Annotated in this window: 49 protein-coding genes (1 of these 49 only partly in view); 38 read left to right on the forward strand and 11 right to left on the reverse strand. The window is 56.0% G+C overall.

Features of this window, described 5'->3' with window-relative positions; translation table 11 throughout:
* The 7 genes from lepA to acpS all read left to right on the forward strand — a co-directional run.
* Nucleotides 1–259, forward strand: the 3' end of a protein-coding gene (gene lepA, locus BM323_RS09155) for a translation elongation factor 4 (RefSeq protein ID WP_008101519.1). 1,541 nt of this gene lie to the left of the window's left edge; only the last 259 of its 1,800 coding nucleotides appear in the window; its start codon lies beyond the left edge, outside the window; it ends in the stop codon at nt 257–259.
* 9 nt (nt 260–268) lie between these two features.
* Entirely contained in the window at nt 269–1,240 is a 972-nt protein-coding gene (gene lepB, locus BM323_RS09160; protein WP_008101516.1) for a signal peptidase I, read from the forward strand.
* Between the two features lie 118 nt (nt 1,241–1,358).
* Nucleotides 1,359–2,039 (forward strand): ribonuclease III, encoded by a 681-nt coding sequence (gene rnc, locus BM323_RS09165; RefSeq protein WP_036620136.1) that lies wholly within the window; start codon nt 1,359–1,361, stop codon nt 2,037–2,039.
* A 49-nt stretch (nt 2,040–2,088) separates the two neighbouring features.
* Entirely contained in the window at nt 2,089–2,994 is a 906-nt protein-coding gene (gene era, locus BM323_RS09170; protein WP_008101512.1) for a GTPase Era, read from the forward strand.
* A gap of 3 nt (nt 2,995–2,997) precedes the next feature.
* Nucleotides 2,998–3,726, forward strand: a complete 729-nt coding sequence (recO, locus tag BM323_RS09175; RefSeq protein WP_008101510.1) for a DNA repair protein RecO — start codon at nt 2,998–3,000, stop codon at nt 3,724–3,726.
* A 70-nt stretch (nt 3,727–3,796) separates the two neighbouring features.
* Complete coding sequence (gene pdxJ / locus BM323_RS09180) at nt 3,797–4,528, forward strand: pyridoxine 5'-phosphate synthase (protein ID WP_008101508.1); 732 nt, start codon at nt 3,797–3,799, stop codon at nt 4,526–4,528.
* Nucleotides 4,528–4,908, forward strand: a complete 381-nt coding sequence (gene acpS / locus BM323_RS09185) for a holo-ACP synthase (protein ID WP_008101506.1) — start codon at nt 4,528–4,530, stop codon at nt 4,906–4,908. Before pdxJ ends, acpS begins: the two co-directional genes overlap by 1 nt.
* On the opposite strand, the gene BM323_RS09190 is transcribed toward acpS, so the two are convergent.
* Both BM323_RS09190 and BM323_RS09195 read right to left on the reverse strand, forming a co-directional pair.
* Nucleotides 4,905–5,153, reverse strand: a complete 249-nt coding sequence (locus BM323_RS09190; RefSeq protein ID WP_008101505.1) for a YfhL family 4Fe-4S dicluster ferredoxin — start codon at nt 5,151–5,153, stop codon at nt 4,905–4,907. The genes acpS and BM323_RS09190 overlap by 4 nt on opposite strands.
* Nucleotides 5,154–5,208: 55 nt before the next feature.
* Nucleotides 5,209–6,048, reverse strand: a complete 840-nt coding sequence (locus tag BM323_RS09195) for a MurR/RpiR family transcriptional regulator (protein WP_007886185.1) — start codon at nt 6,046–6,048, stop codon at nt 5,209–5,211.
* Between the two features lie 167 nt (nt 6,049–6,215).
* Here BM323_RS09195 and yfhb point away from each other — a divergent pair, with 167 nt between their 5' ends.
* The gene (yfhb, locus tag BM323_RS09200) at nt 6,216–6,854 is read left to right on the forward strand and encodes a phosphatidylglycerophosphatase C (RefSeq protein WP_008101503.1); all 639 of its coding nucleotides are present in this window, start codon (nt 6,216–6,218) and stop codon (nt 6,852–6,854) included.
* 64 nt (nt 6,855–6,918) lie between these two features.
* Complete coding sequence (gene tadA, locus BM323_RS09205; RefSeq protein ID WP_008101500.1) at nt 6,919–7,413, forward strand: tRNA adenosine(34) deaminase TadA; 495 nt, start codon at nt 6,919–6,921, stop codon at nt 7,411–7,413.
* On the opposite strand, the gene mltF is transcribed toward tadA, so the two are convergent.
* Entirely contained in the window at nt 7,410–8,867 is a 1,458-nt protein-coding gene (mltF, locus tag BM323_RS09210) for a membrane-bound lytic murein transglycosylase MltF (protein ID WP_008101499.1), read from the reverse strand. The genes tadA and mltF overlap by 4 nt on opposite strands.
* Nucleotides 8,868–9,137: 270 nt before the next feature.
* On the opposite strand from mltF, the gene purL reads away from it, so the two are divergent.
* From purL to glnB, 5 genes are all read left to right on the forward strand, one after another.
* On the forward strand, nt 9,138–13,028 hold the full coding sequence (gene purL / locus BM323_RS09215; RefSeq protein WP_008101498.1) for a phosphoribosylformylglycinamidine synthase: 3,891 nt from the start codon (nt 9,138–9,140) through the stop codon (nt 13,026–13,028).
* Nucleotides 13,029–13,642: 614 nt separating this feature from the next.
* A complete protein-coding gene (locus tag BM323_RS09220; RefSeq protein WP_036647474.1) occupies nt 13,643–15,070 on the forward strand; it encodes a sensor histidine kinase in 1,428 nt (475 codons plus the stop codon).
* Between the two features lie 3 nt (nt 15,071–15,073).
* Nucleotides 15,074–15,745, forward strand: coding sequence for a two-component system QseEF-associated lipoprotein QseG (gene qseG / locus BM323_RS09225; RefSeq protein WP_008101493.1), 672 nt, complete (start codon nt 15,074–15,076; stop codon nt 15,743–15,745).
* A gap of 2 nt (nt 15,746–15,747) precedes the next feature.
* A complete protein-coding gene (glrR, locus tag BM323_RS09230; RefSeq protein WP_008101491.1) occupies nt 15,748–17,079 on the forward strand; it encodes a two-component system response regulator GlrR in 1,332 nt (443 codons plus the stop codon).
* 75 nt (nt 17,080–17,154) lie between these two features.
* Entirely contained in the window at nt 17,155–17,493 is a 339-nt protein-coding gene (glnB, locus tag BM323_RS09235) for a nitrogen regulatory protein P-II (RefSeq protein ID WP_007886217.1), read from the forward strand.
* Between the two features lie 50 nt (nt 17,494–17,543).
* Here the strand turns inward: glnB and hmpA are convergent, their stop codons facing one another.
* Complete coding sequence (gene hmpA / locus BM323_RS09240) at nt 17,544–18,728, reverse strand: NO-inducible flavohemoprotein (protein ID WP_008101488.1); 1,185 nt, start codon at nt 18,726–18,728, stop codon at nt 17,544–17,546.
* 339 nt (nt 18,729–19,067) lie between these two features.
* Between hmpA and glyA the strand changes: the two genes are divergently transcribed.
* The gene (glyA, locus tag BM323_RS09245; RefSeq protein ID WP_008101485.1) at nt 19,068–20,321 is read left to right on the forward strand and encodes a serine hydroxymethyltransferase; all 1,254 of its coding nucleotides are present in this window, start codon (nt 19,068–19,070) and stop codon (nt 20,319–20,321) included.
* A gap of 129 nt (nt 20,322–20,450) precedes the next feature.
* Nucleotides 20,451–21,590, forward strand: coding sequence for a 3-phenylpropionate MFS transporter (locus BM323_RS09250; protein WP_008101484.1), 1,140 nt, complete (start codon nt 20,451–20,453; stop codon nt 21,588–21,590).
* Here BM323_RS09250 and csiE read toward each other — a convergent pair.
* On the reverse strand, nt 21,587–22,855 hold the full coding sequence (gene csiE, locus BM323_RS09255; RefSeq protein WP_008101480.1) for a stationary phase inducible protein CsiE: 1,269 nt from the start codon (nt 22,853–22,855) through the stop codon (nt 21,587–21,589). The two genes, BM323_RS09250 and csiE, sit on opposite strands and share 4 nt — an antisense overlap.
* Nucleotides 22,856–23,010: 155 nt before the next feature.
* Between csiE and BM323_RS09260 the strand changes: the two genes are divergently transcribed.
* The 3 genes from BM323_RS09260 (at nt 23,011) to BM323_RS09270 (ending at nt 25,820) form a co-directional block, all read left to right on the forward strand.
* Nucleotides 23,011–23,637, forward strand: a complete 627-nt coding sequence (locus BM323_RS09260; RefSeq protein ID WP_008101478.1) for a DUF1007 family protein — start codon at nt 23,011–23,013, stop codon at nt 23,635–23,637.
* Nucleotides 23,628–24,611, forward strand: coding sequence for a nickel/cobalt transporter (locus tag BM323_RS09265; RefSeq protein WP_091003698.1), 984 nt, complete (start codon nt 23,628–23,630; stop codon nt 24,609–24,611). Before BM323_RS09260 ends, BM323_RS09265 begins: the two co-directional genes overlap by 10 nt.
* Nucleotides 24,612–24,806: 195 nt before the next feature.
* On the forward strand, nt 24,807–25,820 hold the full coding sequence (locus BM323_RS09270; RefSeq protein ID WP_091003700.1) for an MFS transporter: 1,014 nt from the start codon (nt 24,807–24,809) through the stop codon (nt 25,818–25,820).
* Between the two features lie 36 nt (nt 25,821–25,856).
* Here BM323_RS09270 and suhB read toward each other — a convergent pair whose 3' ends face one another.
* Nucleotides 25,857–26,660 carry an inositol-1-monophosphatase gene (gene suhB, locus BM323_RS09275; RefSeq protein WP_008108283.1) on the reverse strand — a complete coding sequence of 268 codons (804 nt, stop codon included), beginning with the start codon at nt 26,658–26,660 and terminating at the stop codon, nt 25,857–25,859.
* Nucleotides 26,661–26,781: 121 nt separating this feature from the next.
* On the opposite strand from suhB, the gene trmJ reads away from it, so the two are divergent.
* The 5 genes from trmJ to sseB all read left to right on the forward strand — a co-directional run bounded on the left by trmJ (nt 26,782) and on the right by sseB (nt 31,705).
* Nucleotides 26,782–27,525, forward strand: a complete 744-nt coding sequence (gene trmJ / locus BM323_RS09280) for a tRNA (cytosine(32)/uridine(32)-2'-O)-methyltransferase TrmJ (protein ID WP_008108285.1) — start codon at nt 26,782–26,784, stop codon at nt 27,523–27,525.
* A gap of 135 nt (nt 27,526–27,660) precedes the next feature.
* Nucleotides 27,661–28,158 (forward strand): Fe-S cluster assembly transcriptional regulator IscR, encoded by a 498-nt coding sequence (gene iscR / locus BM323_RS09285; protein ID WP_008108287.1) that lies wholly within the window; start codon nt 27,661–27,663, stop codon nt 28,156–28,158.
* A 208-nt stretch (nt 28,159–28,366) separates the two neighbouring features.
* On the forward strand, nt 28,367–29,539 hold the full coding sequence (locus BM323_RS09290) for an IscS subfamily cysteine desulfurase (RefSeq protein WP_091003703.1): 1,173 nt from the start codon (nt 28,367–28,369) through the stop codon (nt 29,537–29,539).
* A gap of 62 nt (nt 29,540–29,601) precedes the next feature.
* Entirely contained in the window at nt 29,602–30,888 is a 1,287-nt protein-coding gene (pepB, locus tag BM323_RS09295; RefSeq protein WP_008108293.1) for an aminopeptidase PepB, read from the forward strand.
* A gap of 49 nt (nt 30,889–30,937) precedes the next feature.
* Entirely contained in the window at nt 30,938–31,705 is a 768-nt protein-coding gene (gene sseB, locus BM323_RS09300) for an enhanced serine sensitivity protein SseB (protein WP_008108294.1), read from the forward strand.
* Nucleotides 31,706–31,748: 43 nt separating this feature from the next.
* Here the strand turns inward: sseB and sseA are convergent, their stop codons facing one another.
* Nucleotides 31,749–32,588: a 3-mercaptopyruvate sulfurtransferase gene (sseA, locus tag BM323_RS09305; protein ID WP_008108296.1), complete on the reverse strand. Its 840-nt coding sequence runs from the start codon at nt 32,586–32,588 to the stop codon at nt 31,749–31,751.
* A 147-nt stretch (nt 32,589–32,735) separates the two neighbouring features.
* On the opposite strand from sseA, the gene BM323_RS09310 reads away from it, so the two are divergent.
* The 13 genes from BM323_RS09310 to BM323_RS09370 all read left to right on the forward strand — a co-directional run bounded on the left by BM323_RS09310 (nt 32,736) and on the right by BM323_RS09370 (nt 52,886).
* A complete protein-coding gene (locus BM323_RS09310; RefSeq protein WP_008108298.1) occupies nt 32,736–37,622 on the forward strand; it encodes an alpha-2-macroglobulin family protein in 4,887 nt (1,628 codons plus the stop codon).
* A 6-nt stretch (nt 37,623–37,628) separates the two neighbouring features.
* Nucleotides 37,629–39,953, forward strand: coding sequence for a peptidoglycan glycosyltransferase PbpC (gene pbpC, locus BM323_RS09315; RefSeq protein ID WP_008108300.1), 2,325 nt, complete (start codon nt 37,629–37,631; stop codon nt 39,951–39,953).
* A gap of 168 nt (nt 39,954–40,121) precedes the next feature.
* Entirely contained in the window at nt 40,122–40,553 is a 432-nt protein-coding gene (gene ndk / locus BM323_RS09320) for a nucleoside-diphosphate kinase (protein ID WP_007884899.1), read from the forward strand.
* A 188-nt stretch (nt 40,554–40,741) separates the two neighbouring features.
* The gene (locus tag BM323_RS09325) at nt 40,742–41,911 is read left to right on the forward strand and encodes a dual-specificity RNA methyltransferase RlmN (protein ID WP_007884898.1); all 1,170 of its coding nucleotides are present in this window, start codon (nt 40,742–40,744) and stop codon (nt 41,909–41,911) included.
* 75 nt (nt 41,912–41,986) lie between these two features.
* Nucleotides 41,987–42,721 carry a type IV pilus biogenesis/stability protein PilW gene (gene pilW, locus BM323_RS09330; protein WP_008108302.1) on the forward strand — a complete coding sequence of 245 codons (735 nt, stop codon included), beginning with the start codon at nt 41,987–41,989 and terminating at the stop codon, nt 42,719–42,721.
* The gene (rodZ, locus tag BM323_RS09335; protein WP_008108304.1) at nt 42,711–43,727 is read left to right on the forward strand and encodes a cytoskeleton protein RodZ; all 1,017 of its coding nucleotides are present in this window, start codon (nt 42,711–42,713) and stop codon (nt 43,725–43,727) included. Before pilW ends, rodZ begins: the two co-directional genes overlap by 11 nt.
* Nucleotides 43,728–43,765: 38 nt before the next feature.
* Nucleotides 43,766–44,887 carry a flavodoxin-dependent (E)-4-hydroxy-3-methylbut-2-enyl-diphosphate synthase gene (gene ispG, locus BM323_RS09340; protein WP_008108306.1) on the forward strand — a complete coding sequence of 374 codons (1,122 nt, stop codon included), beginning with the start codon at nt 43,766–43,768 and terminating at the stop codon, nt 44,885–44,887.
* 106 nt (nt 44,888–44,993) lie between these two features.
* On the forward strand, nt 44,994–46,268 hold the full coding sequence (gene hisS, locus BM323_RS09345) for a histidine--tRNA ligase (protein WP_008108307.1): 1,275 nt from the start codon (nt 44,994–44,996) through the stop codon (nt 46,266–46,268).
* Between the two features lie 39 nt (nt 46,269–46,307).
* The gene (locus BM323_RS09350; protein WP_008108308.1) at nt 46,308–46,925 is read left to right on the forward strand and encodes a YfgM family protein; all 618 of its coding nucleotides are present in this window, start codon (nt 46,308–46,310) and stop codon (nt 46,923–46,925) included.
* 19 nt (nt 46,926–46,944) lie between these two features.
* Nucleotides 46,945–48,126, forward strand: coding sequence for an outer membrane protein assembly factor BamB (gene bamB / locus BM323_RS09355; protein ID WP_008108309.1), 1,182 nt, complete (start codon nt 46,945–46,947; stop codon nt 48,124–48,126).
* Nucleotides 48,127–48,304: 178 nt separating this feature from the next.
* The gene (der, locus tag BM323_RS09360) at nt 48,305–49,795 is read left to right on the forward strand and encodes a ribosome biogenesis GTPase Der (RefSeq protein WP_008108310.1); all 1,491 of its coding nucleotides are present in this window, start codon (nt 48,305–48,307) and stop codon (nt 49,793–49,795) included.
* Between the two features lie 96 nt (nt 49,796–49,891).
* Nucleotides 49,892–50,113, forward strand: coding sequence for a zinc ribbon domain-containing protein (locus tag BM323_RS09365; protein ID WP_008108311.1), 222 nt, complete (start codon nt 49,892–49,894; stop codon nt 50,111–50,113).
* Between the two features lie 334 nt (nt 50,114–50,447).
* Nucleotides 50,448–52,886 (forward strand): glucose/quinate/shikimate family membrane-bound PQQ-dependent dehydrogenase, encoded by a 2,439-nt coding sequence (locus tag BM323_RS09370; protein ID WP_091003706.1) that lies wholly within the window; start codon nt 50,448–50,450, stop codon nt 52,884–52,886.
* An 86-nt stretch (nt 52,887–52,972) separates the two neighbouring features.
* Here BM323_RS09370 and BM323_RS09375 read toward each other — a convergent pair whose 3' ends face one another.
* The 4 genes from BM323_RS09375 to xseA form a co-directional block, all read right to left on the reverse strand.
* Nucleotides 52,973–53,155 carry a con-10 family general stress protein gene (locus BM323_RS09375; RefSeq protein WP_045814915.1) on the reverse strand — a complete coding sequence of 61 codons (183 nt, stop codon included), beginning with the start codon at nt 53,153–53,155 and terminating at the stop codon, nt 52,973–52,975.
* Nucleotides 53,156–53,258: 103 nt separating this feature from the next.
* The gene (locus tag BM323_RS09380) at nt 53,259–53,585 is read right to left on the reverse strand and encodes a protealysin inhibitor emfourin (RefSeq protein WP_008108313.1); all 327 of its coding nucleotides are present in this window, start codon (nt 53,583–53,585) and stop codon (nt 53,259–53,261) included.
* The gene (locus BM323_RS09385) at nt 53,570–54,595 is read right to left on the reverse strand and encodes a M4 family metallopeptidase (protein WP_008108314.1); all 1,026 of its coding nucleotides are present in this window, start codon (nt 54,593–54,595) and stop codon (nt 53,570–53,572) included. Before BM323_RS09385 ends, BM323_RS09380 begins: the two co-directional genes overlap by 16 nt.
* A gap of 47 nt (nt 54,596–54,642) precedes the next feature.
* A complete protein-coding gene (gene xseA, locus BM323_RS09390; RefSeq protein WP_008108315.1) occupies nt 54,643–56,016 on the reverse strand; it encodes an exodeoxyribonuclease VII large subunit in 1,374 nt (457 codons plus the stop codon).
* 169 nt (nt 56,017–56,185) lie between these two features.
* Here xseA and guaB point away from each other — a divergent pair, with 169 nt between their 5' ends.
* On the forward strand, nt 56,186–57,652 hold the full coding sequence (gene guaB / locus BM323_RS09395) for an IMP dehydrogenase (RefSeq protein WP_008108316.1): 1,467 nt from the start codon (nt 56,186–56,188) through the stop codon (nt 57,650–57,652).
* Nucleotides 57,653–57,671 lie beyond the last annotated feature (19 nt).

Raw genomic sequence — 57,671 nt, forward strand, 5'->3', positions numbered from 1 at the left:
GATGAAAGATCTGATCCCACGTCAGCAGTTTGATATTGCGATTCAGGCGGCAATCGGCAACCACATTATCGCTCGCTCAACGGTAAAACAGCTGCGTAAAAACGTCTTGGCGAAATGCTATGGCGGTGACGTTAGCCGTAAGAAGAAACTGTTGCAGAAGCAGAAAGACGGTAAGAAGCGAATGAAGCAGGTCGGCAACGTTGAGCTGCCGCAGGAAGCATTCCTTGCCATTCTGCATGTCGGTAAAGACAGCAAATAAGGATTTTTAATGGCTAACATGTTTGCCCTGGTTTTAGTGATCGCCACACTGGTCACTGGCATTATCTGGTGTATCGATCGCTTTAAATGGGCACCGGCGCGTCGAGCGAAGCAGGCTGCTGCGCAAGCGCAAGCCGGCAACGCACTCGACAGCAAAACGCTGGCGAAAGTAGCCGCGCAGCCGGGTTGGGTTGAAACCACAGCATCGGTGTTCCCGGTGCTGGCGGTGGTATTGATCGTGCGTTCGTTTATTTTTGAGCCGTTCCAGATTCCATCGGGCTCAATGATGCCAACGCTGCTGATTGGCGACTTTATCCTCGTGGAGAAGTTTGCTTACGGCATTAAAGATCCGATTACCCAAACCACGCTGATCCCAACTGGCCATCCGCAGCGCGGTGATGTCGCGGTATTCAAATACCCGAAAGATCCCAGCGTGGATTACATTAAGCGCGTGATTGGCTTGCCGGGCGACAAAGTGGTGTTTGATCCTTACAGCAAAACCCTGACCATCAATCCGGGTTGCAGCAGCGGCAATTGCGACACGGCGCTGCCGGTGACTTACACTAACGTTGAGCCAAGCAACTTCATTCAGACCTTCAGCGGCTTTGATGGCAATGAAACCGGCAACGGCTTCTTCCAGGCGCCGCAGGGCGAAACCATGAAGGGCGGCCTGCGTCTCGGCACCCGTAAAGAGACATTGGGCAGCGTAACGCACGATATCTTGCTGGTAAACGAAGCGCAAAGTCAGGCAAGCATGTATTATCAGCAGCCGGGCCAGCCGCAATCGACCTGGATTGTGCCGCAAGGGCAGTATTTCATGATGGGCGATAACCGCGATAACAGCGCCGACAGCCGCTACTGGGGCTTTGTGCCCGAGAAGAATCTGGTCGGCAAAGCGGTGGCTATCTGGATGAGCTTCGAGAAACAAGAAGGACAGTGGCCGACCGGCGTGCGCTTTAGCCGCATTGGTGGGATTCACTAATTAGCTTCAAAAAAGGTTGGCCTCTCTTTCGGGAGGCCAGTGCACACCAAACAGAACAGGTTGGAACCTCAGCCCTGTTTCGTATGCAGTGATAGACGCACAGAACAACTGGAATAGCATGAACCCCATCGTCATTAACAAGCTGCAGCGCAAACTGGGCTACACTTTTACTCATCCGGATTTATTGCAGCAGGCACTGACGCATCGTAGTGCCAGCAGCAAACACAACGAACGTCTTGAATTTCTTGGCGATTCTATTCTCAGCTACGTGATCGCTAATGCGCTCTATCACCGCTTCCCGCGTGTGGATGAAGGCGACATGAGCCGCATGCGTGCCACGCTAGTGCGCGGCAATACGCTGGCGGAGATGGCACGCGAGTTCGACCTTGGCGAATGTCTACGCCTCGGTCCGGGCGAGCTGAAGAGCGGCGGTTTCCGTCGTGAATCGATCCTCGCGGATACCGTTGAAGCCTTGATTGGCGGCATTTTCCTCGATAGCAGCATTCAAACCGTCGAAAAGTTAATTCTCGACTGGTATCACTCGCGACTGGAACAGATCAGTCCGGGCGATAAACAAAAAGATCCGAAAACGCGCCTGCAGGAGTATTTGCAGGGACGTCATCTTCCGCTGCCATCGTATTTGGTGGTGCAGGTGCGTGGCGAAGCCCACGATCAGGAATTCACCATTCACTGTCAGGTGAGTGGCATGGCAGAACCGGTGGTGGGCATTGGCTCCAGCCGCCGTAAAGCCGAGCAAGCAGCCGCCGAACAGGCGTTAATTAAGCTTGGCCTCGAATAAATAGTCATATCGCAGCGTCGAAAGCGACGCTGCCCAAGTCAGGACTCGAATGAGCGAACTCGAAACATATAGCGGCTTTGTCGCGATTGTAGGCCGACCAAACGTCGGTAAATCCACTTTGCTGAACCAGTTGCTGGGGCAGAAAGTGTCGATCACTTCACGCAAGCCGCAAACCACGCGTCACCGCATCATGGGCATCCACACCGAAGGCGCTTATCAGGCGATCTACGTGGATACGCCAGGGCTGCACATGGAAGAGAAGCGGGCAATCAACCGCCTGATGAACCGTGCCGCCAGCAGCTCCATCGGTGATGTTGAGCTGGTAATTTTTGTAGTAGAAGGCACGCGCTGGACGCCAGACGACGAGATGGTGCTCAACAAGCTGCGTGATAACAAAGTTCCTGTGGTATTGGCGATCAATAAAGTCGACAACATTCAGGACAAGAGCATTCTGTTGCCGCATCTGCAGTTCCTTAGCCAGCAGATGAACTTCCTCGAAATCGTACCGATCTCAGCGGAAAGCGGCAAAAACGTTGACGCTATTGCGGCGATTGCGCGCAAATGCCTGCCAAAATCTGAGCATCATTTCCCGGAAGATTATGTTACTGACCGCTCACAGCGCTTTATGGCGTCTGAGATCATCCGTGAAAAACTGATGCGCTTCCTTGGCGCTGAGCTGCCTTACTCCGTTACCGTAGAAATTGAGCAGTTTGTGTCTAACGATCGCGGCGGTTACGACATCAATGGCTTGATCCTCGTTGAGCGCGAAGGCCAAAAGAAGATGGTCATCGGCAATAAAGGCGCCAAGATCAAAACCATCGGCATTGAATCGCGTAAAGACATGGAAGAGATGTTTGAAGCGAAAGTGCATCTCGAACTGTGGGTTAAAGTGAAATCTGGCTGGGCGGACGATGAACGTGCGCTGCGCAGCTTAGGTTACTCTGACGAAGGTTAATTGATGGAAGGCTGGCAACGCGCCTTTGTGCTGCACAGTCGCCCTTACAGCGAAACCAGCCTGCTCCTCGATCTGTTCAGCGAAAGTGAAGGGCGCGTCCGCGTCCTTGCCAAAGGCGCCCGATCGCGCCGCTCCCAACTGAAAGGTGCACTGCAACCCTTCACGCCACTGCTGGTGCGCTGGGGTGGACGCGGTGACGTCAAAACGCTGCGCAATGCCGAAGCCGTGTCGCTGGCATTGCCGCTCAGCGGCATCACGCTTTATTGCGGACTCTACGTCAACGAACTGCTGTCGCGCGTGCTGGAACAGCAAATTCCCTTCTCTGACATGTTCTTCGATTACCTGAATTGCATCCAAACGCTGGCGGCAGGCAACGGCTCGCCTGAACCGGCGCTGCGCCGCTTTGAGCTGGCGCTACTTGGGCATCTCGGCTACGGCGTGGATTTTCTGCATTGTGCCGGCAGTGGCGAAGAGGTCGCTGACGGCATGACCTACAGTTACCGCGAAGAGAAGGGCTTTATCGCCAGTTTGGTGGTCAATCAGCGTAGCTTTACCGGCCGCCAGCTGCGTGCGTTGTGGGAACGCGAATTCCCCGATGCCGATACCCTGCGCGCCGCCAAACGCTTTACGCGTATGGCGCTGAAGCCCTATCTTGGCGGCAAGCCGCTGAAGAGTCAGGAACTGTTTCGCCAGTTTGTGCCAAAAAAGAAACCAGATGTGGCAAACGACTAGCGCTGGTCGTACCGCCTGATATATTCAGCGCGGTACACTGCAAACACACTGAACACATTTAAGGATTGTCATGGCTGAGTTGCTGTTAGGCGTCAACATTGACCACATTGCCACCGTACGTAACGCTCGTGGCACAAACTATCCCGATCCGGTGCAGGCCGCGTTTGTTGCTGAGCAGGCCGGTGCCGACGGCATTACCGTACATCTGCGTGAAGATCGCCGTCACATCACCGATCGCGATGTGCGCATTCTGCGTGACACCATCCAGACGCGCATGAATCTGGAGATGGCGGTCACCGACGAGATGATCGACATTGCCTGTGAAATCAAGCCGCACTTCGTTTGCCTGGTGCCAGAAAAACGTCAGGAAGTGACCACCGAAGGCGGGCTGGATGTGGCGGGTCAGCAGGATAAAATCAATGCTGCGGTGCGCCTGTTAAGCGACGCCGGCATTCTGGTTTCACTGTTTATCGATGCCGATCACCGCCAGATTGAAGCGGCGGTTACCAGCGGCGCGCCTTATATCGAAATTCACACCGGCGCCTATGCCGAAGCGCCAGAAGGTCTTGAGCGTCAGGCTGAGCTGTCACGCATCCGTAAAGCCGCGACTTTCGCCGCCAGCCTCGGCCTTAAGGTGAATGCCGGCCACGGTTTGACCTACCACAACGTGCAGCCGATTGCTGAACTGCCGGAAATGCACGAACTGAATATCGGCCATGCGATTATTGGTCGCGCGCTGTTCAGCGGTCTGGCCGATGCGGTCAGCGAAATGAAGCAACTGATGCGGGAAGCGCGTCGCTAATGGCAATTCTCGGACTCGGCAGCGATATCGTAGAGATCGAGCGCATTGCAGGCGTCATTGAGCGCTCCGGCGACCGTCTGGCGCGCCGCGTATTGAGCGAAGCCGAGTGGCAGCAATATCAGGCGCACCAGCAACCGGTGCGCTTTCTTGCCAAACGTTTTGCGGTGAAAGAGGCGGCAGCAAAAGCCTTCGGCACCGGCATTCGCGGTGGTCTGGCCTTCAATCAGTTCGAAGTGTATAACGATGCGCTGGGCAAGCCGGGATTACGTTTCTTTGAGCAGGCCAAAGTGATTGCCAGCCAGCTCGGCGTGAAGCACGTGCATGTGACGCTAGCGGATGAACACCATTATGCCTGCGCAACGGTGATTATCGAGAACTAAGGGTGCAACACCACGAACTTCTCCCACAGCGCCTCGCGGCTTTCCGGGTGCTGTGGATCAAGAATAATGGTGTTATCAATCGGGCAGACGCTTTGGCAGGTCGGCACATCATAATGGCCCACGCACTCGGTGCAGCGGTCGACATCAATCTCATAGATCGCATCGCCTAAGCTGATTGCCTGGTTTGGGCATTCAGGTTCGCACATATCGCAATTGATGCATTTAGTGGTGATGAGCAGGGCCATAGCGGAAGTCCAATAACAGCAGAAAAGGCGCGGGTATTATACGCGCCTGCTCTCATCAGACCAGCTTTTTCACCAACTCTTCGCTGTGGCGGATGTGGCTGGAGGCGCGTTCGGGATCGTTTTGTACCAGCGCCATAAACAGCAGATCGGTCAGCGCCAGCTGCGCGCTGGTTGACGAGATCGCCGCGCTGCGCGTGCTCTGCTCTTCCGCAACGGTGTAGAGGCAAACCGTGGCGCATTGCTGCAGGGCATTCGGCGTAAAACCGGTAAAGGCCAGCACATCGGCACCAACTTGCGCCGCTTCCTGCGCAGCAAGATTGATTTCGCGACGTTCGCCAGTATAAGAAATCGCCAGCAGCACATCGCCCGGCGCCATCGCTTGCACGCTGGCGAGCAAGGCGTGCATATCCTGTTCCGCCACCGCATTGATGCCGATCTTCATTAGCTTCCACGAAAAATCTTTCGCCACTAAACCGGACGCACCGATGCCAACCAGCAAAATACGATTGGCGTTCTTCAACAGCTGTAAGGTTTGCAGCAGCTTCTCTTCGCTGTTGATATCCAGCGTGGCGCGGATCGCCGAGATCTTCTCGGTCAGCAGCTTTTCACCGACCACTTTCAGCGGATCGTCGCTGAGAATATGGTTATGCACGGTGATCGCATCGCGATCGGCCATCGACTCGCTCAACGCCAGCTTCAGCGCCGGAAAGCCTTTATAGCCCAGCTTCTGGGCAAACTTCACCACGCTGGACTGGCTAACGCCCGATTCCTCGGCGAGTTTTTGTGAACTGAGATGCCGTGCACGATCCGGCTGCGACAGCAAAAAATCCGCCAGCCGACGCTCATTTAGCGCCAGTCGAGGGTAAAGCTGACGAATGCGCAGCAATGAACTCATGGTTCGATCCTTAATTCCTTTATCCGCAAACAGCGCGTAAACGCGAAGAATAAACTATTCAAATGGCATTGTAGTCATTGGAATTAAAAATAGCAGCTTTCGCCTCGAACGCCGAAGCTGGCTACACTGTAGTGCAGAAACCGCGAAGGATAGAGAAGGAGTGCTGTTTGACAAAGGGTACACAACGACGCGTGGTGTTTTTCGATCTCGATGGCACGCTACATCAGCAAGACATGTTTGGCACCTTTATGCGCTATCTGCTGCGACGTCAGCCGATCAATCTGCTGCTGGTGGTGCCGCTGTTGCCGGTGATCGGTCTCGGCATGCTGTTCAAAGGCCGTGCCGCACGCTGGCCAATGAGTTTGTTACTGTGGGCGATCACCTTCGGCCACAGCGAAACACGTCTGCGCCAGCGTGAAGCTGAATTCGCCGAGTGGTTCCGCCAGCGTGTTACCGCGTTTCCGGTGGTGCAGCAGCGGCTTACCGACTATCTCAGCAGCAATGATGCCGATGTCTGGCTGATTACCGGCTCTCCGCAGTCGCTGGTGGAGCAAGTTTACTTCGATTCGGCCTTCTTACCGCGCGTGCAGCTGATCGCTAGCCAGATGAAACCGGGCCGTGGCGGGCGTTTGCTGTCGATGCGCTGTCTCGGCCATGAAAAGGTGGCGCAGCTGGAGGAGAAAATCGGCACGCCGCTGCAACTGTATAGCGGCTACAGCGACAGCAAACAGGACAACCCGCTGCTGTTCTTCTGTCAGCATCGCTGGCGCGTCACGCCAAGCGGTGAGCTGCAACAGCTGGAATAACGCTTCGATTCCAGCAGCAGCATCGCTATAATGCGCCGCCTTAAATGTCCGCAGGAGTTGCCCGGTGAACCCACAAACTGATGAATATTGGATGCGTTATGCGCTGGAACTGGCGAAGCGCGCGTGGGAGCAGGGCGAAGTGCCGGTCGGTGCGGTGCTGGTGCAGGGCGACAAAGTGATTGGCGAAGGCTGGAATCGGCCGATTGGTCAGCACGATCCTACCGCGCATGCCGAGATCATGGCGCTGCGCCAGGGCGGCAAAGTACTGGAAAACTATCGATTGCTGGATACCACGCTGTACGTCACGCTGGAACCCTGTGTGATGTGCGCCGGTGCGATGGTGCACAGTCGCATCACGCGACTGGTGTATGGCGCTAAAGATGAGAAAACCGGCGCGGCCGGTTCACTGCTGGATGTGATTGGCCATCCCGGCATGAATCATCAAATTCAGATTGATTGCGGCGTGCTGGCGGAAGAGTGTGCCGGGATGCTGAGTGATTTCTTCCGCATGCGTCGCGAGCAGAAGAAGGCGCTGCGTCAGGCGCAGCGCACCGGTTAATTCATCGCAATTTTCGGTTCGACCGCCGGGTAACCGGCGCCTAATTCCGCTTCCAGCGCCGACTGCTGCGCTAAACGCTTCTCCTGCTCCTGCAAATATCCCACCAAACTGATCTGATACTTACGGATGTTCTCAACGTAGTTATAGGCTTCGTGGCCGCGCGCGTAGCCGTAGGTGGTTTGCGTGTAGTAGCGCTTCTGGCTCAGCATCGGCAAACGCAGCTTCACGTCGGCCCAGCTGTCCGGATTGCCGCCCTGTTTCGCCGTAAGCTTGCGTACATCCAGCATGTGCGCGTAGCCCATGTTATATGCCGCCAGCGCGAACCAGATGCGTTCATCTTCCGGAATGGTCTCCGGTACTTTCTCCATCATGCGCTTGAGATATTCGCTGCCGCCGCGAATGCTCTGTTCGGGATCGAGGCGGTCATCAACGTCAAGGCTGTCGGCGGTATTGCGCGTCAACATCATCATGCCGCGCACGCCGGTTGGCGACGTAGCCTGCGGATTCCAGTGCGATTCCTGATAAGAGATCGCCGCCAGTAAACGCCAATCCATGCTGGCGGAATATTTCTCAAACAGCGGTTTGATATCCGGCAGCGTGTTATCAATGGCGCGCAGGAAGGTGCGGGTATCAACGTAATCGAAGGTGCCAACGTGGCCGAGATACTTCTCTTCCAGTCGCGCCATGGTGCCTTCCTCGCCCATCTGGCTGTAGAAGTCGAGCATCGCTGCGCTGAGGCTGTCGTCATCGTTACGCGGCAAATACCAGGTTACCGGCTCTTCATCGGTCACATCAAACGCCACCGCCAGCTGCGGATGAATGCGCTGCAGCAGGCCGATGGTGACCGAATCGCCCACCGTGTAATCGAGTTTGCCGTCGGCAACCGCTTCAAGCAGCGCTTTCTGGCCCTGATCGGTGGAGATCGCCCAGTCGAGATCGGGATAGCTGTCAGCTTTGGCGGAACGTAAAGTTGACAGATATGCCGAACCGGACTGCACAATCAGGCGGCCTTTGAGATCGCCGAGATTCTTCGGCCGGGGCTTATCAATGCGGTACACCAGCTGCTGCGACACCGAATAGTAGCTCGGACCACTTTGGTAATGCGCGAGGCGCTCGCTGTTGTAAATCAGACCGGCAGCCAGCAAATCCGCTTTACCGTCATCGAGGTCGTCAAACAGGTCGCCAAGGTTAGGACGCACCTCAACTTCCAGTTTCACGCCCAGGTAATCGGCGAAGCGCTTCGCCAGCTCGTAATCCATACCGGCTGGTGCATTGTTAATGGTGTAGTAAGTCAGCGGAGAGTTAACGGTACTGATGCGCAGCACTCCGCGTGATTTGATCTGTGATAGCGCGTCTGTTCCGCCCCCGTACCACGGGATGGAAGGCCACAATGCTAGCGCAAGCAGCACGGTGATCAGACCGATAAACAGATAGTTTATTTTTAGGCGTTTCAAATAGTTGTCTCGTAATGGCTCACAGGCCTCTGTCTTTTAAAGGCAGTATTTATGTTGTTTTAACTCCCAGAGCGAGGGGCATTTTGCGCAACAAAAAGGGGCAGGGCAACTTTTATAGCAAGAATTGTGCAAAATTCAGCCAAACGCCAGGTGCCAGAATTTATGCGCAAACGGTTTCGTAACCCGTGCTGTTTCTCTATAATACCGCCCGTTTTCCCCTGTTGCGCCCAATGAAGCGTCGCCCGGCACTTCAAAGACGAGAGATCTTTAATGATGGAAATTCTGCGTGGTTCGCCCGCTCTGTCGGCATTTCGTGTAAACAAACTGCTGACCCGCTTTCAGGACGCTCACCTTCCGGTGAGTGATATTTACGCCGAGTACGTCCATTTTGCCGATGTTAGTGCACCGCTCAGCGCGGATGAGCAAGCCCGCCTGCAACGCCTGCTGAAATACGGTCCTTCTCTCGCCGAACACGCGCCACAAGGGCGTCTGTTGCTGGTAACGCCGCGTCCCGGCACCATCTCTCCGTGGTCATCGAAAGCCACCGACATCGCCCACAACTGCGACCTGCCACAGGTATTGCGTCTTGAGCGCGGTATGGCCTTCTATGTGCAGGCACCTGAGCTAACAGAAGCACAGTGGCAGCAGCTGGCTAGCCTGCTGCATGACCGCATGATGGAAACGGTGTTCGCTGACCTCAACGATGCGCAGCAGCTATTTGCTCACCATCAGCCGCAGCCGCTGAAAAGCGTTGACGTGCTGGGCGCCGGTCGCAGCGCGCTGGAGCAGGCCAACACCACGCTGGGCCTGGCGCTGGCCGATGATGAGATCGATTACCTGCTTGATGCCTTTACTAAGCTGGGCCGCAATCCAAACGACATTGAGCTCTACATGTTTGCGCAGGCAAACTCTGAGCACTGTCGTCACAAGATCTTTAACGCCGACTGGATTATCGACGGCGAAAAGCAGCCGAAGTCGCTGTTTAAAATGATCAAAAACACCTTTGAACATAATCCTGAGCATGTGCTGTCTGCTTATAAAGACAACGCTGCGGTAATGGAAGGTTCTGAGGTTGGCCGCTTCTACGCCGATGCGCAGAAGGGCGAATACGAATTCCATCAGGAAGAAGCGCATATCCTGATGAAGGTCGAAACCCATAACCACCCAACCGCCATTTCACCGTGGCCGGGTGCCGCGACCGGTTCCGGTGGCGAAATCCGTGATGAAGGCGCAACCGGACGTGGCGCGAAGCCAAAAGCCGGTCTGGTCGGTTTCTCGGTATCGAACCTGCGTATTCCTGGTTTTGAACAGCCGTGGGAAGAGGATTTCGGTAAGCCGGATCGCATTGTCACCGCGCTGGATATCATGACCGAAGGCCCACTGGGCGGCGCGGCGTTCAACAACGAATTTGGTCGTCCAGCCCTGAACGGCTACTTCCGTACCTACGAAGAGCGCGTAAACAGCCACAATGGCTTTGAGCTGCGCGGCTATCACAAGCCAATCATGCTGGCGGGCGGCATCGGTAACATCCGTGCCGATCACGTGCAGAAAGGCGAAATCGTGGTGGGCGCCAAACTGATCGTGCTGGGTGGACCGGCGATGAACATCGGTTTAGGCGGCGGCGCGGCGTCATCAATGGCATCTGGCCAATCGGATGCCGATCTCGACTTCGCGTCAGTACAGCGCGACAACCCAGAAATGGAACGTCGTTGCCAGGAAGTGATCGACCGCTGCTGGCAGCTGGGTGAAGCCAACCCGATTCTGTTTATCCATGACGTCGGCGCGGGCGGACTTTCGAACGCGATGCCAGAACTGGTGAGCGACGGTAATCGTGGCGGTAACTTCAACCTGCGCGACATCCTCAGCGATGAGCCAGGCATGAGCCCGCTGGAAGTGTGGTGTAACGAGTCGCAGGAACGTTATGTGCTGGCGGTTGCCCCTGCACAACTGGCGCTGTTTGACGAGCTGTGTAAGCGTGAACGCGCGCCTTATGCCGTTATCGGTGAAGCCACCGAAGAGCTGCATCTGAACCTCGCCGACAGCCATTTCGACAACAAGCCAATCGACATGCCGCTCGACGTGCTGCTGGGCAAAACGCCGAAGATGACGCGTGATGTTGCCAGCCAGCAGGCTAAAGGTGATGCGCTGCAGCGTGACGGCATTAGCGTGGCGGATGCGGTAAATCGCGTGCTGCACTTGCCGACCGTGGCAGAAAAAACCTTCCTGATCACCATTGGTGACCGCAGCGTAACCGGCATGGTCGCGCGCGATCAGATGGTGGGTCCGTGGCAGATTCCGGTTGCGAACTGCGCTGTCACCACCGCCAGCCTCGATAGCTATCACGGTGAAGCCTTCTCCCTCGGCGAACGCGCGCCAGTGGCGTTGCTCGACTTCGCTGCCTCAGGTCGACTGGCCGTCGGTGAAGCGCTGACCAACATCGCTGCAACCTCAATTGGTTCGCTGCAACGCGTTAAGCTGTCTGCGAACTGGATGGCCGCTGCTGGTCACCCGGGCGAAGACGCCGGCTTGTACGCTGCGGTGAAAGCAGTTGGCGAAGAGCTGTGTCCCGCGCTGGGTATCACCATTCCGGTGGGCAAAGACTCGATGTCGATGAAAACCCGTTGGCAGAATGGCACCGAGCAGCGCGAAATGACCTCGCCGCTGTCGCTGGTGATCACCGCCTTTGCGCGCGTGGAAGATGTGCGTCGCACCGTGACGCCGCAGCTGCAAGCGGATCAAGACAACCTGCTGCTGCTGGTGGATCTCGGTAACGGCGCGAACACGCTTGGCGCGACCGCACTGTCGCAGGTTTATCGTCAGTTGGGCGACAAGCCTGCCGACGTGCGTGACGCCACGCAGCTGGCGGGCTTCTTCAACGCCATTCAGGCGCTGGTGGCCGAGCAGAAACTGCTGGCTTACCACGACCGTTCTGACGGCGGCCTGTTGGTGACGCTGGCGGAAATGGCCTTCACCGGTCACTGCGGTATCGAAGCGGATATCGCCGCGCTGGGCAGCGATGCGTTAGCCGCACTGTTCACCGAAGAGCTGGGTGCGGTGCTGCAGATCAACGCAGCGGATCGTGCAGCAGTCGAGAAAGTGTTTGCTGACCACGGCCTGAGCGCTAACCTGCATGTGATTGGTAAAGCGTTGCCGGGCGATCGCTTTGTGATCCGTTCTGGCGACAGCGCGGTGTACAGCGAAAGCCGTACCACGTTGCGTACCTGGTGGGCAGAAATCACCTGGCAGATGCAACGTCTGCGTGATAACCCAGCCTGTGCCGATCAGGAGCATGAAGCGAAGAAAGACGATAACGACCCAGGTCTGAACGTCCATCTGACCTTCAAGCCAGAAGAAGATGTTGCGGCGCCGATGATTGCGACGGGCGCACGTCCGCGTGTGGCAGTGCTGCGTGAGCAGGGCGTCAACTCACACGTGGAAATGGCTGCCGCCTTCCATCGTGCGGGCTTTACTGCGGTTGACGTGCACATGAGCGATCTGCTGGCTGGCCGTCGCGGTCTGGAAGAGTTCCAGGCGCTGGTCGCCTGCGGCGGCTTCTCCTACGGTGACGTGCTGGGCGCGGGCGAAGGCTGGGCGAAGTCCATCCTGTTCAACGGCCGCGTGCGTGATGAGTTCGAGAACTTCTTCCATCGTCCACAAACGCTGGCACTCGGCGTGTGTAACGGTTGCCAGATGATGTCGAACCTGCGTGAACTGATTCCAGGCAGCGAACTGTGGCCACGCTTTGTGCGCAACCAGTCCGAGCGTTTCGAAGCGCGCTTTAGCTTGGTTGAAGTGGCGGCGAGTCCATCGCTGCTGCTGGATGGCATGGTCGGATCGCATATGCCAATCGCGGTATCGCACGGTGAAGGTTTTGTCGAAGTGCGTGACGGCGCGCATCTGGCACAGCTGGAGAGCAAAGGTTTAGTGGCGCTGCGCTTCGTCGATAACTTCGGCAAAGTGACAGAAAGCTATCCGGCCAACCCGAATGGCTCACCAAACGGCATCACTGCGGTAACCAACGAAAGCGGTCGCGTCACCATTATGATGCCGCACCCAGAGCGTGTGTTCCGTACCGTGAGCAACTCCTGGCATCCGGCAGAGTGGGGCGAGGACAGCCCGTGGATGCGTATCTTCCGCAACGCGCGTAAGCAGTTGGGATAAGCAATACAAAGGCCGCTAAATAGCGGCCTTTTTTATTCTTCTGCGTGTTTTGTAGGGGCGCCATTCATGGCGACCTTGCTAAAATCCGCATAAGTTTCAAACTGTCGGAAAACAACGACAATCCCGTCATTACACTGTCGCCAAAAGGTGACATTTAACTCATTGATTTATATGAATGGGAAATTAACACGCCAAACTCGTTGCTAATCAGCGACACTTTTCACTGACCGTCCGGTCCGCTTTTTTCCGGAATCCCGCTTCCTGTCTGGCATTCCTCTGATAATAAACGCTATTTATTTATTGGCACGATACTTGCTATACTCCTTGCGTGGCTCATTCACCTGTTTATGATTGCCCCGCTTTAGCGGCTGAGCTCATAAAAACCGAATGACGCACCAAACGGAGCCTGTCGTCCACCTCACCGATAATCGTTTGCTCTGCAACGTTATCAAACATCGGACGCAACGTTGAGTTAGGCTCCACCTAATTTGCAAGCGATGCTGCGGCGTCGCTCTCACGGCAGGCCAAAAGGCCTGCCGTTTTCATATCTGGCCTTTCTTCCGTTTTGATACTTCGCTAGCATGCCTGCAGCTCACATTTAAGGAAGCGCGGTTGTGATGAAATGGCGTCTGTTTCCCCGATCCCTGCGGCAGTTAGTGTTAATGGCTTTCCTGCTGGTACTGCTGCCGTTGCTGGTGCTGGCGTGGCAAGCGTGGGAAAGTCTTTCGGCGTTAAGCAACCAGGCAGCCGATACCAACCGCAACACCTTTACCGATGTGCGTCGTAGCGAAGCGATGGCGCGAACCGCGCTGGAGCTGGAGCGCAGCTATCGTCAATATTGTGTGCTCGGCGATGCCTCGCTGGCGAAGCTGTATCAAACGCAGTGGACGCGCTACGGCCAAATGCTCAGCAGCCATGCCGCCAGTTTGCCCGATCTGCCCTCCTTCAAAGTGCTGCAAACCACCTTGCCGCAGCTGCAGCAGTTGCAGTGCGACAACGGCAATCCCGCGGCGCAAGCTGCCAGCGCGCTAGAGCGCTTTTCCGATACCAACACGCAAATGGTGCAGGCAACGCGCGAAGTGGTGTTTTCGCGTGGATTACAGCTGCAGCGTGAAATCGCCGATCGCGGCCAGTTTTTTGGCTGGCAGGCGCTGATTTTGTTCCTGATAAGCCTGGTGTTGGTCTTGCTGTTTACGGGGATGATCATCGGGCCGGTAAAGCGGGTCGAACGCATGATCAATCGCCTGGGCGAAGGTAAAGCGCTGGGTGATAGCGGCAGTTTCCGTGGTCCGCGTGAGATCCGTTCGCTGGGACAGCGCATCGTCTGGCTGAGTGAGCGTTTAAGCTGGCTGGAAGAGCAGCGCCACGAATTTTTGCGTCACCTGTCGCACGAGCTGAAGACGCCGCTCGCCAGCCTGCGTGAAGGCACTGAACTGCTGGCCGATCAGGTCGCTGGTCCCCTGAATGCCGAGCAGCAGGAAGTGGTGGCAATCCTCGATACCAGCAGCCGCCATTTACAGCGGCTGATCGAGCAGTTACTCGATTACAACCGCAAGCTGGCCGATGGCCCAATGGCGCTGAAGCCCGTGGCGCTAAATGAAATCATTGATTCAGTGGTAAAAGTGCACTCGTTGCCCGCCAATGCGCGTGAAATGACCACTCATGTTGATCTGCAAGTGCATCACTGTCTGGCGGAAGCGACGCTGCTACAGCGGGTGATTGATAACCTCTATTCGAACGCCGTGAACTACGGCAGCGAATCCGGTAACATCTGGCTGCAGAGCCAGCAGAAGGGCAACCAGGTGTGGATTGAGGTGGCAAACACCGGCACACCGATTCCGGCTGAAGAGCAGGCGATGATTTTTGAGCCCTTTTATCAGGGCAGCCAACAGCGCAAAGGGCCGGTTAAAGGCAGCGGGCTGGGTTTAAGCATCGCCAAAGATTGTCTGCGCAGGATGCACGGCGATCTGCAGTTGGTAACGCGCAAGGATGCGGATGTCTGTTTTCGTATCATTCTGACGACCAGCGCCGGGAATGCCTGATTAATGAAATTAACCCTATTTAAACTTGTGGCCAGTGCCGTGCTGGTTTTGGGCCTCAGCGCCTGCCAGGCACCGTCACAAGATCGTACGCAGCATAATGGCGTCAGCGTGCCAGAACCGGACGTGCGCCTGCCGGATTATCTGGCGACCGATTGCCAAAACGTCTGGCAAATCGAAACGCCAGCCGCTGCAGGCAATCCGCTTTATTGGCAGCGCGCCATTGATTGCGCCGAGCGCTTATCGCCGGCCGAAGCGCGTGCAGAAGCACGTCGTTGGCCGGTGCAAGGCTGGGCGCGCGCCTTCAAGCAGGGCATCTTGCTTGCTAACGGTAACGTTACGCCAGTTGAGCGCCGTGATTTTGTCACCACTTTAGACGGTTACAGCGCGGCTTATCCGGCGTCGGTGCGTCCGTTGCTGCAGCTGTGGCGTAGCAATCAGGCGGCTCAACTGGAGCTGAGTGAAGCGCGTGGACGCTACGCCGCTTTGCAGCAGAGTAATGATGCCGAGATGGATAACCTGCGCCAGCAGCAAACCAAAATGCGTCAGTCGCTGGCCGATACCCAACGCAAGTTAGAGCGTTTAACCGATATTGAACGCCAGCTGTCGTCGCGCAAAGCGCCCGACAGCAGCGACGCATCGCACGGCGGCAGCGATGTGCAAAGTGAGGATCAGTAACCATGAAACAAGCCGCACGTTTATTGCTGGTGGATGACGATCCGGGCTTATTGAAACTGCTTGGCATGCGCCTGAGCAGTGAAGGCTATCAGGTTGCGACAGCCGCCAGCGGGCCAGAAGCCCTGCGCCATCTGCAGAAAGAGAAAGTCGATCTGGTGATCAGCGATCTGCGCATGGACGAAATGGATGGTCTGGCGCTGTTCGGCGAAGTGCAGAAACGTCATGCGGGCTTGCCGGTGATCATTCTCACCGCGCACGGATCGATCCCGGAAGCGGTATCCGCCACACAACAAGGCGTGTTCAGTTTTCTGACCAAACCGGTCGATCGTGATGCCTTGTATAAAGCGATAGATGAAGCGCTGGCCCAGCGCGCGCCGATCAGCGATGACGGCTGGCGCGAAGCGATTGTGACCCGTAATCCGCAGATGCTGCGTTTGCTGGAGCAGTCGCACATGGTGGCGCAATCTGACGTCAGCGTATTGATTAACGGCCAAAGTGGCACCGGTAAAGAGGTGCTGGCGCAGGCGATTCACGCCGCCAGCCCGCGCGCCACTAAGCCGTTCATCGCCATCAACTGCGGTGCGTTGCCGGAACAACTTTTAGAGTCAGAACTTTTTGGTCATGCCAAAGGCGCCTTTACTGGCGCAGTCAGCGCACGTGAAGGTCTGTTCCAGGCGGCCGAAGGCGGCACGCTGTTTCTCGATGAGATTGGCGACATGCCGCAGGCGCTGCAGGTGAAACTGCTGCGTGTGCTGCAGGAGCGCAAAGTGCGTCCGTTAGGCAGCAACCGCGATTTGGATATCAACGTGCGGATTATTTCCGCGACGCACCGCGATTTGCCCAAAGCAATGGAGAAGAAGAGTTTCCGCGAAGATCTCTACTATCGTCTTAACGTGGTGAACCTGAAAATTCCCGCGCTGCACGAGCGTGCTGAAGATATCCCGCTGCTGGCAAATCATCTGCTGCGCCAGTCGGCCGATCGGCATAAACCTTTTGTGCGCAGTTTCTCGGTGGATGCAATGAAGCGATTGGTCAGCGCCGCATGGCCGGGCAATGTGCGCCAGTTGGTCAACGTGATTGAGCAGTGCGTCGCCTTGAGTACCGCGCCGGTGATCAGTGATGCTTTAGTTGAACAGGCGCTGGCGGGGGAAAATACCGCGCTGCCCACTTTCGTCGAAGCGCGTAATCAGTTTGAGCTCAACTATCTGCGCAAATTGCTGCAGATGACCAAAGGAAATGTCACCAACGCTGCGCGTCTGGCTGGACGTAACCGCACTGAATTCTATAAGCTGCTGTCGCGCCATGAATTGGACGCCAGCGAATTTAAAGAGTAGCTTGCTGCGGCAGCGTCAGGAACAATTATACTAACGGTATCCGTCCATCATGGAGGGAGTAAAAAAGGATCTGTCATGAAAAAGATCGATGCAATTATCAAACCATTCAAACTCGATGATGTACGTGAAGCGTTAGCTGAAGTGGGCATCACCGGGATGACGGTCAGTGAAGTGAAAGGCTTTGGTCGTCAGAAAGGTCACACTGAGCTGTATCGCGGCGCTGAGTACATGGTCGATTTTCTGCCAAAAGTGAAAATCGAAATGGTGGTAGGTGACGATATCGTCGATACCTGCGTAGAAACCATTATGAAAACCGCGCAGACCGGCAAAATCGGCGACGGCAAAATCTTTGTCTTTGACGTGGCACGCGTGGTGCGTATCCGTACCGGTGAAGAGGACGAAGAGGCGATTTAAGCCCCTTCGCGCATTGCCTGAAAAGCCTGCCTTGTGCAGGCTTTTTTGTTTTACAGCACCTTGTGCGGACCAAACACTTCATAGTGGATGCGATCGGCATTGATGCCGGCATCAACCAATTGACGCGCGACAAACTGCATAAATGGCAGCGGACCACAGATCCAGAACTGACGCTCGGCCTGGTTAAGCGCGGCGGATACGCTCGCTAAATCCATCAAGCCTTGCGCGTCGTAGCGTCCGGCATCTGCACTTTCTGGCTGACGATACCAAACGTGGCTGGTGAAGTTTGGCAGGCGTGCGCCAAGGGATTTCACCTCTTCGGCAAATGCATGCTGCGAACCGGCTTCTGCGGCGTGCAGCCAGTTAACCGCCGCCGCATGTTGCTGCTGCGCCAGGTTAGCCAGCATCGCCAGCATGGGGGTTTGGCCGACGCCAGCCGAGATCAGCGTAATCGGCGTGGCTGCTTCAGCCTGCAGGAAGAAATCACCGGCTGGTGCCGCGCATTGCACTATATCGCCCACCTGCGCGTTATCGTGCAGCCAGCCCGACACGCTGCCCAGCGCTTCGCGTTTAACCGCGATGCGATAAAACTGCCCATTTGGCTGGTGCGTCAGTGAATACTGGCGATGCTGAATATTTTCAAAGCCAGCTGGTTGTAAGCTGATAGCCAGATACTGACCGGGCAGGAAGGTTGCCACCGGCTGACCGTCGTTTGGCACCAGTTCAAAACTCTTGATCACCGAACTTTCCTGATTGATGGCGCGAATACGGAAATCACGCGCACCGCGCCAGCCGCCGGTTTTCTCTTCGGAGGCCGAATAGATGGCTTCTTCACGCTGGATAAACACATCGGCCAGCACACCATATGCTTTGCCCCACGCGGTCAGCACCTCTTCACCCGGATGTAGCAGCTCATCAATCGTCGCCAGCAGATTTTCACCGACAATCGCGTACTGCTCAGGCTGAATGTTCAGGCTGGCATGCTTCTGCGCAATCTTCTCCACCGCCGGCAACAGCACGGCCAAATTCTCCAGGTTGCTGCCATACGCCACAATGGCGTTAAACAATGCTTCCCGCTGATTGCCGCTGCGCTGATTGTTCATGTTAAACACGTTTTTCAGTTCAGGATGTTGTGTCAGTAAACGCTGGTAGAAATGGCCGGTAAGCTGCGGACCGATCTGGGCAATGGCGGGCAAGGTCGATTTGATGGTAGCGATGGTTTGCGCGTCGAGCATGGTGAAATCCTCAGGGTGAATTTAAACATGTATTTTAAATGCATCTTATGAGTAATCGAAGCGCCTGTAAATCCCTCTTTTTGATTAAGGATTAAGCAAAAAAGGTGCGGGCTGGCCCGCAAAGCTGAAATTCTTTCGCGATGAAAGTGAGCAAATTTCGTGATTTTCCGGCTTGAAAAAAAGCGTAAAAAACCCGTTCCAGCGCCATGCCAATCGTTTGCGCAAAAAGAGGGGATTGACGCTACCGTCACCTGTCAAAACCGTTTACACTGTTCGCCTTCGCCCCCTAGCCGGGGCCTAAACTGCCGTTAAAAAGTTAGCTGAGTCAGGAGAGTCCGGATGTTAAAGCGTGATATGAACATTGCCGATTATGATGCCGCGTTGTGGCAGGCTATGGAGCAAGAGAAAGTGCGTCAGGAAGAGCACATTGAACTGATTGCTTCTGAAAACTACACCAGCCCACGCGTAATGCAGGCCCAAGGTTCACAGCTCACCAACAAATATGCCGAAGGCTATCCGGGCAAACGTTATTACGGCGGATGTGAATACGTCGATATCGTTGAGCAGTTGGCGATCGATCGCGCTAAAGAGCTGTTCGGCGCAGATTTCGCTAACGTGCAGCCGCACTCTGGTTCTCAGGCCAACTTTGCGGTTTACACCGCGCTGCTGCAGCCGGGCGACACCATTCTGGGTATGAACCTGGCGCACGGTGGTCACCTGACGCACGGTTCTCCGGTGAACCTGTCTGGTAAGCTGTACAACGTTATTCCTTACGGCATCGATGAAACCGGCAAAATCAACTACGAAGAGCTGGCTGAACTGGCACAAACCCACAAGCCAAAAATGATCGTCGGCGGCTTCTCTGCTTACTCTGGCGTGTGCGACTGGGCCAAAATGCGTGAAATCGCGGACAGCGTCGGCGCGTACCTGTTCGTTGATATGGCACACGTTGCGGGCCTGATCGCCGCAGACGTTTACCCGAACCCGGTTCCTCATGCCCATATCGTGACCTCAACCACCCATAAAACCCTGGCGGGTCCGCGTGGCGGCCTGATCCTGGCGAAAAACGGTGACGAAGATCTGTATAAAAAACTGAACTCCGCGGTGTTCCCGGGTGGTCAGGGCGGTCCTCTGATGCACGTGATCGCTGGTAAAGCGGTGGCGTTCAAAGAAGCGATGGAGCCAGAGTTCAAAACTTATCAGCAGCAGGTTGCTAAGAACGCGAAAGCAATGGTGGAAGTTCTGCTGGAGCGCGGTTACAACATCGTTTCCGGTGGCACTTACAACCACTTGTTCCTGATCGATCTGGTCAGCAAAAACCTGACCGGTAAAGAAGCCGATGCCGCTCTGGGCCGCGCTAACATTACCGTGAACAAAAACAGCGTACCCAACGATCCGAAGAGCCCGTTCGTGACTTCAGGCGTGCGTATTGGTACCCCAGCGGTGACGCGTCGTGGTTTCCAGGAAGCTGACGTTCGCGAGCTGGCAGGCTGGATCGCTGACGTGCTGGACAACATCAACGACGAAGCGACCATCGAACGTACCAAACAGAAAGTGCTGGAAATCTGCAGCCGTCTGCCGGTGTACGCGTAAGTTTTACGCTAGTCGATGCAGTTCAAAAAAGGATGGCGCAAGCCATCCTTTTTTTATTGCCGTCGCGGCAGCGCTCTGACAAAGTAGCGGCCACTCGTGCTGCTGAGCAGCATTTTTGCTGGAGGGAATATGGCAATCGGCTCCGCCAAATGGCTCGGTTTGGGCTACTTCACTTACTTCTTCTGTTACGGCATTTACCTTCCTTTCTGGAGCGTCTGGCTAAAAGGCACCGGACTCGATGCGGAAAAAATCGGCCTGCTGCTGGGTTGCGGCATGGTGGCGCGTTTTATCGGCAGCTTGCTGATTGCTTCGCAGGTAAAAAATCCCTCCCAGCTGATCACCGCGCTGCGCCTGCTGGCGCTGATGACCTGCCTGTTCGCCATCGGTTATTGGCTGGGGCAACAGTGGATGTGGCTGCTGTTCGTGATGATCGGCTTCAACCTGTTTTTCTCACCGCTGGTGCCGCTCAGTGATGCGCTGGCCGCCACCTGGACGCAGCAAATCGGTCTGACTTATGGCCCGGTTCGTTTGTGGGGGTCGCTGGCGTTTGTCATCAGTTCTGCCTTAACCGGCATGCTAGTTACTGCGTTCTCGTCTCAGGCGATTCTGGTGCTGCTGTCACTGGGCGCGATCAGCATGTTAGGTGGGATGATGTTAACGCCTGCGACTAAGCCGCAGGGCAGTGAACGTCAGACATCCACCGACGGTGGCTGGCAGGCATGGCGTGATTTGCTGCGTGAAAATGCGGTGTGGCGCTTTATGTTATGCGTGACATTGTTGCAGGGCGCACATGCGGCTTACTACAGCTTCAGCGCGATTTGGTGGCAGGAGAGCGGTTATTCCGCGTCGATTATCGGCTATTTATGGTCGCTGGGCGTGGTGGCTGAAATCATCATTTTTGCTCTTAGCAGCCGGCTGTTCCGCCGCTGGAGCGCGCGCGATTTGCTGCTGTTATCGGGCGTGTGCGCCATTATCCGCTGGACGATGCTCGGCTCCAGCACCGCCTTGCCGTTGCTGATCGTGGCGCAGATTCTGCACTGCGGCAGCTTTACCGTCTGCCACTTAGCGGCGATGCGTTTCATTGCCGCGCGCAAAGGTGCGGAAGTGATTCGTCTGCAATCGCTTTACTCGGCGCTGGCCATGGGCGGTGGTATTGCGGTGATGACCATGATTTGCGGTGTGCTGTTTGCTCATCTGCAAGGACATCTGTTCTGGGTGATGGCGTTAGTGGCGCTGCCGGCGCTGTTCCTGCGTCCGCGCGCCGCTTAACTCTCCAGCAACTGGCGAATGCGCTGCTGCTGATGGCTACTCAGCGGCAGCTCAGCCTGGATCAGCGGCGGTGAAAACAGCGGCAACGAAATGGCGTAGGGCGTGATCACCAGCGCGATATCGCGCGGCGCGCCTTCACGCTGAAAATGCACGACGTCCTGATAGCTAATGTTAATCGGTAACAAAGTCATTTCCCGTAGCTGCTGCTCCAGCAACTGCTCCAGCGCCGCATCCGCGCCTGTCAGCAGCAGCACCTGCTTTTCCTGCAATGCACTCTCCTGCATCAGCCAGGCACCAAACAATACCGCCACCAGACTGACCTCTTCGGCACTAAAGCGCGTGGCAAAATTACGGCTAAAATGCTCAAGCGCGCGTTCCGTGGTGCGCAGCAGGCGTGGATAGAGCCGTGCGACATCCAGCGCCACGCTGTTATCAATGCCGATGGCGAAATGACTGCGATCCAGCGCCTGCGCCAGATGCGTAAAGAGTTGCTGAGTAAGTTCGGATCGATTTTTAAAGGTGGTTTGTGCCAGCTGCTCAAAGCGCGTAATCAGCGCTTCCACTGACTGCATCAGCTTTACCGCTTGTGGATGCTCCAGTTGCGTAGCGGTTGGCGCGTGAATCAAGCTAAACAACAGCGTCCAGAAGTCGGTTTCGCTCACATCCGGCGCTATGTGGCAGCGTTTCTGCCAGTGATGAATCACGTCGTCGGCGGCAGCTCGCTCGGCTTTTTCCGCCAGCCATGCACGTTGCCCGTCATTGAACAGGGCGTTTTGGCGCTGACACAGCGAATACTTCATGAAGATTTGCAGAAACAGGCGGTCGCGTGCGCTGAAGTCGCGCGCCAGACGCAGGCTGCAGTGCTGAATCAGCGCCTGCAGGTTGGTTTCATCCCACAGCGCTTTCTCGATTTTCAGTACTTTCAGGCGCTGACGCAGCACTGGGGCAAAATGCTCGCAGACAAAATCCTGCGACAAACGCAGCGCGCGTCGCAGCCAGTGGATCAGGCACAGCCGCCTGTCCAGTTCCGTCCCATGAATGCGGAAGCTGCCATCGACCATCTGGTGTAGCTCCAGTTGATGGTAACGCTGTATCTCCTCTCCGACATCCGCGATATCCTGTCGGGCGACAACAGGCGCCACGCCATTTAACTGGCAGAGCTTTTCAAGCGTCAACGCGGGAGCGGGCAGAAATAGCAGCAGTAACAGATGACAACGACGCTGGGAGCGGCTGAAGAGTGGTGCAGAGGAAGGTGCAGAACTCATCAATGGTTTATCCGCAGGTCACTTTTGACCTAAGAATAGCTAACTCCACGCGGTAACCTTGCACTTTGTCGTGACTTTTGTTCAGAGCTTTAGGGCGGGTCACAATTTTTCTGGACCACTCTACACTTCACTTTAAAATTGTTACTTTATAACACATGAAAATTGCACTCATTACGTTTACGCTGTTGTTCAGCACCGCAGCCTGGTCACATCCGCACAGCTTTGTTGACATGAAAACCGAGTTCATCAGTGACAACCAACATCTTAGCGGCATGAAAATGGTGTGGACCATGGATGAGATTACCTCTGCCGATCTGCTGTACGACGCAGGTAAGGCCAAACCTGGCGATGTGGTGTGGAAAAAACTGGCGGCGCAGGTGATGGCCAACGTGCTCGGTCAGCACTATTTCACTGAAGTGTGGCAGGACAAGAATCGGGTCAAGTTCCTCAATCTGCCGAAAGAGTACAACTTATCGCGTAACGGCAACAAAGCGGTGCTGGAGTTCATCGTGCCGTTTGGCGAGCCACAGTTATTAAGTGCGAAGCAGTATCGCATTCAGACCTTTGATCCCAGCTATTTCGTTGATATGTATTACGATAATCCACAGGCATTAACCATGGACGACACCGTTAAATCCCATTGCCAGATCGAGCTGCACACGCCGAAACCGGATGACTCGCTGAAACAATATGCGCTGTCGCTGGATAAAGCCGATGCGCCGCCAGAGGATATGGATCTTGGCCAGCAATTCGCCCAAACGGTGACGCTGATATGTCATTGATTTCGCTGCCTTCCCGCTCACGTCGTTTGTGGCCGCTGTGGCTGATGGCGGCGTTATTGCTGCTGGCGGGCGTGTTGCTGTGGCAGCACTGGTCGCAGATTTTGCTGCAAAGCGTGCTGTGGCAAAAAGTTCTGAATCGCGAGATGACGCAGCTGTTGCAGCAGGTCGCTGAACAACCGCAGCAGGCGGGTGTGACGCTGATGCTATTCAGCCTTGCGTATGGCGTGTTGCATGCGCTGGGTCCGGGACACGGCAAAGTGGTGATCACCACCTTCCTCGCTACCCATCCGGCAAAGTTGAAAACCAGCATGAAACTGACGCTGCTGGCGGCTTTGCTGCAGGGCGGCGTGGCGATTGGTTTGGTGACGCTGATGCTGGTGGTGCTGCAAACCTCGTCGCGGCAGATGCATATCGGCAGTTACTGGCTGGAGAAGGGCAGTTTTCTGCTCGTTGTCGCGCTGGGTGTTTGGGTCGGTTGGCGTGCATTGCGATCGCTGCGCCAGCAACTGCGCCCTCAGCCAAAGCTGCAGATCCACGCTATTCGTCCTACACATCAGCATGATGAACACTGCGGCTGCGGTCATGCGCATCTGCCCAGCGCCGCACAGATGGATCAGGCGGTTAGCGCTAAAACGCAGGCGTTGGTGGTGTTTTCCATGGGGCTGCGGCCCTGTTCCGGTGCCATCATGATGCTGCTGTTTGCCAAAGTGATCGGCGTTTATGCATGGGGCGTTGCCTCTGCCGTAGCGATGGCGGTGGGCACGGCGTTGACAGTTTCGGCGCTCGGCTTGTTAGTGCAGCGTTCCCGTGTGCTGGCGCAACATTTAGGACAGGCTGGCGGCAGCCATCCTTCTGCTAAGCTGCTGGTGCCGCTGCTCGCCTTGTTGGGTAGCGTGCTGTTAATCGTTGCGGGCGTTGCATTATGGCAAAGTGCTTCACCAGGTATTGGCGGCGGAATTCGTCCTTTCATGTAGTCTAAAAAATAATAAACGCAGCGGTAATAGTATCGTCTGCGTTTAAATCGTTATCCGTCTCATATAATTAAATCGCATCCCTGTACTAATCTGGTGGAAATAGCGTTCACCGACTACGCTAATTGTTACCAGTCAGGCTTCTGGTCCATTCAGTAACAATAATTATTTATCGTAATATTTTGCGAGGAAAAAACGATGCCTGAAACCCGGATTAATAATGGCGGTGTAGAAACTGTTCATGAAAATCATGTCGGTTTGCCGTTGAAGCGTATTTCCTGGAGCGCGGTATTTGCAGGCGTTATCGCTGCGCTAATCATCCATATTTTATTAGGTATATTAGGCACGGCAATTGGTGCGACCACCATCGATCCGCAGCAGGAACAAAACCCACTGCAGCATCTGGGAACTGGCGCGTTAATCTGGACTGGCGTGAGTATGTTAATCGCCATGGCCGTGGGTAGCTACGTTGCGGGACGTCTGGCGCAGCGCGAAGGGGCGATGCACGGCTTACTGATGTTTGGCGTCAGCACCATTCTCACGCTGTGGCTGGCAATTACCTTAGCCACGGGAATTATTGGCGGAGCCTTTAATATTTTAGGCGCTGGGGTTAATGCGGTTGGCAGTGGAATTTCCGCTGCGGCGCCTTCACTCACCAATATGGCAAAAGAGAAGCTGCAGGAAAGTAATATCAATTTAGATGATTTAAAAAATGAATTGCAAACTACGCTGCGTCAAACCGGCAAGTCTGAATTACAACCTGAGAATCTGCAAAAGGATGTAAATAACGAAGCCAATAGCGCGCAAAATCAAGCGGAACAAACCGCGCAAAATCCACAAAATGCTGACACTGATCTGGCTAATTGGTTGAAAGGCGTTATGAATCGTCATTCAGATACATTGCAGGCTGCCGATCGTGATGCGCTGAAAAATATTATTAAAGCGCGTACCGGTAAAAGCGATCAGGAAGTTGAGCAGATTGTGACGAAGACTGAAGAGAGCTACAAAAAAGCCGTACAGCAATATCAGCAGTTGAAACAGCAGGCGGAGCAGAAAGCGCGTGAAGTGGCTGAGCAAGCCGCTGCCGCGACAGCGAAAGCAAGCTGGTTCACCTTCTTTATGCTGGTGATTGAAGCGGTACTGGCGGCCTTGATGGGGCGCGTGGGGCGCAAGACGCAACCGCGTCAGGTATTAAGTCACGAACGTCGGTAAATAAAAAAGGCGGCTGATTCAGCCGCCTTTTCTCACTTAGCGCTTCAGCGCTTCACTCAATTCTTCACGCATCGATGCCAGCATCGCTTTCACTACGCGTGGGTTACCCGCAACGATGTTACCTGACATTACGTAACCGTGGTTGCCGGTAAAGTCAGTCACCAGGCCGCCCGCTTCACGCACCAGCAGTTCGCCCGCGGCAAAATCCCACGGCTTCAGGCCAATCTCGAAGAAACCATCAACGCGACCCGCTGCGGTGTAAGCCAGATCCAGCGCCGCTGAACCGGTGCGACGGAAATCGGCACACTGGGTGAACAGTTTGCCAACGATGTTGATGTAAGGCGTTGCATGCTGCTTCAACTTGAACGGGAAGCCGGTAGCCAGAATGGTGCCATCCAGATCGCGAGCCGTGCTGCCGCGCAGGCGATAGCCGTTCAGCTGTGCGCCCTGACCGCGTACGGCGGTGAAGAGTTCGTTACGCATTGGATCGTAAACCACAGCCACTTCGGTGCGGCCTTTGATGCGCACAGCGATAGATACTGAGAAGTGTGGAAGACGTTTGATGAAGTTGGTGGTGCCATCCAGCGGATCGATTACCCATTGAATGTCCTGATCTTCGCCCGCCAGTTCACCGCTTTCTTCGGTGATGATGGTGTGTTTCGGGTACGATTTACGAATTACTTCGATAATCAGACGTTCTGCGTCACGGTCAACATTGGTAACGAAGTCGTTGCTGCCTTTCTGGCTAGCTTCAACTGCGTCCGGGGTTTCATAATTCTTGGCAATTAAATTTCCGGCCTTGCGCGCTGCGCGCACGGCGATGTTGAGCATCGGATGCATCGGTATCTCTCGCTGGATGTTAAAGAACGGGGAAAACGGCGCGGAGTATATCAGCGTGTTCAGCAAATGTCCTCTTTTTATGTTAGGATGCGCGCCATCATTTCCCTGACCGCCTCTAATTATGCTGCAGAATATCCGAATCGTACTGGTAGAAACCTCGCACACGGGCAACATGGGCTCCGTCGCACGCGCGATGAAAACCATGGGCTTAACCAACCTTTATCTGGTCAATCCGCTGGTGAAACCGGATTCACAGGCCATTTCCCTCGCCGCCGGTGCCAGCGATGTTATTGGTAATGCGCGCATTGTCGATACCATGGATGAAGCCATTGCTGGCTGTAGTTTGGTGGTTGGCACCAGCGCACGTTCACGTTCACTGCCGTGGCCAATGTTGGATTCACGCGAGTGCGGCATTAAAAGCGTGGAAGAGGGCCAGCAGGCGCCGGTTGCATTGGTGTTTGGCCGCGAGCGCGTCGGCCTGACCAACGAAGAGTTGCAAAAGTGTCACTATCACGTCGCGATTCAGGCCAATCCGGAATACAGCTCACTGAACCTGGCGATGGCGGTGCAGATTATCGCTTACGAAGTGCGCATGGCCTGGCTGGACGCGCAGGAAAAAGCCGCGCCGACGGAACAAGCTGTCGAGTCACCGTATCCGCTGGTTGACGATCTCGAGCGCTTCTATCAGCACATCGAGCAGATGATGCTGAACAGCGGCTTTATCCGTGAAGGTACGCCAAGCCAGGTGATGAGCAAGCTGCGTCGTTTATATACACGTGCGCGTCCAGAACGCGACGAACTGAACATCCTGCGCGGCATGATGGCATCGTTCGAAAAGCGCAAAGGTAATGTGGATAATAGTTGAGTAAAACACTTGGTTAAATAGTTGAGCAAATTACTCGGTTAAATAGTTGACCGTTTTACTCAGGAATGTCAGACTGCATCCAATTCATCAGATAACCCGCCGATAACCGGACGGACGCTTACGAGGTTGTATGCTATGAGACTGACATCCAAAGGACGTTATGCCGTAACCGCTATGCTGGACGTTGCACTGCACTCCAATGAGGGCCCGGTGCCGCTAGCTGACATTTCTGAGCGTCAGGGCATCTCGTTGTCCTATCTGGAGCAGTTATTCTCACGTCTGCGTAAGCACGGCTTGGTTGCCAGCGTTCGTGGTCCAGGTGGCGGTTATCTGTTAGGTAAAGATTCAAGTGCGATTGCTGTGGGCGCGGTTATTACCGCCGTTGACGAATCTGTCGATGCCACCAAATGCCAGGGCAAAGAAGGCTGCCAGGGCGGCGAGCGTTGCCTGACCCACGTTTTGTGGCGTGACCTGAGTGAGCGCATTAGTGACTTCCTCAACAACATCACGCTGGCTGAACTGGTGAATAATCAGGAAATCCTCGAAGTGGCCGATCGTCAGAACACGGTCGATAATCGCCGCTTCCAGCAGCATCGTGTGCAAGAAACCATCAACGTTAATCTGCGCGCGTAATCTAACTTAGCGTGGTTTTCCCAACCCTAAATGATTCGAGTTAGAGGAAGGCGGCAAGCGAGCGCATCCCCAGGAGCATACATAAGTATGTGACTGGGGTGAGTGAGTGCAGCCAACGCACCTATAACTTGAAGCATGACGGGTTCATACTGGAAAGGCCGATTCGTGCTATAAAGACGTATGATTTTTTATACGGAGTTTTAGCGCAATGAAATTACCGATTTACCTGGATTACGCAGCCACTACGCCTGCGGATCCGCGTGTCGCCACCAAAATGATGCAGTTCCTCACGATGGATGGCACTTTCGGTAACCCCGCGTCCCGTTCCCACCGTTTTGGCTGGCAGGCTGAAGAAGCCGTTGATGTGGCTCGCAATCAGATTGCGGAGCTGGTCAATGCCGATCCGCGTGAAATCGTCTTTACCTCCGGCGCGACCGAAGCGGACAACCTTGCCATTAAAGGTGCAGCGCAATTTCATCAGGCGCGCGGCAAGCACATTATTACCAGCCAAACCGAACACAAAGCGGTGCTCGACAGTTGCCAGCAACTGGCGCACGAAGGCTTTGATGTCACCTTCTTACAGCCGGGCAGCGACGGTATCGTCACGCCGAAGATGCTCGAATCTGCACTGCGCGACGACACAGTGCTGGTGTCGCTGATGCACGTCAATAATGAAACCGGTGTGATACAAGATATCGCTGCACTCGGCGCGTTGTGCCGTGCGCGTGACATCCTGTTCCACGTTGATGCCACGCAAAGCGTCGGCAAACTGCCGATTGACGTCACTGAACTGCCGGTGGATTTGATGTCCTTCTCGGCGCACAAGTTGTATGGACCGAAAGGCATCGGCGCGCTGTGGGTGCGCCGCAAGCCGCGCCTGCAAATTGATGCGCAGATGCACGGTGGCGGCCACGAGCGCGGCATGCGTTCTGGCACATTGCCGGTGCATCAAATTGTCGGCATGGGCGAAGCCTACCGCATTGCGCGCGAAGAGATGAGCAGCGAAATGGCGCGTCTGGTCGAGTTGCGCCAGCGTCTGTGGAATGGCATCAGTCAACTGAGTAACGTGAACCTCAACGGTTCGCTGGAGCAGGGCGCTCCGAACATCCTCAATATCAGTTTTGCCCACGTCGATGGCGAATCGCTGATTATGGCGCTGAAAGATTTGGCGCTGTCATCCGGTTCCGCCTGTACCTCGGCCAGTCTCGAACCTTCCTATGTGCTGCGCGCGATGGGCGTTGAGCAGGAGCTGGCACACAGCTCGCTGCGTTTTTCGCTCGGACGCTTCACCAGCGCAGAGGAAATTGAGTACGCTATCGAGCTGGTTAACAAAGCGGTAACGCGTCTGCGGGCGCTCTCGCCTGCGACTAACTCCCGCTAATTCATGCACCCCTTGCGCCGGTTCTGGCGCAAGGTGACACCTAACGCAAACGGAGCCACGCGATGACAACACAACCGATGATAATTACGCTCAGCTCCCAGGCCGCCGACGCGCGCTGGGGTGATAAAGCGCTGCTGAGCAGTAACGAAAGTGGCATGACCATTCACCTGACTGGCGCAGATGCGCTGATGAGCATCCAGCGCGCGGGTCGCAAGCTGGACGGTCAGGGCATTCGTCACGTCTCACTGCAGGGCGAAGGCTGGGATTTAGAGAAGTGCTGGGCATTATGGCAAGGCTATCGCAGCCCGAAAGGCAAACGTCAGGTCGAGTGGCCGGAATTCAATGAGGCCGATCAGGCTGAATTTGCACGTCGCCTAAAGATCGTTGATTGGGTGCGCGACACCATCAACCTGCCGGCGGAAGATCTTAGTCCAGAGCAGCTGGCGCATAACTCGGTTGATCTGATCAACGAAGTGGGCGGCAAAGCGGTGAGCTATCGCATCACCAAAGGCGACGATCTGCGCGAGCAGGGTTATGCCGGTATTCACACCGTGGGCCGTGGTTCAACGCGCGCGCCGGTATTGCTGGCGCTGGATTACAACCCAAGCGGCGATGAAAGTGCGCCGGTTTATGCTTGTCTGGTCGGTAAAGGTATCACCTTTGATACCGGCGGTTACAGCCTGAAGCAAAGCGCCTTCATGGACTCGATGAAGTCTGATATGGGCGGCGCGGCAACCTTGACCGGCGCACTGGCGCTGGCGATTTCGCGCGGTCTGAATAAGCGCGTGAAACTGTATCTGTGCTGCGCCGACAACATGGTCAGCGGCAACGCATTCCGCCTGGGCGATATCATTCGCTATCGCAACGGTAAAACCGTGGAAGTGATGAACACCGATGCGGAAGGTCGTCTGGTATTGGCCGATGGCCTGATCGATGCCAGCGAGCAGAATCCTGAACTGCTGATCGATGCGGCAACCCTGACCGGCGCGGCGAAAACTGCTCTGGGTAATGATTACCACGCGCTGTTTACCTTTGACGATGTGCTGGCGGAATCGCTGCTCGGCAGTGCGACCGGCGAAAACGAAGCCTTCTGGCGCTTGCCGCTGGCCGAGTTCCATCGCAGCCATCTGCCTTCGAACTTTGCCGATCTGAATAACATCGCCAGCCCGTCACACGCGGCAGGTGCCAGCAGCGCGGCGGCGTTCCTGTCGCATTTCGTCAGCAAATATCAGCAAGGCTGGCTGCACATTGACTGCTCCGCGACGTATCGCAAAGGCGCGGTGGATCAGTGGTCCGCTGGTGCGACCGGTTTGGGTGTGCGCACCGTCGCCAATCTGTTACTGAAATAGCCCTCATCACGGCAGGCGTAAGCTTGCCGTCTTTTTTGGAATACGACAAATGAGTAACCGTCTTGAAGAGGTGCTGAAGCTGGCGGCCACCGAGCCTGCGCACCGTCCGGAATTTTTCCAACTGCTGCTGGACGCCGATGTTTGGGTGCCAGGCGAAAGTCCCGCTGAGCAGTTTGATGCAACTTCGCCGGTCGAATTACAGCATTGGGAAAAAGAGGGTGGCGGCAGCGTGATCCCGTTCTTCACCTCCGAAGAAGCGATGGGTGAGGCAATCAAAGATGAGCAGCCTTATCTGCGCATGCCAGTGCGTACGCTGTTTGAGATTACGCAAGGCGAAACGCTGTTCCTCAATCCGAAGCTGCCAGCGGGCAAAGAGTTTTCGCCGGGTGAAATCGCGCATCTGATTGGCGAAGAGGGCAGTGCGCTGAGCCAGCAAACCGTGCTGGAAGGCGGCCAGGCGCTGCTGCTGTCTGAAGTGGCCGAGCCGCCAGCGCAGATGGTCGATTCGTTAACGCAGCTGTTTGCCAAATACAAACAGGTGCGCCGTGCTTACATCGCCAGCATTCGTGAAAGCGCCACCGAAGAACCTAACCTGCTGATTGGTATCGAAGCCGATAGCGATATCGATGAGATTATTCAAGCGGCGGGCGGCGTAGCAACGGATACGCTGGCCGATGATGCACCCATTGATATTTGTGAAGTGGTGAATGAAGATCGCGGCGTGAGCCACTTCTTTACTGCCCACATCACGCCATTCTATGAACGTCGCTGGGGCAGTTTCCTGCGCGATTTCAAGGGCAGTCAGCGGATTATATAACCCGCACCTTACATGTAGGGTCGCCATTTATGGCGACCTGCTATCACTTCTCGATCGGTAAATCGTCGCGGCTGCCCCATTCGCCCCACGAACCGTCGTACAGCGTCACATCCCGTACACCCAGCGACGTCAGCGCCAGAATCACCACCACCGCCGTAACACCTGAACCGCAGCTGGCAATCACCGGCTGATCCAGTTTTACGCCCGCCTGAGCAAACAGATCGCGCAGTTCCGCTGCCGGTTTCAGTTCACCATTTACCACCAAACTGTTCCACGGCACGTTCAAGCTGTGAGGAATATGCCCGCGCAGCAAGCCCGGACGCGGTTCATCCACTTCGGCATTAAAACGGTTGGCCGCGCGTGCATCGACGATTTGCGCACCGCCTTCGTGGCTGATTAGCAGCACGTCGGTCAGGCGTTTCACCTGTGTGCCATCATAAGTCGCTTCGAATTCGCCTTCCGGTAAACTTACTGGTCCGGTGGTGACATCGAAACCGGCCGCTTTCCAGCCCTGTAATCCTCCGGCCAGAATCGACACATTTTCGCAGCCAAAGGCGCGCAGCATCCACCACGCGCGCGGTGCCGAGAACAGGTTGCCTTCGTCATACACCACCAGATGTTTATCCTGGCTGACGCCCAATTCGCGCATCGCCACCGCAAAGGATTCGGCGCGCGGCATCATGTGCGGATAAGGCGAGGTGTGATCGGACAACGCTTCGATATCGAAGAACGGGGCATTCGGCAGATGGCTAGCCAGATATTCAGCCTGCAGATCGCGTACGGCTTCCTGGCCAGGCGGCAACATGCGGGCATCAAGCACCTGCAATGTTTCCTCGGTGTAATGTTCTTTCAACCAATCAGCGGACACAAATATGGCTGTCATAGCAACCTCTTCTCAGCAAACGGGAAACGACCAGTGTCCGGGAATGTGAACGCTATCTCAAGGGTGTGATTGCTAAAGTTGGCGGGTTGATGTGAAATTGCGCGAAATTACGTTTTCTTAACTTCTGGGACTGGTGAGGGAATTACCATGGCAAAACGTTTTAACCGGCTGCTGCTCAGCGCGCTGATCGGTGGTGTATTACTGGGCGGCGTAACCTCAACGATTCACGCGCAGGAAACACCAGTCGCAGCAACAACGCCGCAATCGCTGTCCGTTATCGATCTCTCCGAACTGCAACTCGACGGCGCTGCCGCGCTGGTGTTGACCTTCAACTCGCCGCTTGATAGCAAACAGGATTTTGCCGCGCACGTGCAAATTACCGATGAGAAAAGTGGCAAGGTCGACGGCGGCTGGGAGCTGGCGCAAAACGGTAAAGCGCTGCGTTTTCGTCATCCTGAACCGTCGCGCAAGTTGACAGTTAACGTCGATGCTGGTCTCAAAGCGGCCGATGGCAGCACCTTATCCGCGCCTTTTAATCAAACGCTCACCACGCGCGATATCCAGCCGATGGTGGGTTTTGCCAGTCGCGGATCGCTGTTGCCGCTGCGTCTGACGCAGGGTTTGCCGGTGCTGGCATTAAATGTGAATAACGTCGACGTCGATTTCTTCCGCGTGAAAAGTGCCTCGCTAGCCGATTTTCTCGCCCAGTGGAATTACGGCAACAACATGTCGTACTGGGAATCGCGCGAGCTGCTGAAAAATGCCGATCTGGTTTACGGCGCACGCTTCGATCTCAATCCGGCGCGCAATACGCGCGAGAAAATGCAGCTGCCGCTGGGCGATATCGATGCGCTGAAACAGCCGGGCGTCTATCTGGCGGTGATGAAACAGGCCGGAACCTACAACTACACGCAGCCGGCGACACTGTTCACATTGAGCGACATCGGTTTGTCGCTGCACCAATTCCCCGAACAGCTGGAACTGTTCGCCCAAAGCCTGGCCAACGGCGAGCCGCTGGATGATGTCAGCGTGCAGTTGCTGGATGAAAAAGGCAAACAACTCGCCAGCGGCACCAGCGACAGCAACGGTCATCTGCGCTTACCGGCGAATGCCAAAGGCAAACTGCTGCTGGCGACGCAAAAGGGCCAAACCTCGCTGATCGATCTCAATCGTCCGGCGTTGGATCTGGCTGAATTTCCGATTGATGGTCCGCAAGGCTACGACAAACAGTTCTTCGTATTTGGTCCGCGCGATCTCTATCGTCCGGGTGAAACGGTGATCGTCAACGCGCTGCTGCGTGATGCTGACGGCAAACCATTGCCGCCGCAGCCGGTGAAAGCCGAAGTGGTGCAGCCGAATGGCGAAGTGTCGCAGACCTTTGTCTGGCAGCCGGAAAACGGCGTCTATCAACATCGTTTCGCGTTACCTGCTTCCGCAATGACTGGCGAATGGACGCTGCGCATCAACAGCGGCGATAACCAGCCGCGCAGTTGGCCGTTCCACGTAGAAGACTTCCTGCCAGAGCGCATGGCACTGGATCTAACCAACAGCGCGCAGCCGGTGACGCCAGATGACGACATTACTTTTGCGGTCGAAGGCCGCTATTTGTACGGTGCGCCTGCCGCAGGTAACGAGTTGCAAGGGCAGCTGTTCCTGCGCCCGGCACGTGAAGCGGTGGCCGCGCTGCCAGGCTATCAATTTGGCGACATCACTGAAGAGCTGAAGCGTTCACTCAATGATGTGGATGAGAAGCTGGATGAGAGCGGTAAGTTGCAGCTCAACGTTGAGAGCAGCTGGAAAGAGAGCCATTCGCCGCTCAATCTGATTCTGCAAGCCAGCTTGCTGGAAACCGGCGGCCGTCCGGTGACGCGCCGTGCGACTCAGGCAATTTGGCCGGCTCCGGCGCTGCCCGGCATTCGCCCGCTGTTTAACAGCGAATCGGTGTATGACTATCGCACCGACCGCTATCACGATGAGCCGACCGTGGCGGAAAACAGCCTTGCGGAGTTCGACGTGGTCTACGCCAATCCGCAGGGCGAGAAACTGGCGGCATCAGATCTTGATGTGCGCCTGATCCACGAACGCCGCGACTATTACTGGAGCTTCTCTGACAGCGAAGGCTGGCAGTCGCGCTTCGATCAAAAGGATCTGCAGGAGGAGCAGCAGCGCATCACTATTGCGGTGGGCGGCAGCCAGAAAGTGAGCTTCCCGGTGGAGTGGGGCACCTATCGCCTGGAAGTGCATGCCGGCGACAACATCATCAGCAGCGTGCGTTTCCAGGCCGGATATTGGTGGCAGGACAACACCAACGGCACCGGCGCGCTGCGTCCGGATCAGGTCAAACTGAAAATCGATAAAACCGCCTATCAGGCGGGCGACACCGCGCATGTACAGGTGGAATCGCCTGCTGCCGGTAAAGGCTATCTGATGGTGGAATCCAGCAGCGGCACGCTGTGGTGGCAACTGCTAAACGTTCCGGCGGGCGGCGCGACCATTGATGTACCGATTAGCGACAGCTGGAAGCGACACGATCTCTATCTTAGCGCCATCGTGGTGCGTGACGGCGACAAAGCCAGCGGCGTCACGCCGAAACGTGCGGTGGGCTTGCTGCATCTGCCGATGGCGACTGAAGCGCGTCGCCTCAGCTTAGCGCTCGACGCGCCGGATAAAATTCGTCCTGAGCAGACGCTAAAAGTGAAGGTCAAAGCCAGCCGTGAAGGTGGCGCGTTGCCGCAGCAGGTTCAGGTATTGCTCTCGGCGGTGGACAGCGGCGTGCTTAACATTACCGATTACAAAACCCCGAATCCGTGGGACGCGTTTTTTGGCCGTAAGCGCTACAACGCCGATCAGTACGATGTGTTCGGTCAGTTGATTGAAGGCGGTGGCAAGCTGGCCGCGCTGCGCTTTGGTGGTGACGGCGACGATGCCGATGCGCTGTCGCGCGGCGGTAAAAAGCCGGTCACAGAGGTGCAGATTGTGGCGCAACAGTTGCAGCCCGTAACGCTGGATGCCAACGGCGAAGGTACGCTGGAACTGCCGATTCCGGCGTTTAATGGCGAATTGCGTTTGATGGCGCAGGTGTGGAGCGACGACAGTTTCGGCTCGGCCGATCGCAAGCTGGTGGTCGCTGCGCCGTTGATCAGCGAACTGGCGACGCCGCGCTTCCTGGCCAGCGGCGATCAATCTACGCTGGCGCTGGATCTCACCAACCTCACCGATCAACCGCAGACGCTGAAAATCAACGTCACGGCCAGCGGCCAGATCGCCCTTAACGGCCAGATCCCCGCCAGCGTGCAGCTGGCGAAAGGCGCGCGCACCACCTTGCAGATTCCGGTCAAAGCGCAGGGCGGCTTTGGTGAGGGCGATGTGCAGGTCAAGGTGTCCGGCATGAGTTTGCCGGGCGAAACGCTGGCAGCAAGTGAGCGCAAATGGAAAATTGGCGTGCGTCCGGCTTATCCGGCACAAACGCTGAGTTTCGATAATGTGATGCAAACCGGCCAGAACTGGCAGGTGATGGCGAGCGCCTTCAATGGCTTGCAGCAGGATACTTTGAGCGGACAGCTGTCACTCAGCAACCGTCCGCCGCTGAATATCGCCAGCTATATCAGTTCGCTGTATGCCTATCCTTATGGCTGCCTTGAACAGACCGCCAGCGGCATTTGGCCGTCGGTGTTCACTAATCACGCGCAACTGACGGCGATGGGCATCAAAACCAGTAACGATGAAGCGCGTCGCGCCTCGATTGATACCGGCATCGCGCGCCTTGCCGGCATGCAGCGCGGCAACGGCAGCTTTGGTTTGTGGAGCAAAGAGAGTCAGGAAGAGTTCTGGCTGACGGCTTACGTCACTGATTTCCTGCTGCGCGCCAGCGAAGCCGGTTACAGCGTGCAGGATGGCGTGATTACCCGCGCCGACGAACGTCTGCTGCGCTATCTGCAGGATCCCACGCAAATCGAAACCAGCTGGAGCAGCGATGCAGATGGTTTGCGTTTCAGCGTGCAGGCCTATGCCGGATTGGTGTTGGCACGTCAGCAGCAGGCACCGCTCGGCGCGTTGCGTGCGCTGTATGAAAAGCGCGATCAGGCTAAATCGGGTCTCGCGATGGTGCAGCTTGGTGTGGCGTTGAAGCTGATGGGCGATCAACAGCGCGCACAACTGGCGCTGGCGCAGGGCATTGGGCTGGAACGTAAGCCTAACAGCTGGCTCGGCGATTACGGCAGCCCGGTGCGCGATCGCGCATTGATTTTGTCGTTGTTGACGGAAAACCAGCTGCTGCCGGAGATGCAAGGTCCGCTGCTGATCGAGCTGGCGAAAGCGGTGCACGGACAGCGCTGGTTCTCGACCCAGGAAAACAACGCGTTGTTCCTCGCCGCCCGCACCTTGCAGCAGCATAAAGGCGAAAGCTGGCAGGCGACACTACAAGGCAAAGCGGAACCGCTCAGCAGCAATCAGCCGCTCAATATTGGTATGACGGAAGATCAGCTTCGCCAGGGCGTGTCGGTGAAAAGCGACAACGCGTCGCCGCTTTACGGCACGCTAAATGTGGTGGGTTATCCGCGCACCGCACCGTCGCCGATGAGCAACGTGCTGCAGATCAGTCGTGAGTACTTCACGCTGGATGGTAAGCCGGCGGATCTCACCAACCTGAAAAGTGGTGAACTGCTGGTGGTACGTCTCAAAGTCGCGGCCAGCGAGCGCGTCAGTGATGCGCTGGTGGTGGATCTGCTGCCTGCCGGACTGGAGCTGGAAAACCAGAACCTGAGCGACAGCAGCGCCAGTTTAGGCGACAGCGCCGATGCGCTGAAAGAGAGCATGATGGATATGCAGCAAGCCAACATTAAGCATATCGAATTCCGTGACGATCGCTTTGTCGCCGCGCTGTCGCTGGATGGCTACACGCCGGGCACGCTGCTGTATCTGGCGCGCGCGGTCACACCGGGCAGCTATCGCTTGCCGCCGCCGCAGGTGGAATCGATGTATGTGCCGGAATGGCGCGCGATTGGCAGCACGCCGGAAAAAATCAATGTGCGTTAACCATTAATGTCTGGAAGTAAGCGACTGAAGCGGTGGCGCTGGCTGCCGCTTTTTTTACTGGTGCTGCTGGCCGCGCTGTGGCTGCTGGATCGACTTACGCCGCTGCCGATGCGTGAGTTGCAGCCGGCGCGCGTGGTGGTAGCCGAAGACGGTACGCCGCTGTGGCGCTTTGCTGATCAACAAGGCGTGTGGCGCTATCCGGTGACGCTGGAGGATGTCTCACCCGCTTATATCGAGGCGCTGCTGACCTACGAAGATCGCTGGTTTTGGCATCATCCCGGCATCAATCCGATGGCGATTGTGCGTGCAGTCGGGCAGAACGTGTTGCATCACGGCGTGGTCTCCGGCGGCAGTACGCTCACCATGCAGGTGGCGCGGCTTATTGATCCGCAACCGCGCACGCTGCGCGGTAAAGTGGTGCAGGCGTGGCGCGCGCTACAGCTCGAATATCATCTCTCAAAACGCGACATCCTTACGCTGTATCTCAATCGCGCCCCTTTTGGCGGCACGGTTGAGGGCGTTGGCGCGGCGAGCTGGATGTGGCTGGGGAAACCGCCATCGCAACTTACCAAAGGGGAAGCGGCGCTGCTGGCGGTGCTGCCACAGGCGCCGAGCCGCCTGCGTCCGGACCGCTGGCCACAGCGCGCCGAAGCCGCACGCAACAAGGTGTTGGATCGCCTCGCGCAATATCACGTCTGGTCAGTGCAGGATGTCGCCGATATCAAACAAGAAGCGGTGTGGCTGCCGCCGCGTCAGATGCCGCAACGCGCGCCGCTGCTGGCTCGCCGCTTATTGTCGCTGTCACCCGACAACAAAATCACCTCAACCATTGATGTGTCGCTGCAGCGCGAACTGGAGAATCTGGCGGCGTCGTTGAAAAGCAACTTGCCGCCGCGCACCTCGTTGGCGCTGTTGGTGGTGGATCACCAAAACATGAAAGTGCGCGGCTATGTCGGTTCGGTGGATTTCAATGACGACAGCCGTTTTGGTCACGTCGATATGATCTCCAGCGTGCGATCGCCCGGATCAGTGCTGAAGCCCTTTGTCTACGGCATGGCGCTGGACGATGGGTTGATACATGGTGAATCGTTGCTGCAGGATGTGCCGCGCCGCTTCGGCGACTATCGTCCCGGTAACTTCGACTCGGGTTTTCACGGACCGGTGAGCGCCAGCGATGCGCTGGAGCGATCGCTCAATCTTCCTGCGGTGCAGTTGCTGGATGCGCTGGGACCAAAAACCGTTGCTGCGCGTTTGCGTAACGTGGGATTGAATCTGCGCTTTCCAGCCGGCGCAGAACCCAATCTGTCGCTGGTGCTGGGCGGTACCGGCGCGCGCATGGATGAGATTGTGGCGGCCTACAGCGCCTTTGCCCGTCACGGCAATGCGGCACAGTTGCGCTGGCTGACGACACAACCGCTGCAGGAAAGGCCGCTGTTGTCGCCGGGTGCGGCATGGATTGTGCGGCGCATTTTGGCTGGCGCGGCGCAACCTCCGGCCATCGGCACGGTAGCGGATATCGCGCCTTTGGCGTGGAAAACCGGTACCAGCTACGGCTATCGCGATGCATGGACGATTGGTATCACGCCACGCTATCTGATTGGCGTGTGGGTTGGGCGACCGGATGCGACACCGGTCGCCGGGCAATTTGGTTTTGCTTCGGCGGTGCCGGTGATGAATCAGGTTAATAATTTGCTGGCTGGCCATATGCCGGTGAACGGTGCGCCGCGCGATCCGCGTCCGCAAGCTGTCAGCGCCATGAGCATTTGCTGGCCTGGCGGTCAGCCGTTGCCCATCGGCGACGTGAACTGTCGCCAGCGTCGTCAGAGTTGGGTATTGAATCAAACCGTGCCGCCAACGCTGCTGGCGCCGGGGCAGGAAGGCGTTAATGGTTTGCGCCAGCGTTACTGGCAGAACAGCCGGGGATTGCGCGTAGCAGCAGACTGCCCGGATGCACAAAGTCATGAGCGCCTGATGTGGCCGCTGCCGCTTGAGCCCTGGCTGCCGGTTGCTGAACGCCGTGCGCAGCGCCTGCCGCCGATCGATCCCGCTTGTCCGCCGCTCAATCAGGGCAACGCGCCGCCGATGGTGATTACCGGTGTGATCAACGGCCAGCGCGTACAGCCGCTGCCGGGCAAAGTGGTGCTGGTGATGCCGGTAGCGGTGCAGGGCGGACAAGGTGAGCAGCGCTGGTGGTTTTTAAACGGGCAGCCGCTGGAGCGGGACGCGAATAATAAGGGTGCGGCGTTGGTGCTGGATGAGCCGGGCAGTTATCAACTGGTGGTGATGGATGAAGCGGGGCAACTCTCATCGGTGGCCTTTACCCGCGGTTGAGTGCATGGATATGGCATACTTTTTGCCTGCGCGCCCCGACAAAAATCAATTATTTTCAATAATTCCGCTAATCGCTAATAGGCAACGCGCCATGATGTCCCTATAATCGGCGCGTTTTCTTACCGGGAGGAGCTCCCGGATTCTTCAGGATGCTAACTAGAGGTCAACATGGCAATCGAACGTACTTTCTCAATCGTGAAACCAAACGCCGTCGCTAAGAACGTGATTGGTGCAATCTATAACCGTTTTGAAAGCGCGGGCTTCAAAATCGTTGGCGCAAAAATGCTGCACCTGACCAAAGAGCAGGCTGAAGGCTTCTACGCTGAGCATAAAGGCCGTCCATTCTTTGATGGTCTGGTTGAATTCATGACTTCTGGCCCAGTTGTGGTTTCTGTACTGGAAGGCGAAAACGCCGTTCAGCGTCACCGCGATCTGATGGGTGCAACTAACCCAGACAACGCGCTGGCAGGTACTCTGCGTGCCGATTACGCGGACAGCTTCACCGAGAACGCGACCCACGGTTCTGACTCTGCTGAATCTGCAGCACGCGAAATCGCGTACTTCTTCGCAGAAAACGAAGTCTGCCCACGCACTCGCTAAGTGCGTTGATGGCCTGAGCGGACACGCGTCTTTACAGCTGTTCAACATCTGTGAAACGGTTCCCCTGGCATCATGCAGCAGATGTAGTACAATTATGCGCCCTTGTTGAGCCAGCCTCAGCGAGGGCGCTGTTTTTTTCCTACTATTAACCAGAGCCGTAACGTGTAACAACGAGGCCAGAGAACATTATGTCCGAACAGATTGTGACGCCGTCGTCCGCTTCCCCCGTGGTTGTTTCCCCAAAAAATGAAAAAATTAACCTGCTGGATCTTAACCGTCAGCAGATGCGCGAATTCTTTCTTGAGATGGGCGAAAAGCCGTTCCGTGCCGATCAGGTCATGAAGTGGATGTATCACTACTGCTGCGATGATTTCGAGCAGATGACCGACATCAACAAAGTGCTGCGCGGTAAGCTGATGCAGCGCGCTGAAATCCGTGCGCCGGAAGTGGCGGAAGAGATGCGTTCCACCGATGGCACCATTAAATGGGCGATCCGCGTGGGCGACCAGCTGGTTGAAACCGTCTATATCCCGGAAGCAGATCGCGCAACTTTGTGCGTCTCTTCGCAGGTAGGCTGTGCGCTGGAGTGCAAATTCTGTTCGACGGCGCAGCAGGGCTTTAACCGCAACCTGCGCGTCTCAGAAATTATCGGCCAGGTTTGGCGCGCCGCGAAAATCATCGGTGCCGCGAAAATTACCGGTCAGCGTCCGATCACCAACGTGGTGATGATGGGCATGGGCGAGCCGCTACTCAACCTGAACAACGTGGTACCGGCAATGGACATCATGCTGGACGACTTCGGTTTCGGCCTGTCAAAACGTCGCGTTACGCTGTCAACCTCAGGCGTGGTACCGGCGCTGGATAAGCTGGGCGACATGATCGACGTAGCGCTGGCGATTTCGCTGCACGCGCCGAACGATGCCATTCGTGACGAGATCGTGCCGATTAACAAAAAGTACAACATCGAGACTTTCCTTGCGGCGGTAAAACGCTATATCGGCAAATCCAACGCCAATCAGGGCCGTGTGACCATTGAGTACGTGATGTTGGATCACGTCAATGACAGCACCGACAACGCGCATGAACTGGCGGCACTGCTGAAAGAGACGCCGTGCAAAATCAACCTGATTCCGTGGAACCCGTTCCCCGGCGCGCCATATGGCCGTAGCTCCAACAGCCGTATCGACCGCTTCTCCAAAGTGCTGATGGATTATGGTTTCACTACCATCGTGCGTAAAACCCGTGGTGACGATATCGACGCCGCTTGTGGTCAGCTGGCGGGCGATGTGATCGACCGTACCAAGCGTACGCTGCGTAAGAAAATGGCAGGTGAAGCCATCTCTGTGAAGGCGCTCTGAAAGCCAGCGCCTGCTGATATTCACCGGGCGTAACTCATGTCAGTCTCTCCGCATATTTTTCATGGAGAGACTGAAATGCGTAAAGGATTACCCGCAGCGATTCTGGCTGGCTTTGTTGTAACCGGTTGTGTCAATCATCCCGCACAGCAAAGCGCAGCGGATATTCGTTTGCAGCTCGGATTGCACTATCTGGCGGTGAAGGATTATGCCGCCGCACAGCGCAATTTATTGCGTGCTCAGCAGGCAGCGCCAAAAGATTATCGTGTCCCGTTGGCTCTTGCTCGGGTGGCGCAGGCGCAGCAGAATAGCGCGCAAACTCGCTGGCACTATCAGCGGGCGCAGCAGTTAGCGCCGTTGAATGGTTATGTGGCTAACAATTACGGTGCGTTTCTCTGCGGTTTAAGGCAGTATGACGAAGCGCATCAACAGTTTAAGCTGGCAATTGAGGCGCAGGAAATCGATGCTCGTCAGGATGCATTCCTGTTTTCGGGCTATTGTTACCTGCAGGCTGATGAGAGTGCCGCAGCGCGCGAGCAGTTAGGTTACGCGCTGGATGCCGCACCGGAGCAGGGCAGTCAACTGCTAAGGGAAGTGGAAAGGCGGCTTGAACAGCAGGAACAGCAGTCGGTTCCGCTGCTTTTAGAAGTGTACCATCAGCATTTGCCGGCAACGGCAGAGAGCCTGTGGTTACAGATACGTTTCGCCGCGCAACAGGGAAACGCTGCTGACGTTACACGTTATGGCGACCGGTTGGCGCGAAGTTTTCCACAATCGATACAGTACCAGCGTTATTTAGCTAATGAATACTGAAGCCACTCAAGAGAATTCTGCAGTACATTCCACAGGTGAACGCCTGCGTCTGGCCCGTGAGCAGATGGGGCTGACCCAGCAAAACGTCGCTGAACGCCTGTGCCTGAAACTTACTACCGTGCGTGATATTGAAGAGGATAAGTCACCTGCTGATTTAGCGTCGACATTCCTGCGCGGATACATTCGCTCCTATGCCCGACTGGTGCATGTACCGGAAGATGACCTGCTGCCGATGATGGCAAAACAGGCTCCGGTGCGCGCCGCCAAGATCGAGCCGATGCAGAGCTTCTCATTGGGTAAGCGTCGTAAAAAGCGCGATGGCTGGCTGATGATCTTCACCTGGTTGGTGATTTTTGTCGTAGTCGGTTTAACCGGTGCGTGGTGGTGGCAGAACCATAAAGCGTCACAGGCTGATTTGGTGTCGATGGCCGATCAAAACGGCAGCGGCGACAATAGCCAGTCCATTCCATTGGGCGATAACAGCACCGACAGTAATGCCGATGCGGATACCAACGCTGCCGGTACGCCAGTTGATAACGGTGCTGGCGCTGTCGCCACGCCGGAAAGCAATACTGCCGCACCTGCGGCGAGCACTAGCAATACCGCGCAAACCAACGGCAGCGATAACGCCGTGGTTTCGCCAAGCCAGGCACCGATTGATACGGCACCGCCAGCGGCGACGTCTCCGGCCCCAGCCAACAGCGTTCCTGCCGGCCAGATGCCTACTGGAAATGCGGCAGTCAGCCAACCGGCGGGCGATCCGAATGCCATCGTGATGAACTTCAAAGCCGATTGCTGGCTGGAAGTCAGCGATGCGACCGGCAAGAAGTTGTTCAGCGGTCTGCAACGTAGCGGCGGTAAGCTGAGTTTGTCCGGAACGGCTCCGTATCGTCTGAAAATTGGCGCACCAGGTGCGGTTGACGTGCAATATCAGAATCAACCAGTTGATTTAAGTCGTTTTATCCGTAATAACCAGGTTGCCCGTCTGACGCTGGGTGCGCAATAACGCGCAGCGCGCTTTCCGGGTAATTGTGGAGAGAGAATATGCATAACGAAGCACCCATTATCCGTCGCAAATCAACACGGATTTACGTCGGCAAGGTGCCAGTTGGCGATGGTGCGCCCATCGCCGTTCAGTCAATGACCAACACCCGCACCACTGACGTGGACGCCACCGTTAACCAGATTCGCCAGCTTGAGCGCGTCGGGGTTGATATCGTGCGCGTCTCCGTTCCCACGATGGATGCGGCTGAAGCCTTCAAACTGATTAAGCAACAGGTCAACGTGCCGCTGGTAGCGGACATTCACTTTGACTATCGCATCGCACTGAAAGTCGCTGAATATGGCGTGGATTGTTTGCGTATCAATCCAGGCAACATCGGCAACAATGAGCGTATCCGCCAGGTGGTGGATTGTGCGCGTCATTACAATATTCCGATCCGTATCGGCGTGAATGCCGGTTCGCTGGAAAAAGATCTGCAGGAAAAATACGGCGAGCCAACGCCGCAAGCGCTGCTCGAATCCGCGATGCGCCATGTGGATCACCTCGATCGCCTCAACTTTGATCAGTTCAAAGTGAGCGTCAAAGCCTCCGACGTCTTCCTTGCCGTTGAATCCTATCGTCTGCTGGCGAAAGCCATCGATCAACCGCTGCACCTCGGTATCACCGAAGCGGGCGGCGCGCGTGCCGGTTCAGTGAAATCGGCGATTGGTTTAGGTCTGCTGCTGGCCGAAGGCATTGGCGATACGCTGCGTATTTCGCTGGCGGCCGATCCGGTTGAAGAAGTGAAAGTCGGCTACGACATCCTCAAATCTCTGCGCATCCGCGCGCGCGGCATCAACTTTATTGCTTGCCCGACTTGCTCGCGTCAGGAGTTTGATGTCATCGGTACGGTGAATGCGCTGGAAGAGCGTCTGGAAGACATCATCACGCCGATGGATATTTCCATCATCGGCTGCGTGGTGAACGGTCCGGGTGAAGCGACAGTTTCTACCCTTGGCGTTACCGGCGGCGCCAAGAAAAGCGGCTTCTACGAAGATGGTGTGCGCCAGCGCGATCGTCTCGATAACAACGACATGATCGACCAGCTGGAAGCACGTATTCGCGCCAAAGCCAGCATGCTGGATGAAAGCCGCCGCATCAACGTGCAGCAGCTGGAAAAATAATCGTGGTGCGCGCCTGTCGCGTGCCAGTTTGTGATTGAACCTGTGCGGTTTCATCCTCATAAGGTATGATGCCGCTCAGGTTTTTTTGTCTTAAAGAGATTCTAACGTGGCGAAGAATATTCAAGCGATTCGCGGGATGAACGATTACCTGCCGGCGGATACCGCGATTTGGCAGCGTATTGAAGGCACCCTTAAGCAGGTGCTGGCCAGCTATGGTTACAGTGAAATCCGTCTGCCAATCGTTGAGCACACCCCGTTGTTCAGCCGCGCGATCGGTGAAGTCACCGACGTGGTTGAGAAAGAGATGTACACCTTTGAAGACCGCAACGGCGAAAGCCTGACGCTGCGTCCGGAAGGCACTGCAGGTTGCGTGCGTGCCGGTATCGAGCACGGTCTGCTGTACAATCAGGAACAGCGTCTGTGGTACACCGGCCCGATGTTCCGCTACGAGCGTCCGCAGAAAGGTCGTTATCGCCAGTTCCACCAAATGGGTGTGGAAGTCTTTGGCCTGCAAGGCCCGGACGTGGATGCTGAGCTGATCATGATGACCGCGCGCTGGTGGAAAGCGTTAGGTATCGCCGATCACGTTGAGCTTGAGCTGAACTCTATCGGTTCGCTGGACGCGCGCGCCAACTATCGCAGCGCGCTGGTGGCGTTCCTGGAGCAACATCAGGACGTACTCGACGAAGATTGCAAACGCCGCATGTATACCAATCCACTGCGCGTACTCGACAGCAAAAATCCTGACATCCAGAAACTGTTAAATGATGCGCCAACGCTGGGCGAATTCCTTGATGAGGAGTCGCGCGAGCACTTCAGCGGGCTGTGCGCCTTGCTGGACGACGCGGGCATTAAATATCGTATCAACCAGCGCCTGGTGCGCGGCCTCGATTACTACAACCGTACCGTGTTTGAATGGGTGACCAGCAGCCTCGGTTCGCAGGGCACCGTATGCGGTGGCGGACGTTACGATGGTTTAGTTGAACAGTTGGGTGGCCGTGCCACGCCAGCGGTTGGTTTTGCCATGGGCATGGAGCGTTTGGTGTTGCTGGTGCAAGCGGTTAATCCAGAATTTGAACCGACGCGCATTGTTGATGTCTATGTTATCGCTTCGGGGCAGGGCGTTCAGTCCGCCGCGATGCAACTGGCGGAAAAACTGCGTGATGCTGATCCGGCATTGAAGCTGATGACCAACTTCGGTGGCGGTAACTTCAAGAAGCAGTTTGGACGTGCAGACAAGTGGGGCGCACGCATTGCGCTGGTGCTGGGCGAAGATGAAGTGAAAGCGGGCCAGGTTGTGGTGAAAGACTTGCGTACTGGCGATCAACAGACGCTGGCTCAGAGCGACGCCGCTGCAACGTTGCGCACGCTGCTGCAGTAAGCGCAGCACTGCAACAGCCATTTTAAAGAGAGGGATTGCGTGGAAGTTTACAGCAACGAAAACGAACAAGTTGACGCACTGCGTCAGTTCTTTGCCAACAATGGCAAATTCCTGGCCGTTGGTGTAATCATCGGTATCGCTGCGCTGGGTGGCTGGCGTTTCTGGTCCAGCCATCAGGAAGGAACCGATAAAGCGGCATCAGCAGAATATCAACAGCTGACCAGTGCGATGCAGGCGGACAAGCCGGATTCGCTGGCAGCAGTAGCCACTTTTGCTAGCGAAAACAACAACACCTACGGTGCGTTGGCGTCGCTGGATCTGGCTAAGCAGTATGTTGAAACCAATCAGCTCGATAAAGCTATCACTCTGTTACAGAGTGGGCTGAAAGATACCAAAGATGCCAACCTGCAGGCGGTGATTAACCTGCGTCTGGCACGCATTCAGTTGCAGCAAAGTCAGGCCGATGCCGCACTTTCTACCCTTAACAATGTTAAAGGTGATGGCTGGACAGCCATTGTGGCGGACATTCGTGGCGAAGCACTGCTGAGCAAAGGCGATAAGCAGGGCGCGCGTGATGCCTGGAGCAAAGGTGCTGAATCGCAGGCCTCTCCTGCGCTGAAGCAAATGCTGCAGATGAAGATGAATAACTTAAGTTAAGCCAGTCAAGAGAGCGCACATGGAATTACGTAAATACCTGCTGCCAGGGCTGATTTCAGTCACTCTGCTCAGCGGTTGCTCGCTGTTCAGCGGCGAAGAAGATGTAGTGAAAATGGCCCCGCTGCCTAAAGTGGAAAACCAGTTTACGCCGCAGACTGCGTGGAGCACCTCGGTCGGCGACGGCGTTGGTGATTTCTATTCCAATCTGCATCCAGCCTGGCTGGACGGTACCGTGTATGCTGCGGATCGTTTTGGTGTGGTTAAAGCGCTTGATGCCAGCAATGGTAAAGAGAAATGGAAAGTCGATCTCTCTGAGAAAACCGGCTTCTTCTCGAAAAACATCTCGGCACTGCTTTCTGGCGGTGTAACGGCCAGCGGCGATCGCATCTACATCGGTAGCGAACGTGGTCAGGTATTTGCGTTAAATAGCAGCGATGGTGGCATTGCCTGGCAGACCAAGGTCGCCGGTGAAGCGCTGTCGCGTCCGGTAGTGAGCGACGGTTTAGTGCTGATCCACACCAGCAACGGTATGTTGCAAGGTCTTGATCAGAGCACTGGCGTAATCAAATGGACCGTCAACCTCGATATGCCTGCGCTGTCACTGCGCGGTGAATCGGCTCCGACCGTGGCCTTTGGTGGCGCAATTGTTGGTGGCGACAATGGCCGCGTGAGCGCAGTCATCGTCAACCAAGGTCAGCTGATTTGGCAGCAGCGTATTTCGCAGCCAAGCGGCGCAACGGAAATCGATCGCCTGAGCGACGTCGATACCACGCCAGTCGTGGTAAACGGTGTGATTTATGCGCTGGCGTATAACGGCAACCTCACCGCACTGGAACTGCGTTCTGGTCAGGTTCTGTGGAAGCGTGAGATTGGCGGCGTGAAAGACATGGTGGTGGATGCGGGTCGTATCTATCTGGTCGATCAGGATGACCGCGTGATTGCCCTGAATGCTGACGGTGGCGTGGCCATCTGGCGTCAAAGCGATCTGCTGCATCGTAATCTGACCTCGCCGGTGCTGTTCAACGGTTATCTGGTGGTGGGCGATAGCGAAGGTTATCTGCACTGGATCAACACCCTTGACGGCCGCTTCGTGGCGCAGCAGAAACTGGACAGCGATGGCTTCCAGACTGAACCGGTTGTCGCTGGTGACAAGCTGCTGATCCAGGCGAAAGGCGGAGAAGTTTACGCCATCACCCGTTAAGGAATTGGCTCTGCGGGAACCTGTTTCCCGCTCGCTTACACGGCTCCTGATTCGTCAGGGGCCGTTTCGTTTTTAGTCAGGCATGGTATTCTTTGCGCCTTCAGCCTGACGCCTGGCGTCAAATGTCGTTATAATCACGCCATTCGGGCGAATTATTTTAAAAACTGAGGCAAGTGTTATGGTACCTGTGGTCGCGCTGGTTGGGCGTCCCAATGTGGGAAAATCTACGCTATTTAACCGTTTAACACGCACACGTGATGCGCTGGTGGCGGATTTTCCTGGACTGACTCGCGATCGCAAATATGGTCGCGCCGAAGTGGAAGGGCGCGAATTCATTGTTATTGATACCGGCGGTATCGATGGCACCGAAGAGGGCGTTGAAAACCGCATGGCGGAGCAGTCGCTGCTGGCGATTGAAGAAGCCGATGTGGTGCTGTTTATGGTGGATGCGCGCGCGGGCGTGATGCCGGCGGATCAGCAAATCGCCAATCATCTGCGTGCGCGTGAGAAAGCCACCTTTGTTGTCGCCAACAAAACTGACGGTATCGACCCGGAAGCAGCGGTGCTGGATTTCTATGCGCTGGGCTTAGGTGAGATTCACGCCATTGCGGCTTCGCATGGCCGTGGCGTTAACAGCCTGCTGGAAACCGCGCTGTTGCCGTGGATGGAAGAAATTGTTCCAGAAGTCGAACTCACTGAAGAAGAAGAGAACGCCGCCTATTGGGCCGATTTAGAAGAAGAGACTGAGAAGGCTCTGGAGGAAGAGGAAGAAGAAGATTTCGACCCAACCACACTGCCGATCAAACTCGCTATCGTTGGCCGCCCGAATGTGGGTAAGTCAACGCTAACTAACCGCATTCTTGGCGAAGATCGTGTCGTGGTCTTCGACATGCCGGGCACCACGCGCGACAGCATCTATATTCCGATGGAACGCGACGATCGTGAGTATGTGCTGATTGATACCGCTGGCGTACGTAAGCGCGGTAAAATCACCGAAACCGTGGAGAAATTCTCAGTTATCAAAACGTTGCAAGCGATCGAAGACGCTAACGTTGTGATGCTGGTGATTGATGCGCGTGCCGGAATTTCCGATCAGGATCTCTCGCTGCTCGGCTTTATCCTGAATAGTGGGCGCTCACTGGTAATTGTGGTCAACAAGTGGGATGGCATGACGCAGGAAGCCAGAGATGAAGTCAAAGAGATGTTGGACTTCCGCCTGGGCTTTATCGATTTTGCGCGCATCCACTTCATTTCAGCCCTGCACGGCAGCGGCGTCGGCAACCTGTTCGAATCCGTGACCGAAGCCTACGACTGCTCCACCAAACGTGTGGGCACCGCAATGCTGACGCGCATCATGACCATGGCCGCCGACGATCATCAGCCGCCATTGGTGCGTGGTCGCCGCGTGAAGCTGAAATATGCGCACGCCGGTGGTTATAACCCGCCAATCGTGGTGATTCACGGCAACCAGGTGAAAGATCTGGCCGATTCCTACAAGCGTTACCTGATGAACTACTTCCGTCGTTCACTCAACGTGATGGGCACGCCGATTCGCATTCAGTTCAAAGAGGGCGATAACCCGTACGCGGGCAAGCGCAACCTGTTGACGCCAACGCAGCAGCGTAAACGTCAGCGTCTGATGTCGCATCTGAAGAAGAACAAGCGTTAAGATGAGAAGGGCCCAGCAGGGCCCTTTTTTTATGAACCTGTAACGCGTAGGGTCGCCATTCATGGCGACCGCCATCCAAAGCGCAGAGGACAATTGATGAATTTTTCCTGCCCAACCTGTCAGCAACGACTCACTCACAATGAAACCGGTTTTGACTGCCCCAGCTGTGAACGTCATTTCGCACTCATCGCCTTATGCCCGGATTGCCATCAACCGTTGCAGGTGCTGAAAGCCTGCGGTGCGGTGGACTACTTCTGCCAGCACGGCGACGGCCTTATTTCCAAAAAACGTGTCGAATTCATCCCCGACTTAACGTAGCAATAAGAAAAGTCACGATACGCCGTCATATTTATTAATAGCTTACGACTGGATTTGTAGCAAAAATGCTATTAACCAGTGACTGCCGCGTTATGGATATTCACTTTTTATTGTACCAGGTGGTACAATCCTGCCGCCTTGTAGCGAGAATCACTCTCACCTGCGTTGTGTCCTCGCTCACAAGCGCCGAATCACGGGCATTGCACCCGTACCAATAGATATAAAATAAAGCGTAACGGAATTATTCCTGTCTCCCGCTGCGGCTGGAGCCTTGTTATCGGCTGCCATAGATTTACTGGCGCCAGCGCTTTATTTTTTCAGGAGAGTTTTTGTTATGGCAGAAAATTCCGCTCGTCCCGGCAAAGGGCTGAGCATCTGGTCCGTACTGTTTGGCCTGGTCCTGCTGGCTATCGGCTTGTTCTTCGCTATCGGCGGCGGCAAGCTGGTTGCGCTGGGCGGCAGCTGGTACTTCCTCATCGCCGGTATCGTCATGTTGCTGTCGGCCATTCAGTTCTTCCGTCGCAAATCATCCGCTGTCACCCTGTTTATTCTGGTGTTTGCTGGCACGTTGATTTGGTCACTGTTTGATGCAGGCTTGCATTTCTGGCCGCTGGTATCACGTTTGATGGTGCCGGCCGGCTTGATGCTGTTTGCATTCCTCACCTGGCCAGCTCTGCGTAAAAGCGAAGGCAAAAGCTCTCTGGCGAAAGCCTCTTATGTGCTCTCTGCGGTGATCGCGGTGGGCATGGTGGCGACCTTCGTGCAGATGTTCCAGCCGCATCCTACCGTGGCGTTTGACGGTAAACAGCTGCCGCTGATTCCGGTCGATAAAGCAAAACCTCAGCAAGACTGGAGCAGCTACGGCCGTACGCCGGGTGGCGACCGCTTCGCTGCCATCGATCAGATTACCCGCGACAACGTGAAAGACTTACAGGTCGCCTGGACTTTCCACACCGGTGACACGCCAATCAGCCCAACCGGTAACGGTGCGGAAGATCAGCAAACTCCACTGCAAGTGGGCAACACACTGTTCCTGTGCACCCCGCACAACAATGTGATTGCGGTTGCAGCTGACAGCGGTAAGGAAATCTGGAAACGCGAAATCAACGCGCAGGCAGAAGTGTGGAACCGCTGCCGTGGCTTAGCCTATTTCGATGCCACCAAACCTCTGCAGCAGCCAACAGAGCCGGGCTCAACGCCGGTGACTGCCGCTGTGCTGCCTGCGGGCGATACCTGTCAGCGTCGTATTCTGATGAACACCATCGATGCGCGTCTGATTGCTATCAACGCCGACAACGGTGAGCTGTGCGACACCTTCGGTACGCACGGTGTGGTTGACCTGAAAACTGGTCTCGGCAGTGCGCCAGATCCGCAGTATCAGCTGACGTCACCGCCAGCGATGGCCGGTACCACCGTTGTGGTGGGCGGTCGCGTTGCAGATAACGTACAGACCGACATGCCTGGCGGCGTGCTGCGTGGTTTCGATGTTATCACCGGTCAGATGCGCTGGGCGTTTGACCCAGGCAACGATGACCCTAATGCGGTACTGATGCCGGGTAAAGATTACACCCGCAGTACGCCGAACTCGTGGGCGCCAATGTCTTACGATCCGGCAATGAACACTGTGTTCCTGCCAATGGGTAGCTCGTCAGTGGATCTGTGGGGTGCGAACCGTACCAAACTGGATCACACCTACGGCGCATCAATCCTGGCGCTGGATGCGACCACCGGTAAGCAGAAGTGGGTCTATCAGACCGTGCATAACGATCTGTGGGATTTCGACCTGCCAATGCAGCCGAGCCTGGTAGACTTCCCGATGAAGGATGGCACCAACAAGCCGGCCGTGGTTATCGGGGCGAAAACCGGCATGATTTGGGTGCTGGACCGCCTGACCGGCAAGCCTTTGACCAAAGTTGAAGAGCTGCCGATGCCGCAGGGTCACATCCCGAACGAGCAGTACACCAAAACTCAGCTGCACTCAGTGGAAATGCCAAACATCGGCAACCAGAAAATGACTGAGTCGGATATGTGGGGCGCAACGCCGTTTGATCAGCTGGCGTGCCGTATTGCCTTTAAAGGCATGCGTTACGATGGTCTGTTCACCGTGCCGGATACTGATAAATCCCTCAGCTTCCCAGGTTCACTGGGCGGTATGAACTGGGGCGGTATCTCGTTTGACCCGAACAACCAGTACATGTTCGTTAACGACATGCGTCTTGGCCTGTGGGTACAGATGATCCCACAAGACACCAGCAAAACTGCGGCCAGCAACGGTGGCGAAGCCATCAACACCGGTATGGGTGCGGTTCCGCTGAAAGGCACACCGTACGCGGTTAATAAAAACCGCTTCATGTCGCCGCTGGGCATTCCGTGTCAGGCTCCGCCGTTCGGTACGCTGTCGGCGATTGACATGAAAACCCGTCAGATCGTATGGCAGGTGCCGGTTGGTACCGTTGAAGATACCGGTCCGTTTGGTATAAAAATGCGCGCGAAGATGCCAATTGGTATGCCGACCTTAGGCGGCACGCTGGCAACGCAGGGCGGCCTGGTGTTCATCGCCGGTACGCAGGATTACTATCTGCGCGCTTTCGATAGCTCAACCGGTAAAGAAGTGTGGAAAGCACGTCTGCCAGTTGGTAGCCAGGGCGGTCCAATCAGCTACGTTTCGCCGAAAACCGGCAAGCAGTACATCCTGATCTCCGCAGGCGGCGCACGTCAGTCGCCAGACCGTGGTGATTACGTGATTGCTTACGCGCTGCCAGACAGCAAGTAAGTTCTCAATACGAGAAAGGCCGACATCATGATGTCGGCCTTTTTTTTAACCATCCATGGCACATCACTTCCTTTAAGGCACCTTAATTACTGCTGCTTGGAAGGGCGACGGCTTTTTTGACCTCCTTTTCTTCCAGCTTCCCTGGCTCTTTCAGGATCGTTTCTGAAATTACCCCCGCTGACTTTGCCGCCAGCGCTACCTGCTTCCCTGGCGCGCTCCGGGTCCTCTGCAAAGTTCCCGGCACCACCTCGTTGCTTTTTTTGTGTCATAGCAGAGACCTCATCTAAGGGTGTTTTCTTCGACGTGGACTAGCTAGCCACATAATGAGTATAGTCAACCAGTTACGCTCTGCCTTGAGAGATCTCTGATAACCTATTCGCCGTCTCGCCACAGCGATTGCAGCTCGGGTGGCGCCAGTTGTTCAGGAATTAAAATCACTAAGCTTGCCGCCTCACGATGTGTCGCATAGGTGATTTGAATGCGGTAATAGCGCTGATCGCCGCGACCCATATTTGCCGCCTCATCTTCCGGTTCGCCCAGCGGCATTGCCTGCTCCAGCACCTCGCAGACGCGCTGCTTTTGCGGTTCCGGCAGTTCCGCCAGCGCAAAGCGCCGTTCGCCGCGTAGTTTGGGAATAAAAGCGATACCGCCTTCGCGTGCCAGCTCGATGATTGCGTCATCGGTCAGTTGGATGTCCATGTTACGCCTACCTGCTGCCAGGCGGATTGGATCTTCTCCGCCACTGAGTTGTTGAACCGCTGTTTCGCGTGCTGCACGGTAAAGCGTGCAAAGGTGCTGAAATCGGCATCCTGCGGCAGCGTTTTATCACACAGCGTGTCGTACCAGGCTTGACCCGCCTGTTCCCAGGCGAAGCCGCCCAGCGCTTTAGCGGCGAGATAGAAGGCGCGATTGGGAATGCCAGAGTTGAGATGTACGCCGCCGTTGTCGTCACGCGTTTCGATGTAGTGAGCCATATCGGCGGGTTGCGGATCTTTGCCCAGCACCGGATCATCGTAGGCGGTGCCAGGTGATGACATCGATCGCAATCCGCGGCCGTTGATGCCCTGCGCCAGCAAACCTTCGCCGATGATCCAGTCGGCCTGATCGGCGCTCTGCTTGAGGTGGAATTGCTTAACCAGCGAGCCAAACACGTCAGACATCGATTCGTTCAGCGCACCAGCCTGCTGGAAATAGATCAATCCCGCTTCAGTTTCCGTCACGCCGTGCGTCAGCTCGTGCGCCACAACATCCAGCGCGATGGTGAAGCGATTGAAAATCTCGCCGTCGCCGTCACCAAACACCATCTGCTGACCGTTCCAGAAGGCGTTCTGGTACTCCTTACCGTAATGCACGGTGCCATCTAGCTTGAGGCCTTTGTTGTCCAGCGAGTTGCGTTGGTAGGTTTGCCAAAAGAAATCGTAGGTAATGCCGAGATAGTTCCACGCCTCTTCGGCTGCGACATCGCCATTGCCCGGCTGGCCTTCGTCGCGCACCAAAGTGCCGGGCAGATTTTGTGTTCCTTCGGCGTCGTAGATAGCCCGCAGTGCCGTGCCAGGCTGCGCTGTGGCGGTGCTTGCCGGTTTAGCATTGTGTTCGCCCATTAAGTGCTGGACGTGGGTGAGGGTGCGGCGCGCGTAGTCTTGTTGCGCGCCGGAGCAATTATCAATGATATTGCGCAGCATATACGGAGGAATAACGCTAAAAGGCATACTAGCTCCTGACTAAGAATGGATATGTCAGAAGTATAGTTTTCCAGCTATGAACGCGCTTTACGGCTCCGGAATTTCTGCGGTTCGAGGGCGGTAACCTGGCTTTCCACCCAGCCATCGTCCAGCCGGGTACGTAGCAAGTCGCCTTTGCTGAGCTGCTGGGTTTTCTTTACCACCTGACCTTGCGTGTCGGTAGTGACGCTGAAGCCACGCGCCAGCGTCGCCAGCGGGCTCACGCCTTCCAGCTGTGCTGCCAGCGTGCCAAAGCGCTGACGATTGTGATTGAGCTGCTTTTCCATGCCCTGCTGTAAGCGATAGTGCCACTGTTGCAGCTGCTGCTGAGCGCGCAGAATACGTCCCTGCGGCTGCTGGGCATTGAGGCGTTGCAGCAGGCGATCCTGCTGACGGTTGGCCACCCGCAGGCGCTGGTCCATCGCTTCACCGAGACGGCGCTGCAGCTGGAATAGCGCGGTCTGCTGACGTGCCAGACGCAGCTGCGGATGCTGCTGCTGTAAACGGTGCTGGATGCGCGTGAAGCGACGCTGCTGCTGTGCCAGATAGAAATCCATCGCCATCTCCATGCGCTGCTGCTGCGACTGCAAACGGCGCAGCAGTTCGAGCTGGTTACGGCTCACCAGTTCTGCCGCAGCAGAAGGCGTTGGCGCGCGTAAATCCGCCACGAAGTCAGCGATGGTGACATCGGTTTCATGCCCAACGGCGCTGACGATCGGTAGGCGGCTGGCAAAAATCGCCCGCGCCACGCGTTCGTCATTGAAACTCCATAAATCTTCCAGCGAACCGCCGCCACGGCCCACAATCAGCACGTCACACTCATCGCGCTGGTTGGCCAGCTCAATGGCACGCACAATGCTGGCTGGCGCATCCACGCCTTGCACCGCCGTGGGATAAATAATCACCGGCAAGGAGGGATCGCGTCGATGCAGTACGCGCAGTACGTCGTGCAGCGCCGCGCCGGTAGCGGAGGTAATCACGCCGACCTGACGCGCCGGATCCGGCAGCGGCTGTTTGAAATGTTGATCGAATAAGCCTTCCGCAGCCAAACGCGCTTTCAGCTGTTCAAATTGCTGCTGCAGCAAGCCTTCACCGGCGGGATGCATGCTTTCGATAATCAGCTGATAATCGCCGCGCGGCTCATACAGCGTGATGCTGGCGCGCACTAAAACCTGCTGGCCATGCTGAGGACGGAAGGTGACGCGGCGATTACTATTGCGGAACATCGCGCAGCGCACTTGCGCACCATCATCCTTCAACGTGAAGTACCAATGACCGGAAGAGGGCTGAGTGAAATTTGAAATTTCAGCGCTGAGCCACACCAGGCCCATCTCATTTTCCAGCAGTTGGCGCACCGTGGTGTTCAGGCGGCTGACAGTAAAAATATTGGCGGTTGGCGGTAGCGACATGTGATGTAGATCAAATTTTAAATCAGAGGGTTAATCAACTGATACTACATTGCTTGCCCTGAGGATCAAGACTTTTTCTGAAAAAACACTGGAGGCAATCGGTTTCGGCCTGTATAATGCCGCGGCAATATTTTATCTGTTTTAATCGCCCCCAGGTGGAGATATTGCAATGTTAAGAATCGCTAAAGAAGCCCTCACATTTGACGACGTTCTGCTCGTTCCCGCTCACTCCACTGTCTTACCGAACACCGCTGATCTCAGCACTCAACTGACGAAAAACATCCGTCTGAATATCCCAATGCTCTCTGCTGCAATGGACACCGTGACCGAAGCCGGTCTGGCCATTGCGCTGGCGCAGGAAGGTGGTTTGGGCTTTATTCACAAAAACATGTCAATTGAGCGCCAGGCGGACGAAGTTCGTAAGGTGAAAAAACACGAAAGCGGCGTAGTTACCGATCCGCAAACCGTGCTGCCAACCACCGCGCTGGCTGCGGTGAAAGAGCTGACCGAACGTAACGGCTTTGCCGGTTACCCGGTGGTGAACACCGAGAACGAGCTGGTGGGCATCATCACTGGCCGTGACGTGCGTTTTGTTACCGACCTGACCTTGCCGGTTTCTGCGGTGATGACCCCTAAAGAGCGTCTGGTAACGGTGAAAGAAGGTGAAGCACGCGAAGTTGTGCTGCACAAAATGCATGAAAAACGCGTTGAGAAAGCGCTGGTTGTTGATGACAGCTTCCACCTGCTGGGCATGATTACCGTTAAAGATTTCCAGAAAGCCGAACGTAAACCTAACGCCTGTAAAGATGCGGAAGGCCGTCTGCGCGTAGGCGCGGCGGTAGGTGCTGGTGCAGGCAACGAAGAGCGCGTCGATGCGCTGGTTGCTGCCGGTGTTGACGTGCTGCTGATTGACTCGTCACACGGTCACTCAGAAGGCGTGCTGCAGCGTATTCGTGAAACCCGTGCAAAATACCCGAACCTGGAAATCATCGGCGGCAACGTCGCTACCGGCGCAGGCGCACTGGCGCTGGCGCAGGCTGGCGTGAGCGCGGTGAAAGTGGGTATCGGCCCTGGCTCAATCTGTACCACACGTATTGTTACCGGCGTTGGCGTTCCACAGATCACCGCCGTTTCTGATGCAGTTGCCGCGCTGGAAGGCACCGGCATTCCAGTTATCGCTGATGGCGGTATCCGCTTCTCTGGCGACATCGCAAAAGCGATTGCAGCAGGCGCAGCGGCCGTTATGGTTGGTTCAATGCTGGCCGGTACCGAAGAGTCTCCGGGCGAAATCGAGCTGTATCAGGGCCGTTCGTTCAAGTCTTATCGCGGTATGGGTTCACTGGGCGCGATGTCTAAAGGTTCTTCAGACCGTTACTTCCAGAGCGATAACGCTGCGGACAAATTGGTACCGGAAGGTATCGAAGGTCGCGTTGCCTATAAAGGCCGCCTGAAAGAGATCGTGCACCAGCAGATGGGCGGCTTGCGCTCTTGCATGGGCCTGACCGGTTGCCCAACCATCGACGATCTGCGTACCAAAGCGGAGTTCGTACGTATCAGCGGCGCGGGCATCAATGAAAGCCACGTGCATGATGTGACCATCACCAAAGAGTCACCAAACTACCGCATGGGTTCATAATCCCGTAAAATTTAGCGCC

It is taken from the genome of Pantoea sp. YR525 (assembly GCF_900116775.1).
In the GTDB taxonomy this organism is placed as follows: Bacteria; Pseudomonadota; Gammaproteobacteria; order Enterobacterales; family Enterobacteriaceae; genus Pantoea; species Pantoea symbiotica.

Coding starts and splice junctions, on each gene's coding strand:
- sseB (WP_008108294.1), top strand. CDS start 30,938: ATGAGTAACCGTCTTGAAGAGGTGCTGAAGCTGGCGGCCACCGAGCCT.
- BM323_RS09310 (WP_008108298.1), top strand. CDS start 32,736: ATGGCAAAACGTTTTAACCGGCTGCTGCTCAGCGCGCTGATCGGTGGT.
- ispG (WP_008108306.1), top strand. CDS start 43,766: ATGCATAACGAAGCACCCATTATCCGTCGCAAATCAACACGGATTTAC.
- BM323_RS09370 (WP_091003706.1), top strand. CDS start 50,448: ATGGCAGAAAATTCCGCTCGTCCCGGCAAAGGGCTGAGCATCTGGTCC.
- glyA (WP_008101485.1), top strand. CDS start 19,068: ATGTTAAAGCGTGATATGAACATTGCCGATTATGATGCCGCGTTGTGG.
- lepB (WP_008101516.1), top strand. CDS start 269: ATGGCTAACATGTTTGCCCTGGTTTTAGTGATCGCCACACTGGTCACT.
- xseA (WP_008108315.1), bottom strand. CDS start 56,016: ATGTCGCTACCGCCAACCGCCAATATTTTTACTGTCAGCCGCCTGAAC.
- BM323_RS09290 (WP_091003703.1), top strand. CDS start 28,367: ATGAAATTACCGATTTACCTGGATTACGCAGCCACTACGCCTGCGGAT.
- BM323_RS09380 (WP_008108313.1), bottom strand. CDS start 53,585: ATGGACATCCAACTGACCGATGACGCAATCATCGAGCTGGCACGCGAA.
- BM323_RS09190 (WP_008101505.1), bottom strand. CDS start 5,153: ATGGCCCTGCTCATCACCACTAAATGCATCAATTGCGATATGTGCGAA.
- BM323_RS09270 (WP_091003700.1), top strand. CDS start 24,807: ATGCCTGAAACCCGGATTAATAATGGCGGTGTAGAAACTGTTCATGAA.
- BM323_RS09385 (WP_008108314.1), bottom strand. CDS start 54,595: ATGCCTTTTAGCGTTATTCCTCCGTATATGCTGCGCAATATCATTGAT.
- pepB (WP_008108293.1), top strand. CDS start 29,602: ATGACAACACAACCGATGATAATTACGCTCAGCTCCCAGGCCGCCGAC.
- der (WP_008108310.1), top strand. CDS start 48,305: ATGGTACCTGTGGTCGCGCTGGTTGGGCGTCCCAATGTGGGAAAATCT.
- qseG (WP_008101493.1), top strand. CDS start 15,074: ATGAAATTAACCCTATTTAAACTTGTGGCCAGTGCCGTGCTGGTTTTG.
- bamB (WP_008108309.1), top strand. CDS start 46,945: ATGGAATTACGTAAATACCTGCTGCCAGGGCTGATTTCAGTCACTCTG.
- pilW (WP_008108302.1), top strand. CDS start 41,987: ATGCGTAAAGGATTACCCGCAGCGATTCTGGCTGGCTTTGTTGTAACC.
- BM323_RS09375 (WP_045814915.1), bottom strand. CDS start 53,155: ATGACACAAAAAAAGCAACGAGGTGGTGCCGGGAACTTTGCAGAGGAC.
- purL (WP_008101498.1), top strand. CDS start 9,138: ATGATGGAAATTCTGCGTGGTTCGCCCGCTCTGTCGGCATTTCGTGTA.
- BM323_RS09250 (WP_008101484.1), top strand. CDS start 20,451: ATGGCAATCGGCTCCGCCAAATGGCTCGGTTTGGGCTACTTCACTTAC.
- BM323_RS09325 (WP_007884898.1), top strand. CDS start 40,742: ATGTCCGAACAGATTGTGACGCCGTCGTCCGCTTCCCCCGTGGTTGTT.
- trmJ (WP_008108285.1), top strand. CDS start 26,782: ATGCTGCAGAATATCCGAATCGTACTGGTAGAAACCTCGCACACGGGC.
- pbpC (WP_008108300.1), top strand. CDS start 37,629: ATGTCTGGAAGTAAGCGACTGAAGCGGTGGCGCTGGCTGCCGCTTTTT.
- csiE (WP_008101480.1), bottom strand. CDS start 22,855: ATGAGTTCTGCACCTTCCTCTGCACCACTCTTCAGCCGCTCCCAGCGT.
- recO (WP_008101510.1), top strand. CDS start 2,998: ATGGAAGGCTGGCAACGCGCCTTTGTGCTGCACAGTCGCCCTTACAGC.
- era (WP_008101512.1), top strand. CDS start 2,089: ATGAGCGAACTCGAAACATATAGCGGCTTTGTCGCGATTGTAGGCCGA.
- guaB (WP_008108316.1), top strand. CDS start 56,186: ATGTTAAGAATCGCTAAAGAAGCCCTCACATTTGACGACGTTCTGCTC.
- suhB (WP_008108283.1), bottom strand. CDS start 26,660: ATGCATCCGATGCTCAACATCGCCGTGCGCGCAGCGCGCAAGGCCGGA.
- BM323_RS09365 (WP_008108311.1), top strand. CDS start 49,892: ATGAATTTTTCCTGCCCAACCTGTCAGCAACGACTCACTCACAATGAA.
- iscR (WP_008108287.1), top strand. CDS start 27,661: ATGAGACTGACATCCAAAGGACGTTATGCCGTAACCGCTATGCTGGAC.
- BM323_RS09260 (WP_008101478.1), top strand. CDS start 23,011: ATGAAAATTGCACTCATTACGTTTACGCTGTTGTTCAGCACCGCAGCC.
- sseA (WP_008108296.1), bottom strand. CDS start 32,588: ATGACAGCCATATTTGTGTCCGCTGATTGGTTGAAAGAACATTACACC.
- ndk (WP_007884899.1), top strand. CDS start 40,122: ATGGCAATCGAACGTACTTTCTCAATCGTGAAACCAAACGCCGTCGCT.
- hmpA (WP_008101488.1), bottom strand. CDS start 18,728: ATGCTCGACGCGCAAACCATCGCTACCATCAAATCGACCTTGCCCGCC.
- rodZ (WP_008108304.1), top strand. CDS start 42,711: ATGAATACTGAAGCCACTCAAGAGAATTCTGCAGTACATTCCACAGGT.
- acpS (WP_008101506.1), top strand. CDS start 4,528: ATGGCAATTCTCGGACTCGGCAGCGATATCGTAGAGATCGAGCGCATT.
- pdxJ (WP_008101508.1), top strand. CDS start 3,797: ATGGCTGAGTTGCTGTTAGGCGTCAACATTGACCACATTGCCACCGTA.
- glnB (WP_007886217.1), top strand. CDS start 17,155: ATGAAAAAGATCGATGCAATTATCAAACCATTCAAACTCGATGATGTA.
- BM323_RS09195 (WP_007886185.1), bottom strand. CDS start 6,048: ATGAGTTCATTGCTGCGCATTCGTCAGCTTTACCCTCGACTGGCGCTA.
- rnc (WP_036620136.1), top strand. CDS start 1,359: ATGAACCCCATCGTCATTAACAAGCTGCAGCGCAAACTGGGCTACACT.
- glrR (WP_008101491.1), top strand. CDS start 15,748: ATGAAACAAGCCGCACGTTTATTGCTGGTGGATGACGATCCGGGCTTA.
- BM323_RS09265 (WP_091003698.1), top strand. CDS start 23,628: ATGTCATTGATTTCGCTGCCTTCCCGCTCACGTCGTTTGTGGCCGCTG.